Annotated in this window: 39 protein-coding genes and 1 tRNA gene; 16 read left to right on the top strand and 24 right to left on the bottom strand. The window is 73.8% G+C overall.

Features of this window, described 5'->3' with window-relative positions; genetic code table 11:
* Nucleotides 1-156 precede the first annotated feature (156 nt).
* The 5 genes from thrC to ACZ3J7_RS36875 all read right to left on the bottom strand — a co-directional run bounded on the left by thrC (nt 157) and on the right by ACZ3J7_RS36875 (nt 6,458).
* Nucleotides 157-1,254, bottom strand: coding sequence for a threonine synthase (thrC, locus tag ACZ3J7_RS36895; RefSeq protein ID WP_465627632.1), 1,098 nt, complete (start codon nt 1,252-1,254; stop codon nt 157-159).
* A gap of 10 nt (nt 1,255-1,264) precedes the next feature.
* On the bottom strand, nt 1,265-2,557 hold the full coding sequence (locus tag ACZ3J7_RS36890; protein ID WP_465627631.1) for a homoserine dehydrogenase: 1,293 nt from the start codon (nt 2,555-2,557) through the stop codon (nt 1,265-1,267).
* Between the two features lie 132 nt (nt 2,558-2,689).
* Nucleotides 2,690-4,081 (bottom strand): diaminopimelate decarboxylase, encoded by a 1,392-nt coding sequence (gene lysA, locus ACZ3J7_RS36885; RefSeq protein ID WP_465627630.1) that lies wholly within the window; start codon nt 4,079-4,081, stop codon nt 2,690-2,692.
* Nucleotides 4,082-4,175: 94 nt separating this feature from the next.
* A complete protein-coding gene (gene argS / locus ACZ3J7_RS36880; RefSeq protein WP_465627629.1) occupies nt 4,176-5,831 on the bottom strand; it encodes an arginine--tRNA ligase in 1,656 nt (551 codons plus the stop codon).
* 117 nt (nt 5,832-5,948) lie between these two features.
* Nucleotides 5,949-6,458: a response regulator gene (locus ACZ3J7_RS36875; protein WP_465627628.1), complete on the bottom strand. Its 510-nt coding sequence runs from the start codon at nt 6,456-6,458 to the stop codon at nt 5,949-5,951.
* Between the two features lie 189 nt (nt 6,459-6,647).
* On the opposite strand from ACZ3J7_RS36875, the gene ACZ3J7_RS36870 reads away from it, so the two are divergent.
* Nucleotides 6,648-6,719 (top strand) — tRNA-Arg (locus ACZ3J7_RS36870).
* A 77-nt stretch (nt 6,720-6,796) separates the two neighbouring features.
* On the opposite strand, the gene ACZ3J7_RS36865 is transcribed toward ACZ3J7_RS36870, so the two are convergent.
* The 4 genes from ACZ3J7_RS36865 to ACZ3J7_RS36850 all read right to left on the bottom strand — a co-directional run bounded on the left by ACZ3J7_RS36865 (nt 6,797) and on the right by ACZ3J7_RS36850 (nt 12,019).
* Entirely contained in the window at nt 6,797-7,744 is a 948-nt protein-coding gene (locus tag ACZ3J7_RS36865) for a trypsin-like serine peptidase (protein WP_465627627.1), read from the bottom strand.
* A gap of 192 nt (nt 7,745-7,936) precedes the next feature.
* Nucleotides 7,937-9,433, bottom strand: coding sequence for an MFS transporter (locus tag ACZ3J7_RS36860; RefSeq protein ID WP_465627626.1), 1,497 nt, complete (start codon nt 9,431-9,433; stop codon nt 7,937-7,939).
* Between the two features lie 166 nt (nt 9,434-9,599).
* The gene (locus ACZ3J7_RS36855) at nt 9,600-11,312 is read right to left on the bottom strand and encodes a DUF885 domain-containing protein (protein WP_465627625.1); all 1,713 of its coding nucleotides are present in this window, start codon (nt 11,310-11,312) and stop codon (nt 9,600-9,602) included.
* Between the two features lie 56 nt (nt 11,313-11,368).
* Nucleotides 11,369-12,019, bottom strand: coding sequence for a rhomboid-like protein (locus ACZ3J7_RS36850; RefSeq protein WP_465627624.1), 651 nt, complete (start codon nt 12,017-12,019; stop codon nt 11,369-11,371).
* A gap of 136 nt (nt 12,020-12,155) precedes the next feature.
* Between ACZ3J7_RS36850 and ACZ3J7_RS36845 the strand changes: the two genes are divergently transcribed.
* The gene (locus ACZ3J7_RS36845) at nt 12,156-12,914 is read left to right on the top strand and encodes a TetR/AcrR family transcriptional regulator (RefSeq protein WP_465627623.1); all 759 of its coding nucleotides are present in this window, start codon (nt 12,156-12,158) and stop codon (nt 12,912-12,914) included.
* 63 nt (nt 12,915-12,977) lie between these two features.
* Here the strand turns inward: ACZ3J7_RS36845 and ACZ3J7_RS36840 are convergent, their stop codons facing one another.
* The 3 genes from ACZ3J7_RS36840 to ACZ3J7_RS36830 form a co-directional block, all read right to left on the bottom strand.
* A complete protein-coding gene (locus ACZ3J7_RS36840; RefSeq protein WP_465627622.1) occupies nt 12,978-13,817 on the bottom strand; it encodes a fumarylacetoacetate hydrolase family protein in 840 nt (279 codons plus the stop codon).
* Nucleotides 13,818-14,014: 197 nt separating this feature from the next.
* Nucleotides 14,015-15,124, bottom strand: a complete 1,110-nt coding sequence (locus ACZ3J7_RS36835; protein ID WP_465627621.1) for a DUF6745 domain-containing protein — start codon at nt 15,122-15,124, stop codon at nt 14,015-14,017.
* Nucleotides 15,125-15,173: 49 nt separating this feature from the next.
* Nucleotides 15,174-15,500, bottom strand: coding sequence for a hypothetical protein (locus tag ACZ3J7_RS36830; protein WP_465627620.1), 327 nt, complete (start codon nt 15,498-15,500; stop codon nt 15,174-15,176).
* A gap of 199 nt (nt 15,501-15,699) precedes the next feature.
* On the opposite strand from ACZ3J7_RS36830, the gene ACZ3J7_RS36825 reads away from it, so the two are divergent.
* Genes ACZ3J7_RS36825 through ACZ3J7_RS36805 form a run of 5 tightly spaced genes read left to right on the top strand, consistent with a single transcriptional unit; the run spans nt 15,700 to nt 20,847 of the window.
* Nucleotides 15,700-16,650, top strand: a complete 951-nt coding sequence (locus ACZ3J7_RS36825; protein WP_465627619.1) for an STM4015 family protein — start codon at nt 15,700-15,702, stop codon at nt 16,648-16,650.
* A 15-nt stretch (nt 16,651-16,665) separates the two neighbouring features.
* Nucleotides 16,666-17,841 carry an STM4014 family protein gene (locus ACZ3J7_RS36820; RefSeq protein WP_465627618.1) on the top strand — a complete coding sequence of 392 codons (1,176 nt, stop codon included), beginning with the start codon at nt 16,666-16,668 and terminating at the stop codon, nt 17,839-17,841.
* 8 nt (nt 17,842-17,849) lie between these two features.
* Complete coding sequence (locus ACZ3J7_RS36815) at nt 17,850-18,671, top strand: STM4013/SEN3800 family hydrolase (RefSeq protein WP_465627634.1); 822 nt, start codon at nt 17,850-17,852, stop codon at nt 18,669-18,671.
* Nucleotides 18,668-19,999 (top strand): STM4012 family radical SAM protein, encoded by a 1,332-nt coding sequence (locus tag ACZ3J7_RS36810; protein WP_465627617.1) that lies wholly within the window; start codon nt 18,668-18,670, stop codon nt 19,997-19,999. Before ACZ3J7_RS36815 ends, ACZ3J7_RS36810 begins: the two co-directional genes overlap by 4 nt.
* Nucleotides 19,996-20,847, top strand: coding sequence for an STM4011 family radical SAM protein (locus tag ACZ3J7_RS36805; RefSeq protein WP_465627616.1), 852 nt, complete (start codon nt 19,996-19,998; stop codon nt 20,845-20,847). Before ACZ3J7_RS36810 ends, ACZ3J7_RS36805 begins: the two co-directional genes overlap by 4 nt.
* Before the next feature lie 31 nt (nt 20,848-20,878).
* Here ACZ3J7_RS36805 and ACZ3J7_RS36800 read toward each other — a convergent pair whose 3' ends face one another.
* The 6 genes from ACZ3J7_RS36800 to ACZ3J7_RS36775 are packed head-to-tail and all read right to left on the bottom strand — an operon-like array spanning nt 20,879 to nt 26,243.
* The gene (locus tag ACZ3J7_RS36800; RefSeq protein WP_465627615.1) at nt 20,879-21,868 is read right to left on the bottom strand and encodes an ABC transporter substrate-binding protein; all 990 of its coding nucleotides are present in this window, start codon (nt 21,866-21,868) and stop codon (nt 20,879-20,881) included.
* A gap of 38 nt (nt 21,869-21,906) precedes the next feature.
* Entirely contained in the window at nt 21,907-22,659 is a 753-nt protein-coding gene (locus tag ACZ3J7_RS36795; RefSeq protein WP_465627633.1) for an amino acid ABC transporter ATP-binding protein, read from the bottom strand.
* Nucleotides 22,660-22,691: 32 nt separating this feature from the next.
* Nucleotides 22,692-23,639, bottom strand: coding sequence for an amino acid ABC transporter permease (locus ACZ3J7_RS36790; RefSeq protein WP_465627614.1), 948 nt, complete (start codon nt 23,637-23,639; stop codon nt 22,692-22,694).
* Between the two features lie 14 nt (nt 23,640-23,653).
* Nucleotides 23,654-24,580 (bottom strand): ABC transporter substrate-binding protein, encoded by a 927-nt coding sequence (locus ACZ3J7_RS36785; protein ID WP_465627613.1) that lies wholly within the window; start codon nt 24,578-24,580, stop codon nt 23,654-23,656.
* The gene (locus ACZ3J7_RS36780; RefSeq protein ID WP_465627612.1) at nt 24,577-25,110 is read right to left on the bottom strand and encodes a GNAT family N-acetyltransferase; all 534 of its coding nucleotides are present in this window, start codon (nt 25,108-25,110) and stop codon (nt 24,577-24,579) included. Before ACZ3J7_RS36780 ends, ACZ3J7_RS36785 begins: the two co-directional genes overlap by 4 nt.
* Nucleotides 25,107-26,243 (bottom strand): LLM class flavin-dependent oxidoreductase, encoded by a 1,137-nt coding sequence (locus ACZ3J7_RS36775; RefSeq protein ID WP_465627611.1) that lies wholly within the window; start codon nt 26,241-26,243, stop codon nt 25,107-25,109. The genes ACZ3J7_RS36780 and ACZ3J7_RS36775 overlap by 4 nt, the downstream gene beginning before the upstream one ends.
* Before the next feature lie 610 nt (nt 26,244-26,853).
* Here ACZ3J7_RS36775 and ACZ3J7_RS36770 point away from each other — a divergent pair.
* The 3 genes from ACZ3J7_RS36770 to ACZ3J7_RS36760 all read left to right on the top strand — a co-directional run bounded on the left by ACZ3J7_RS36770 (nt 26,854) and on the right by ACZ3J7_RS36760 (nt 32,097).
* Nucleotides 26,854-27,864, top strand: a complete 1,011-nt coding sequence (locus tag ACZ3J7_RS36770) for an amino acid ABC transporter permease (protein WP_465627610.1) — start codon at nt 26,854-26,856, stop codon at nt 27,862-27,864.
* The gene (locus ACZ3J7_RS36765; RefSeq protein WP_465627609.1) at nt 27,861-29,756 is read left to right on the top strand and encodes an FAD/NAD(P)-binding protein; all 1,896 of its coding nucleotides are present in this window, start codon (nt 27,861-27,863) and stop codon (nt 29,754-29,756) included. Before ACZ3J7_RS36770 ends, ACZ3J7_RS36765 begins: the two co-directional genes overlap by 4 nt.
* A gap of 67 nt (nt 29,757-29,823) precedes the next feature.
* Nucleotides 29,824-32,097 carry an FdhF/YdeP family oxidoreductase gene (locus ACZ3J7_RS36760; RefSeq protein WP_465627608.1) on the top strand — a complete coding sequence of 758 codons (2,274 nt, stop codon included), beginning with the start codon at nt 29,824-29,826 and terminating at the stop codon, nt 32,095-32,097.
* An 11-nt stretch (nt 32,098-32,108) separates the two neighbouring features.
* Here the strand turns inward: ACZ3J7_RS36760 and ACZ3J7_RS36755 are convergent, their stop codons facing one another.
* Nucleotides 32,109-33,644: a C40 family peptidase gene (locus ACZ3J7_RS36755; protein WP_465627607.1), complete on the bottom strand. Its 1,536-nt coding sequence runs from the start codon at nt 33,642-33,644 to the stop codon at nt 32,109-32,111.
* A 289-nt stretch (nt 33,645-33,933) separates the two neighbouring features.
* Between ACZ3J7_RS36755 and ACZ3J7_RS36750 the strand changes: the two genes are divergently transcribed.
* Nucleotides 33,934-35,103, top strand: coding sequence for an inorganic phosphate transporter (locus tag ACZ3J7_RS36750; protein WP_465627606.1), 1,170 nt, complete (start codon nt 33,934-33,936; stop codon nt 35,101-35,103).
* 14 nt (nt 35,104-35,117) lie between these two features.
* Nucleotides 35,118-35,348 carry a hypothetical protein gene (locus ACZ3J7_RS36745; protein WP_465627605.1) on the top strand — a complete coding sequence of 77 codons (231 nt, stop codon included), beginning with the start codon at nt 35,118-35,120 and terminating at the stop codon, nt 35,346-35,348.
* Between the two features lie 92 nt (nt 35,349-35,440).
* On the opposite strand, the gene ACZ3J7_RS36740 is transcribed toward ACZ3J7_RS36745, so the two are convergent.
* Together ACZ3J7_RS36740 and ACZ3J7_RS36735 are read right to left on the bottom strand one after the other, a co-directional pair.
* Entirely contained in the window at nt 35,441-37,021 is a 1,581-nt protein-coding gene (locus tag ACZ3J7_RS36740) for an MDR family MFS transporter (protein ID WP_465627604.1), read from the bottom strand.
* Nucleotides 37,022-37,128: 107 nt separating this feature from the next.
* Nucleotides 37,129-37,593, bottom strand: coding sequence for a MarR family winged helix-turn-helix transcriptional regulator (locus ACZ3J7_RS36735; protein WP_465627603.1), 465 nt, complete (start codon nt 37,591-37,593; stop codon nt 37,129-37,131).
* A gap of 116 nt (nt 37,594-37,709) precedes the next feature.
* On the opposite strand from ACZ3J7_RS36735, the gene ACZ3J7_RS36730 reads away from it, so the two are divergent.
* Entirely contained in the window at nt 37,710-38,753 is a 1,044-nt protein-coding gene (locus ACZ3J7_RS36730) for an ABC-2 transporter permease (RefSeq protein WP_465627602.1), read from the top strand.
* Nucleotides 38,754-38,782: 29 nt separating this feature from the next.
* Here the strand turns inward: ACZ3J7_RS36730 and ACZ3J7_RS36725 are convergent, their stop codons facing one another.
* From ACZ3J7_RS36725 to ACZ3J7_RS36715, 3 genes are all read right to left on the bottom strand, one after another.
* Entirely contained in the window at nt 38,783-39,328 is a 546-nt protein-coding gene (locus ACZ3J7_RS36725) for a GtrA family protein (RefSeq protein ID WP_465627601.1), read from the bottom strand.
* An 85-nt stretch (nt 39,329-39,413) separates the two neighbouring features.
* Nucleotides 39,414-41,807: an endopeptidase La gene (gene lon, locus ACZ3J7_RS36720; RefSeq protein ID WP_465627600.1), complete on the bottom strand. Its 2,394-nt coding sequence runs from the start codon at nt 41,805-41,807 to the stop codon at nt 39,414-39,416.
* Nucleotides 41,808-42,445: 638 nt separating this feature from the next.
* Nucleotides 42,446-43,147, bottom strand: a complete 702-nt coding sequence (locus tag ACZ3J7_RS36715) for a rhomboid-like protein (protein ID WP_465627599.1) — start codon at nt 43,145-43,147, stop codon at nt 42,446-42,448.
* A 301-nt stretch (nt 43,148-43,448) separates the two neighbouring features.
* Here ACZ3J7_RS36715 and ACZ3J7_RS36710 point away from each other — a divergent pair, with 301 nt between their 5' ends.
* The 3 genes from ACZ3J7_RS36710 to ACZ3J7_RS36700 form a co-directional block, all read left to right on the top strand.
* Nucleotides 43,449-44,183 (top strand): response regulator transcription factor, encoded by a 735-nt coding sequence (locus ACZ3J7_RS36710; RefSeq protein WP_014138042.1) that lies wholly within the window; start codon nt 43,449-43,451, stop codon nt 44,181-44,183.
* A 117-nt stretch (nt 44,184-44,300) separates the two neighbouring features.
* Entirely contained in the window at nt 44,301-45,452 is a 1,152-nt protein-coding gene (locus ACZ3J7_RS36705) for a HAMP domain-containing sensor histidine kinase (protein ID WP_465627598.1), read from the top strand.
* 301 nt (nt 45,453-45,753) lie between these two features.
* On the top strand, nt 45,754-46,240 hold a 487-nt coding region (locus ACZ3J7_RS36700; protein ID WP_465627597.1), incomplete at its 3' end, for a 2-oxoglutarate dehydrogenase E1 subunit family protein.

Raw genomic sequence — 46,240 nt, 5'->3', positions numbered from 1 at the left:
TGTGGGGGGCGGGGGGGGCCCCCCCCCCGCGGGGTGGTTGTTGGGGGGGCCCCCCGCCCGGCCGGGGGGGGGCGCGCGCCGCCCGCCCCCCCGGGGGGGGGGGGCGGGCGGGGGGGGGGCGGGCCCCTCGCCGGGTTGACGCGTGCTCAGCCGCGGTCAGTCGAGCAGCCCGAGGCGGCGGGCGGCCGCCTCCGGGTCGATCGGGACGATCTGCGGCTGCGGCGCGCCGGCCACCGCCCAGTCCGGGTCTTTGAGGCCGTTGCCGGTGACGGTGCAGACGATCCGCTGGCCGGGGTCGACCAGGCCGGCCTCGGCCTTGGCCAGCAGGCCGGCCACCGAGGCGGCGGAGGCGGGCTCCACGAAGACGCCCTCCTGCGCGGCCAACAGCCGGTAGGCGGCCAGGATCTGACGGTCGGTCACCTTGTCGATCAGGCCGCCGGAGTCGTCCCGGGCGGCCAGCGCGTAGTCCCAGGAGGCCGGGTTGCCGATCCGGATCGCGGTGGCGATGGTCTGCGGCTTGAGCACCGGCGCGCCGTCCACGATCGGGGCCGAGCCGGAGGCCTGGAAGCCCCACATCCGGGGGGTGCGGGTGGCCAGGCCGTCCGCCGCGTACTCGCGGTAGCCCTTCCAGTAGGCGGTGATGTTGCCCGCGTTGCCGACCGGCAGGACGTGGACGTCGGGGGCGTCGCCGAGCATGTCGACGATCTCGAAGGCGGCGGTCTTCTGACCCTCGATGCGCACCGGGTTGACCGAGTTGACCAGGGCCACCGGGTACTTCTCGGAGAGCTCGCGGGCCAGCGTCAGGCAGTCGTCGAAGTTGCCGTCGACCTGCAGGATCCTGGCGCCGTGCACCAGCGCCTGGCCCATCTTGCCGAGGGCGATCTTGCCCTGCGGGACGAGCACGGCGGAGACCATGCCGGCCCGCACCGCGTAGGCGGCGGCGGAGGCCGAGGTGTTGCCGGTGGACGCGCAGATGACGGCCTGGGCGCCGTCCTCCTTGGCCTTGGAGATGGCCATGGTCATCCCGCGGTCCTTGAAGGAGCCGGTCGGGTTGGCGCCCTCGACCTTGAGGTAGACGTCGCAGCCGGTGCGCTCGGAGAGCACCTGGGCGGGGACGAGCGGCGTGCCGCCCTCCAGCAGGGTCACCACGGGGGTGGAGTCGGAGACCGGGAGGCGGTCGCGGTACTCCTCGATGAGGCCGCGCCACTGGTGGGTGTGGCTGCCTCGGACGGTGCTTTCGGCAATGGCGTTCATGGCGGCTTTCCTATTCCCCTTCGACCCGCATGATGCTGGCCACGTCGCGCACGCTGTCCAGTGCGCGGAGCTTGTCGACCGTCGCCGACAGGGCGGCGTCGGTGGCGCGGTGGGTGACCACGACGAGCGCGGCGTCGCCGTCGCGGCCCTGCTGGCGCACGGTGTCGATGGAGACGCCGTGCTCGGCGAAGACCGAGGCGACCTGGGCGAGCACGCCCGCGCGGTCGTCCACGTCGAGGCTGACGTGGTAGCGGGTGACCACGTCGTCCATCGCCTTGGCGGGCAGCTGGGCGTAGACCGAGTCGCCAGGGCCGGTGGCGCCGTTCAGCTTGTTGCGGCAGACCGCGACCAGGTCACCGAGGACCGCGGAGGCGGTCGGGGCGCCGCCCGCGCCGGGGCCGTAGAACATCAGCCGGCCGGCCGCCTCGGCCTCCACGAAGACCGCGTTGTAGGCCTCCCGGACCGAGGCCAGCGGGTGGCTGAGCGGGATCATCGCCGGGTGCACCCGGGCGGTGACCGAGGCGCCGTCGGCGGCCCGCTCGCAGATCGCCAGCAGCTTGACCACGCAGCCCATCTGCTTGGCGGAGGCGATGTCGGCGGCGGTGACCTCGGTGATGCCCTCGCGGTAGACGTCCGCGGCGGTGACCTTGGTGTGGAAGGCGATCCCGGCCAGGATGGCGGCCTTGGCGGCGGCGTCGAAGCCCTCCACGTCGGCGGTCGGGTCGGCCTCGGCGTAGCCCAGCGCGGTGGCCTCCTCCAGCGCCTCGGAGTACCCGGCGCCGGTGGAGTCCATCTTGTCGAGGATGAAGTTGGTGGTGCCGTTGACGATGCCGAGCACCCGGTTCACCTTGTCGCCGGCCAGCGACTCGCGCAGCGGGCGCAGCAGCGGGATCGCCCCGGCGACGGCGGCCTCGTAGTAGAGGTCGACGCCGGCCTCGGCGGCCGCGGCGTGCAGCTCGGCACCGTCCTTGGCGAGCAGCGCCTTGTTGGCCGAGACGACCGAGGCGCCGCCCGCGAAGGCTTTCAGGATCAGCGACTTGGACGGCTCGATGCCGCCCACCACCTCGATCACCACGTCGATGTCGTCGCGGCCGACCAGGGCCTCGGCGTCGGTGGTGAGCAGGTGCTCGGGCACCCCGGGGCGGGGGCGCCCGGGCCGGCGGACCGCGATGCCGGCGAGCTCGACCGGGGCGCCGATGCGCGCGGCGAGGTCGTCGGCCGTCGTCGTCATGATGCGCGCCACCTCGGAGCCCACCACACCACAGCCCAGCAACGCCACCTTCAGCGGGCGCGTACGCATCATCCGACTCCGCTCTGCATTCTTCGGTCCCCGCCGGGGTGCTCCGTCGCCCCCGGGGGCTTGTCTGTCCCCACCAGTCTCCGGGACTTTCCGCACGGATCTACGGCTGGTCCACGTTCTGAGACGAAAATTTCGTCAGCCGATATCGAGCCGCAGGAGATCCTCCTCCGTCTCCCGGCGGACGATCACCCGGGCGGCGCCGTCGGCGACGGCCAGCACGGGGGGCTTGAGGGCGTGGTTGTAGTTGCTCGCCATCGAGCGGCAGTAGGCGCCGGTCGCGGGCACCGCGATCAGGTCGCCGGGGGCCAGGTCGGCGGGCAGGAAGGCGTCCTTCACCACGATGTCGCCGGACTCGCAGTGCTTGCCGACCACCCGGGCCAGCATCGGCCCGGCCGTGCTGGTGCGGGAGACCAGCGCCACCGAGTACTCGGCGTCGTACAGCGCGGTGCGGATGTTGTCGGACATCCCGCCGTCCACGCTGACGTAGGTGCGCAGGCCCTCCAGCGCCTTGACGGTGCCGACCTCGTACAGCGTGAACGCGGTCGGGCCGACGATCGCCCGGCCGGGCTCGACCGAGATCCGCGGCGGCGTCAACTCGGCGGCGGCGCACTCGCGTCGGACGATGTCGGTGAGCGAGGCGGCGATCTCGGCGGGCTCGCGCGGGTCGTCCTCGGCGGTGTAGGCGATGCCCAGGCCGCCGCCCAGGTCGATCTCCGGCAGCTCGACGCCGTGCTCGTCGCGGACCTCGGCGAGCAGGCCGACCACCCGGCGGGCGGCCACCTCGAAGCCGGCGAAGTCGAAGATCTGCGAGCCGATGTGCGAGTGGATGCCGCGCAGCTCCAGCGCCGGCCGGGCCAGCACCCGGCGGACCGCCTCGGCGGCCAGGCCGCCGGAGAGCGAGAGGCCGAACTTCTGGTCCTCGTGCGCGGTGGCGATGAACTCGTGGGTGTGCGCCTCGACGCCGACGGTGATCCGGATCAGCACCGGCTGCCGGACGCCCTGCGCCCCGGCGATCTCGGCCAGCCGGTCGATCTCCTGGAAGGAGTCCACCACGATGTGGCCGACGCCGGCCTTCACGGCCTGCTCCAGCTCCTGCACCGACTTGTTGTTGCCGTGCAGCGCGATCCGCTCCCCCGGCATGCCGGCCGCCAGCGCCACGTGCAGCTCGCCGGAGGAGCAGACGTCGACGTTCAGGCCCTCCTCGTGCAGCCAGCGCACCACGGCCTTGGACAGGAACGCCTTGCCCGCGTAGTAGACGTCGGCGTCGGCGCCGAAGGCCTCCCGCCAGGCCCGGGCCCGGGCCCGGAAGTCGGCCTCGTCCATGACGTACGCGGGGGTGCCGAACTCGGCCGCCAGGGTGCGCACGTCGACGCCGCCGACGGTGACGACGCCGTCGGCGCCCCGGTCGACGGTGCGCGACCAGACCTTGGGGTCGAGGGCGTTCAGGTCGGCCGGCGGGGCCTGGTAGTGGCCCTCGGGCAGCACGTCGCCGTGACGGGGACCAGCGGGGTGGGCGGAGCGACTCATTGTCTGGAACTTTCACCTATGGCAAGGGGCGGCCACCGGTCGCCGTCGACCGGTCGCCGCCCCCTGCTGTGCCGCGCTTCGGGGGTGGTGCTGCTTACATCCGCTCGGGCGCCGAGACGCCCAGCAGGCGGAGGCCATTGGCCAGCGTCGTTCGCGTGGCGTCGGCCAGCCAGAGGCGGGCGTGCGTGAGGTCGGTGACCTCCTCGTCGCCCTTCGGCAGGATCTGGCAGTTGTCGTAGAACCGGTGGTAGGCGCGGGCCAGCTCCTCCAGGTACGTGGCCACGTGGTGCGGCTCGCGCAGTTCGCCGGCCTTGGCCAGCACCCGCGGGAACTCGCCGAGCTGGCCGAGCAGGTCGTTCTCCCACTCGGAGCTCAGCAGCTCCGGTTTGAAGTCCGCGCTGCGGACGATGCCCTTCTCCACGGCGTTGCGCTGGACCGCGCTCATCCGGGCGTGCGCGTACTGCACGTAGTAGACCGGGTTCTCCCGGGACGTGCTGGTCACCAGGTCGATGTCGATGGTGATGGTGGAGTCGGTGGACTGCCGCACCAGCATGTAGCGGGCGGCGTCCACGCCGATCCAGTCGATCACGTCGTCGATCGTGATGATGTTGCCCGCGCGCTTGGAGAGCCGGACCTCCTTGCCGTCGCGCAGCATCTTCACGAACTGGCCGATCATCACCTCGATGTTGCGGTCCATGTCGTCGCCGGCGCAGGCCGCGATGGCCTTCAGGCGGTTGACGTAGCCGTGGTGGTCGGCGCCGAGCATGTAGACCGAGACCTCCGCGCCCCGGTCCCGCTTGCTCAGGTAGTAGGCGGCGTCGGCGGCGAAGTAGGTGGTCTCGCCGTCGGCCTTGATCAGGACGCGGTCCTTGTCGTCGCCGAAGTCGGTGGTGCGCAGCCAGATCGCGCCGTCCCGGTCGAAGACGTGGCCCTGCTCGCGCAGCCGCTCGATGGCCTTCTCGACGGCGCCGGAGTCGTGCAGGGTCCGCTCGGAGAACCAGGTGTCGAAGTGCACCCCGAACTCGGCCATCGAGCGCTGGATCTCGGCGACCATCAGCTTGAGGCCCTCGGTGCGGAACGCCTGGAGCTGCTCGTCCTCGGGCAGGTCGAGCACGCCGGGCAGGCCGTCGGTGACGGCCTTGGCGATGTCGGTGATGTACTCGCCGACGTAGCCGTCCTCGGGGACGGGCTGCCCGTTGGCGGCGGCCTTGAGCGACTTGGCGAACTTGGTGATCTGCACGCCGGCGTCGTTCAGGTAGTACTCGGTCGCCACCTCGGCGCCGGTCGCCTTCAGCACCCGGGCCAGCGAGTCGCCGACGGCGGCCCAGCGGACGCCGCCGATGTGGATCGGGCCGGTCGGGTTCGCCGAGACGAACTCCAGGTTGATCCTCAGGCCCTTGAGCGCCTCGTTGCGGCCGTACGCCTCGCCCGCCTCGACGATGGTGCGCGCCAGTTCGCCCTGGGTGGCGGCGTCCAGCGTGATGTTCAGGAAGCCGGGGCCGGCGATGTCGACCCTCGCGACGCCGGTGATCCCGCGCAGGCGCCCGGCCAGGACCTCCGCGACGGCTCGCGGCGGCTTGCCGGCCGGCTTCGCGAGCTGGAGGGCCACGTTGGTGGCGTAGTCGCCGTGGTCCCTGTTCTTGGGCCGCTCGACCGTGACGTGCTCGGGCACGTCGACGGTCAGCTCGCCGGCCTGGGCGGCGGCGAGGACGGCGGCCTGGACTGCCTGGGAGAGTTCTGCGGGTGTCACGGTGCCCAGCCTAGGCGAGAGGGGGGACCGGGCCGCCACTCGGTTTGTCCGCCGTGCCCCGCGTGGCGCCGCCGGGCGTGCTTCGTCTCGTCGGACGTCGCCGCTGGCGGGCACTTCTCACGGCCGCGGCTCGTCCGGCCGGACGAGTTCCTGCGGCTGTTCGCCCAGGGCTGAATCGCGGGGCGTCCGCGCGACCGGCTGCGCCTGGCCCCCGAAGTCGTACGCGAAGGGCCGCCCGGTCGGCCCCGCCGCCGCCCCCGCCCGCAGCCGGCGCACCAGCGCGACCAGCTCCGCCGGGTCGAAGGGCTTGGCCAGGTAGCCGTCCACCCCCACCGACTGCCCGCGTTCCAGGTCGGCGGGCGTGCAGGCGCTCACGATCGCGATCGGCAGGTGCGCGGTGTCCCGCGAGGCGCGCAGCCGGGCCGCCGTCCGCAGGCCGTCCAGCCGGGGCATCACCACGTCCAGGGTGACCACGTCCGGCGCGACCCGGCGGACCACCTCCAGGCACTCGGCACCGTCGGCGGCGGTCACCACCTCGAAGCCCTCCAGCTCCAGGTTGACCCTGATCAGTTGGCGGATCACCTCGCTGTCGTCCACCACGAGGACCCGCCCCGACGCCGCCGCCACACTTGCCGAGGGTAGCCGCGCCGCGCCTCCCGCGTCCGGCCTTTCGGCGAGTTGTCGGACCGCCCGCCGGCCCGCGGCCGGCCGACGACGGGCCGGCGACCGGCCCGGTGGAAACCCGTGCACGGAGCACGCAGTTTCCCTGGTAGTGTTTTCCCCGTCAGGCCGGGCAGCGCCGCTAGGTCAGCCCAGGCCCCCGTAGCTCAGGGGATAGAGCACCGCCCTCCGGAGGCGGGTGCGTAGGTTCGAATCCTACCGGGGGCACTTCGCGCGAAGTGCGTGTGACAGAGGCTCAGATCCAGACGGATCTGGGCCTTTTCGCTTCTCCGCCCCGGGCCCGCTCAGCCCGCCCGGGCGAGCAGTTCGGCGATGGTGTGGTCGAAGGCGGCGCTGTAGGAGGTGTCGTCGGTGTCGCCGCCCTGCTGGTAGCCGCCGATGACGCCGACGACCTGGCCGGTGGCGGTGTCGACGAAGGGGCCGCCGCTGGTGCCGCCGGGGAAGGCGGGGCAGTCGATGCGGCGCTGGTAGGTGTCCTGGCGGCTGGTGGTGTTGGTGCAGCGGACCGGGAGTTCGGCCTTGGCGGGGTAGCCGTGGAGGCGCACGGTGGCGGTCCACGAGGCGTCGGTGCCCAGCGGGTTGCCGCCGACGACGTCCTCGACCTGGCGGCCGCCGGCGGGGGCGACGGCGAGGATCGCGAAGTCCTCGTCGGGGTCGCCGTTCGCCCGCCAGCCGTCCGCCGTGTAGACCTCGGTGACCTGCCAACTGCCGTACGGGGCCCGGCCGTCGCGGTAGCCGGGGGCGAAGCTGACGCCGTTCGCGCTGGAGAGGCAGTGCGCGGCGGTGAGGATCAGGTTGCGGCCGGGGCTGTCGATGACGCTGGCGGTGCAGAAGTGGTGGCCGGCCGCGGTGGGGCCGGAGAAGAGGACGCCGACCCGGCGGGACTCGGCGTCGTCGGGGGCGGTGGTGGTGACGCCGAGCGGGGTGTCGGGGGGCGCGGTGGGCGGCGCCAGCAGGGTGGGGCCCGGTTCGGGGGCGCTCAGCAGGGCGGCCTCGGGGGCGCCGGGGGTCGGCGAGGGAGTGGACGCGGGGGTGGGAGTGGGCGCGGGGGTGGGCGGGACGGCGGGGACGGCGAGCGCGACGCTGTCCGAGCTGGGCCGCCTCGCGTCCTCCAGGTGGACGGTGAACAGGCCGGCGGCCGCGGTGACGCCGACGACGCCGACGGCGAGGACGGAGGTGAGCGCGGTCGGCCGCAGGGTGCGTCGTCCGTCCGGCCTGCTGTGTGGTCCCATCCGCTGCCCCGCTCCCACCGGTCCTGTCATGGCGGTGCCCGTCTTCCCCGCCCGGCTCCCAATATCCGCCGCCGGGCTGGGAAAGCCGTCATCACCGGCTGGGAGACGGGTGAGATTTCCGGCGGCGTGCAGCAGCGTCCCACGGTCGGGGACGGACGGCGGGGTCCGACACCCGGGTGCGGACCGGTGGGGTCAGACCGAGGCGCGGGTCTCCGCGGAGGCGTCCTCGCCGCGGGCCTCGCCGGGGGCGGGGCGGTGGTCGATCATCAGGAAGGCGATCACGGCGGCGGCCAGCAGGATGGCCATCGCGACGGCGGTGGCGACGGCGTAGCCGTGCACCGCGCCCTCGGCCCGGACCAGCGGGTCGGTGGGGTTGCGGGCGGCCAGGTAGGTGGCGGTGACGCTGGCGGCGACGGTGTTGAGCAGCGCGGTGCCGATCGAACCGCCGACCTGCTGGGCGCTGTTGATGATGGCGGAGGCGGCGCCGGTCTCCTGCGGGGCGACGCCGAGGGTGGCCAGGCTCATGGTGGGCATGAAGACCAGGCCCATGCCGAGGCCGAGCAGCAGTTCGGCGGGCAGCACCATGGTGGCGTAGGGGCTGTCGACCCGGAGCTGGGTCAGCCAGGCCATGCCGCCGGCGCCGAGCAGCAGGCCGGGGACGACCAGGTTGCGGGTGGGGACGCGGGTCATCAGCCGGGAGGCGAGGCCGGCCGCGCTGGCCACGATGGCGGCGGTCATCGGCAGGAAGGAGACGCCGGCCTTGATCGGCGAGTAGCCCTTGATCACCTGCAGGTAGTAGGTGAGGAAGAGGAACAGGCCGAACATGCCGATCACGGCGAGACCGACGGCGAGCGCGCCGCCGGCCCGGTTGCGGTCGCCGATCAGGTGCATCGGCAGCAGGGCGTGCTCGGTGCGCCGTTCGACCAGGGCGAAGACGGCGAGCAGGGCGACGCCGCCGCACAGCGCGGTCAGCACCAGCCAGTCGCCCCAGCCGCGGGAGACCGCCTCGGAGGTGCCGTACACGAGGGCGAGCAGCCCGCCGCAGCCGAGCACCGCGCCGGGCAGGTCGAGCCGGATCCGGCGGGAGCGGTCGACGTGGTCGCGCACCAGCAGGGAGGACGCGGCGACGGCGGTGCCGACCGCGATCGGCACGTTGACGTACAGGCACCAGCGCCAGGACAGGTACTCGGTGAGCAGGCCGCCGGTGATCAGGCCGATCGCGGCGCCGCCGCCGGCCAGCGCGCCGAAGACGCCGAAGGCGGTGGCGCGTTCGCGCGGGTCGCGGAAGGTGACGGAGAGCAGCGCGAGCGCGGACGGGGCGAGCAGCGCGCCGAAGGCGCCCTGCAGGGCGCGGGCGGCGAACAGCATGCCGCCGGTGGTGGCGAAGCCGCCGAGGCCGGAGGCGAGGGCGAAGCCGAGCAGGCCGGTCAGGAAGGTCCGCTTGCGGCCGAACAGGTCGCCGATCCGGCCGCCGAGCAGCAGCAGGCCGCCGAAGGCCAGCGTGTAGGCGGTGATCACCCACTGCCGGTTCGCGTCGGAGATGCCGAGCGCCTGCTGCGCGGACGGGAGGGCGATGTTCACGATCGTCGCGTCGAGGACGATCATCAGCTGGGCGATGGCGATGACCGCCAGGGCCCACCAGCGGCGCGGGTCCGCCGCGGGGGTGTCGGGGGCGTGCCGGGAGGTCACCGTGGGGCCGCCTTCCGCCGATCGGGAGTGGGCTGGACGCGTACGGCGCTCTCTCCAGGGAAGCCCTCGAACGGGGTCGCGGCAAGGCGTTCTGTCCGGTTGTGTCAGCATTCGGGACGGCGGGTCCCCGGGTGCCCGGCCGCATCGGCCACCCGGGGGAGGTCCGTCAGAGCGCGCCGAGCTCGGTGACCAGGTCGTCCAGGCCGAGCGAACCCTGGGAGAGCGCCGCCATGTGCCAGGCCTTGGCGTCGAACGCGGCGCCGCGCGCCTCGGCCGCCGCCCGGGCCGCGTCCCGGCCGCGCAGCCAGGCCCGCTCGCCGAGCTTGTAGCCGATCGCCTGGCCGGGCAGGCCGAGGTAGCGCACCAGCTCGCTGTCCAGGAAGTCGCTGGACAGGCCGCAGTACGAGCCGAAGAAGGCGCGGGCCGGTTCGGGCGTCATCGGCTCGCCGGGGGCGAACGGCGAGTCGGCCGGGAAGTCCAGTTCGGCGTGCATGCCGATGTCGACGATCACCCGCAGCGCCCGCATCATCTGGGCGTTCAGGTAGCCGAGGCGGTGGCCCGGGTCGGTGAGGTAGCCGAGCTCGTCCATCAGGCGCTCGGCGTACAGCGCCCAGCCCTCCATGTTGGCGCTGACCCCGCCCAGGGTGACCTGGTAGGTGGAGAGCCGGTCGGCGACGTACGTCCACTGCGCGAGCTGCAGGTGGTGGCCGGGGACGCCCTCGTGGTACCAGGTGGAGACCAGGTCCCACTCGGGGAACGACTCGCGGCCCAGGGTGGGCAGCCAGGTCCGGCCGGGGCGGGAGAAGTCCAGCGAGGGCTGGGTGTAGTAGGGGGCGGCGGCGCTGCCGGGCGGGGCGATCCGCGACTCGACCCTGAGCAGCGGCTCGGCCAGGTCGAAGTGGGTGCCCTGGAGGTCGTCGATCGCCCGGTCCATCAGGCCCTGCAGGTACTCCTGCACGGCCTGCTCGCCGCGGACCGCCGGGCCGTCGGTCTCCAGCCACTTCATCGCCTGCATCGGGGTGTGGCCCGGACGGACCCTCTCCGCCTCGGCGCGCATCTGCGCGTCCAGCTCGTGGAACTGCTCCCAGGCCCAGCGGTAGGCCTCGTCCAGGTCGAGCTCGGCGCCCGTCCAGTAGCGCACCCAGCGGGTGTAGCGCTCGCGGCCGACCGCGTCGGGGGTGCCCTTGGCGGCCGGGCCGTAGACGTCGCGCAGCCAGTCGCGCAGCTCGGCGAGGGAGGCGGTGGCCTCGACCGCGGTGGCGGTCAGCGGCTCGCGCAGGTGCGCGGGGGCGGCGGCGACCAGTTCGCCGAACCAGCCGCCGGGGGTGTCGCCGTCGATCCACTCGCCGAACTGGCCGACCACGGTCTCCACCTGGCGCGGCGCCGAGAACAGCTCGCGCCGGACGCCCTCCTCCAGGCTCTGCCGGTACTGGGCCATCGCCTGCGGGAAGCGGGCCAGCCGGCGGCCCAGGCGCTGCCAGTCCTCGTCGGTGTCGGTGGGCAGCAGGGTGAACATCTCGCGGGTGTTGTGCACCGGGGAGCCGAGGTTCCGGACGCTGCGGAGGTTCTCGCCCGCGTCGTGCACGGCGAGTTCGGCGGTCAGCCGCTCGCGCAGCAGCCGGGCGCAGCGGCGCTCGGCCTCGTCCTCGACCGGGCCGGCCGCCTCCAGCGCGTCGAGCGCCGCCAGGGTGCGGCGGGCGAGTTCGGCGGTGGCTTCGATGCCGGCCGCGGACAGGTCGGGGAGCCGGTCGTCCTCGGGGTTGAGGCCGAGGTAGACCGCGGTCAGCGGGTCGGCGTCGGCGAGCGCCTGGACGTAGGAGTCGGCGAGGCGGCGCGGGGTGGGGCCGCTCGGGTGAGGGACGTTCAGTTCATGAGCCATCCGGCCATCCTGTCGTAGCCGCAGGCGAATTCAACCCCTGTCGGGTATCGGCGTCGTCACCCCCGGACAGGGGTCAGCCGGCGGAGGCTGCGCCACGGGTCCCAGGCCGGCCGGCCGCGGGTGATCGGGCGGAACGCCAGGCCGATCAGCACCGAGCAGAAGTGCCCCAGATCGGTGAAGGTGTGCGAGAGCAGCAGCGGTACCAGGTAGAACGCGACCAGTCCGCACCCGTACACCCAGCGCCACGCCCCGGCCAGCGCGTACGTCAGGACGCCCTCCACCCCGGCCAGCGCGTACGACACGCCGACGTCCACCGTGGTCGACATGTTCGGCGGCAGCACCTGGTGGTGGACGCCCCAGGCGACCACGCCCTCGCTGACGAAGGTCGCCAGCACGTGCGCGGTCAGCGCGACGGTCAGCCAGCGGCGGGTGCCGAGCCAGCGCTCGGCCGGCACGTGGAAGAGGTGGAAGACGACGAAGTAGAAGAGGAAGTTCGACTGCTCGGTCCAGATCAGGCTGGCCAGCAGGGCGTGCACCGGGCGCGAGGAGAGCTGGTCGAGGTTGGTGGAGCGCTTCTGCAGGAAGTAGTCCAGCGCCGCCGGGTCCATCCGCGCCACCACGAAGCTGGTGAGCGCCAGCAGCAGCAGCCACACGTACGTCCCCGGGGACTTCCCGACCCACCGCCGCACCGCCCGCACCCACCGCACCGGCCGCTCCTCGCCGCGACGTGACCCGAGACCTGCCCACAGTCTGCCGCCGCCCCGGACCCGCCCGGCGGGGACCCGCCGGTGACGGCCGTGCGGAAGAAGTGCGGCGGCCCGCCCGAGGTCTACCCTGGCACGCATGGCAGCGACCCCCTCCCCCGTCGAGGAGCCCGTCGACGACCCCACCGCCGCGCAGCGCCCCCGCCGCGCCGCCTACCGGCGCCTGCCCGTCCAGCAGCGGCGCGAGCAGCTGATCGCCGTCGCCCTGGAGCTCTTCGCCTCCCGGCCGCCCGAGGAGGTCTCGCTCGACGACGTCGCCGAGGCCGCGGGGGCCTCCCGGCCGCTCGTCTACCGCTACTTCGCCGGCGGCAAGCAGCAGCTGTACGAGGCGGCGCTGCGCAGCGCCGCCTCCGCGCTCACCACCCGCTTCACCGTCGAACCCACCGACGGCACCCCCACCCAGCAGCTCGGCGCCGTGCTGCACCGCTACTTCGACTTCGTCGGCGAGCACGCCGCCGGGTACGGCGCGCTGCTGCGCGGCGGCTCGGTCGTCGAGACCGCCCGCACCTCGGCGATCGTCGACGACGTGCGGCGCGCGGCGCTCCGGCGCACCCTGCGCTACCTGGGCGTGCGGGAGGCCGGGCCGCGGCTGACCCTGCTGGTGCGCTCCTGGATCTCGGTGGTCGAGGCCTCCGCGATCAGCTGGCTGGACGAGGGGCGGCAGATCCCGGCCGACTCGCTCTGCGCCTGGCTGGTCGACCAGTTCGTGGTGATGGCGGCGGCCACCGCCGTCCGCGACGCCCAGACCGCGGAGGTGCTGCACGGCTGGCTCCGGCTGGAGACCCCCGAGAGCCCGGCGGGCGTGCTGATCGCGCGGCTGCGGGACATGGGGCTCTGAGGGCGGGGCGGAGGACCGGGGGCCCGTGGAACGGCGGGTCCCCGGCGGGGCCTTCGGCCGTTCCTACGCCTGGCCGAGGGTGGTCTCCTGGCGGCCGAGGCGGGTGACTTCGAGGGCGACCTCGTCGCCGGCCCGCAGGAACGGGGTGCCGGGGCGGCCGAGGGTGACGCCGGCGGGGGTGCCGGTGATGACGACGTCGCCGGGGTCGAGGCGCATGAAGTGGGTGAGGTAGCGGACGGTCTCGTGCACCGGGAAGATCATCTCGGCGGTGCTGCCGTCCTGCCGGAGTTCGCCGTTGACCCACAGGCGCAGGTCGAGGGCCTGCGGGTCGCCGACCTCGTCGGGGGTGACCAGCCAGGGGCCGAGCGGGGTGAAGGTCTCGGCGGACTTGCCCTTGTCCCACTGGCCGCCCCGGTCGAACTGGAAGGCGCGCTCGGTGACGTCGTTGGCGGCCGCGTAGCCGGCGATGATCGCGGCGGCGTCGGCCGGGGTGTCCAGGTAGCGGCCGGTGCGGCCGATGACGACGGCGAGTTCGACCTCGTAGTCGGTCTTCTCGCCGCCGCGCGGGACGAGCACCTGGTCGTGCGGGCCGACCAGGGTGTTGGTGGGCTTGAGGAAGACCACCGGCTCGGCCGGGATCGCGGCGCCGGCCTCGGCCGCGTGGTCGCGGTAGTTGAGGCCGATGCCGACGATCTTGCCGGGGCGGGCGACCGGCGGGCCGACGCGTTCGCCGGTGAGGTCGGTGACGGGGAGCGCGGCGAGGTCGAGCGCCGCCGGGTCGAGGGTGGCGAGGAAGGCGCCGTCCAGGTCGGGGGTGAGCGGGCGCAGGTCGCGGGCGGTGCCGTCGGGTGCGAGTACGACCGGTCGTTCTGCGCCCGCAGGGCCCACGCGGAGGAGCTTCACTGCACGTCACCACCTGTTCGTCGGGGGCGGGTCGTCCCCGCCCCGGTGCATCGAGGTATATCAGGGGCGCTCACCTGCGGAACAGCGGTGCCGCTTCGGCCAATTCCTCCCAATCGGAGGCGGGACGGCGGGAGCCGAATCATCGACCCGCACCCTTGACACCGCGCTCCCCCGGCACACCGCGCTCCCCCGGCCGGTCAGGTCTCGCGCTGCGGGCGGTACGCGGACTCCTCGACGCCGAACGTCCAGGCGACGCCGGCCCGGGCGGTGCGGGTGCCGGGCGGGACGCGCAGGTAGTAGGTGCGGTGGGTGCCGTCCGGCTCGGGGGTGGAGTTGACCACCTCGACCATCACCACCGGCTCGTCGTCCGGGAGTTGGATCCGCCACAGGACGCCGGTCTCGTCCCGGTGCAGCGGTTCGGCGCCGGACTCGGCGAGGTAGCGGTCGTAGCCGAAGTGCTCCAGCATGACCCGGCGCAGCTCGGCGTTCTCCTCGGCCCGGATCCGCTCGGGGGTGAGGCCGGTCAGCTGCTCCGGGAAGTCCGCGGGGACGGGCATGCCGCGCCAGGCGTGCAGCGCGAAGCCGTCGGCGTAGGCGAGGGCGGGGCCGTCGGCGCGGTCGAGCCGGCCGGCCTCGTCGCGGTGCAGGGCGGTGGGGCGTTCGCTGAGCAGCACGGTGCGCTCGTACGGCCACCACCAGCCGGTCTGGCGGGCGACGCCGGCCAGCGCGGCGAGGGCGGCGTCGCCGGTGCCGGCGGTGTCGAAGGCGGCGAGCCAGGCGGCGTCGTGCTGGCCGGCCACCGCGTCCAGCAGGAGCAGCCGGACCCGGCCGCGCTGTTCGGCGGCGACCGCCCGGACCGCCCGGTTCTCGGGCTTGCGGGCCTCGTGCCAGTCGGTGATCTGCTCGGGCTCGGGGGCGAAGTGGTCGAGCAGCGCGGTGCGGACCCGCTCGGCAGGCAGCGTGGTGGTGGCGGCGAGTTCGGCGCCGGTGGTGGCCCAGAGCGCGGCCCAGCCGGCCGGGCCGTGCGCGGCGAGGGCGCCGGTGCGGGCCCGCTCCCAGGCGGCGGTGCGTACCTGCTCGCGCACGCTCGCCCCGAACTCGGCGCGCCGCTCCAGGAGTTCGGCGACGGCGGCGCGCGGCGAGGGGTGCCAGCGGAACTCGACCGGCTCGGCGAGCCCGGCGGCCCGGTAGGCGTCCTTGACGGCCTGCTCGGCGGTGGCCCGGTCGGCGGGCCCGGTGGCGGCGGCGACCGCCCGCCAGTGGGCCACCGCGAGGTCGGCGGGACGGCCGGTCAGCTGGCTGCTCATCAGTTCTCCGGGTGCTGGGTCTGGTACGGGCGGCGGGGGACGGCGGGGCTCAGTCGGCGACCATGCGGACGGCGCCGGGTGTGTACTCGCGCTGCCGGACCACCCGGAACCAGCCGGCCGGCAGCGCGATCGCCGCGTGCTCCTCGTGCACGACCCGGCCGCCCTCCGGCAGGTGCAGCCAGGAGAACGAGAACGGGCCGCCCTCGCGGACGAGTTCGCCCGGGCCGAGCACCGCGTGGGCGTGCCCGGTCACCTCGCCGAGGGCCAGCACCAGCCGGCCCCGGCCGTCCCGCGGCTGGCGCGCCATCGACGCGACGGCGGCCGGGACGGCCCCCGGCTCGACCGGAACGATCAGTACGTCACCCTGGCGGTACACGGGGCCTCCCGCGGTCCGGTCCGGCCCGCTGCCGAACGCCGTGCCCCGCAAACTAGGCCGTGCCACCGACAACCGGACGCCCGTCGCCTCCTTCGTGCGGGTGAACGTCACGGGCGCCTGGTAGACAGGTCTCCGGCCCGTCCCGGGCGTCACCGAAGCACCGCAGCGGCACCACGACCCCTCCAGCGAGGAGCAGCGCATGGCCATCAACGAGCACGCCAAGGAGTTCCACGGCCTCCCGGTCACCGACTTCCGCACCGCCCGGGAGAAGGGTGACCTCCCGCCCGCGGGCGGCACCGCCTGGCGGGTCGGCCTGGACTGGGACGACGAGGAGGACTTCGCCACGCTCTGGGGGAAGTTCCTGGACGCCGTCGACCCGGCCGGGGTCAGTGCGCTGGTGCTGGGCCGCTGGTTCGCGGAGGAGCCGGAGTCGCTCTCCGAGGCGCTGCCGCTGGTCGTGGCGGCGGCCGACCGGCTGCCCGCGCTGCGCGCGCTGTTCCTCGCCGACGTGACGTACGAGGAGTGCGAGATCTCCTGGATCCAGATGTGCGACATCACGCCGGTGTTCGAGGCCTTCCCGCTGCTGGAGGAGCTGGTGGTGCGCGGCTCCAGCGAGGACTACGAGGACACCGAGCGGCTCGCCCTGACGCCGCTGCGGCACGAGCACCTGAAGGCGCTGCGGTTCGAGTCCGGCGGCCTGCCCGCCTCGGTCGTCCGGGCGGTCGGCGCCTGCGACTTCCCCGCGCTGGAGAAGCTGGAGCTGTGGCTGGGCGTCGACAACTACGGCGGCGACTGGACGATGGAGGACCTCGCGCCGTTCCTGTCCGGCGCCCGGCTGCCCGCGCTGACGCACCTGGGCCTGCAGGACTCGGTGTTCCAGGACCGGATCGCCGAACTGGTCGCCCAGGCACCGGTGGTGCCCCGGCTGACCGGCCTGTCGCTGTCCATGGGCGCGTTCACCGACGAGGGCGCGGCGGCGCTGCTGGAGGGCCAGCCGCTCACCCACCTGAAGACCCTGGACCTGCACCACCACTACCTCACCCCCGGCATGCAGCAGCGCCTGCGCGACGCGCTGCCCGGCGTCGAGCTCGACCTGTCCGGCGCCGAGGACCCGGGCGACAACTGGCGCTACGTCGCCATCTCCGAGTAGCCGGGAGGCACCGTCGTGACCGCGCACCAGCTGGTCGTCCTGGGCTGCCCGGGGCACCGCCGGGTCACCCTGTTCGCCGCCGCGGCCCGCGCCGCCGGGCTGCCGGAACCCGCCGTGCTGCCCTGGTCGGCCGTGCTGCGCGGGCGGTACGAGCTGCCGCCCGGCGCGGTGGTCCGGATCGACTCGCCCGGCGAGGACCCGGAGGCCGACCTGCTGCTGCGCGGCCCCGCGCTCGGCCCGGGCTACGCCCCGACCCGGGTCGAGGGCGGCCCCGCCTGGTACGCGGGCGTCACCTCGGCGCTGCGCGCGCTGGCCGCCCGGCCCGGGGTGCGGCTGCTCGGCGACCCGGACGAGATCGCCACCATGTTCGACAAGCGGCGCACGCACGCCCTGCTGGCCGCCGCCGGGGTGCCGGTGCCGCCCGCGCTGCCCGGCGGCCCGCCGGCCGACTACGCCGAGCTGCGGGAGCGGCTGGCGGCCGCCGGGATGCGCCGGGTGTTCCTGAAGCCGGTGCACGGCTCCTCCGCGTCCGGCGTGGTGGCGCTGGAGTACGGGCCGGGCGGCCGGGTCCAGGCCACCACCTCGGTCGAGGTCGCCCCGGACGGGCTGCACAACTCGCTCGCCGTCCGCCGCTACCGCACCGAGGCGGAGGTCGCCGGGCTCGTCGACCGCCTCGCCCCCGAGGGCCTGCACGTCGAACGCTGGGTCCCGAAGTCCGACCAGGGCGGCCGCCCCGCCGACCTGCGGGTCCTGGTCGTCGGCGGCCGCGCCACCCACGCGGTGGTCCGCACCAGCCGCCACCCCATGACCAACCTCCACCTCGGCGGCCGCCGGGGCGAGACCGCCCTCGCCCGCGCCGCGGCCGGCGACCACTGGCCCGCGCTGCTCGCCACCGCCGAAGCCGCCGCCCGCCGCTTCCCCCGCTCCCCCATGGTCGGCGTCGACCTCCTCCCGCACTCCCACTGGCGCCGCACCCTGGTCGCCGAGGTCAACGCCTTCGGCGACCTCCTCCCCCGCCTCCCCGGCCTCCCCGACGGCCCCGCCCCGGGACTCGACACCTACGCCGCCCAGCTCGCCTCCCCGGCCTACGCGGGGGGACGGACCGGCGGCCCGGAACCGCGACGGCCGTCCCGTGCCGCTCCCGGCCGGGACGGCACCCTGAACACCCGCTCCACGGAGGCACCCGCGTGATCCCCGACATGAACCGGATCGTCGGTTCGCACGACCTCCTGCTGGTCACCCTCGACACCCTCCGCTTCGACGTCGCCGCCGAGCTCCTCGCCGCCGGCCGCCTCCCGAACCTGGCGGGGGTCCTGCCGCCCACCGGCTGGGAGCGGCGGCACGCGCCGGGCAGTTTCACGTACGCCGCGCACCAGGCGATCCTGGCCGGGTTCCTGCCCACGCCCGCGTCGCCGGACGGTCCGCACCCGCGGCTGTTCGCGGCGCGCTTCGCCGGCTCGGAGTCGACCGAGCCGCGCACCTGGGTGTTCGACGCGCCGGACCTGCCGACGGCCCTCGCCGGGGCGGGGTACCGGACGGTCTGCATCGGCGGGGTGGGGTTCTTCAACAAGCGGGGGCCGCTCGGCTCGGTGCTGCCGAACCTGTTCCAGGAGAGCCACTGGGCACCGGAGCTGGGCGTTCCGTCGCCGACCTCCTTCGAGTCGCAGGTGGCCGTCGCGGAGCGGGTCGCGGCCGAACAGCCCGGCGACCGGCCGCTGTTCCTGTTCGTGAACGTCTCGGCGCTGCACCAGCCGAACTGGTTCCACCTGCCGGGCGCGACCCGCGCGGACGGGGACAGCCGGGCGACCCACGCCGCCGCGCTGGAGTACGTGGACGCGCACGTGGGGAGGCTGTTCGCGGCGATGAGCGCCCGGCGCCCGTGCTTCGCGATCGTCTGCTCGGACCACGGCACCGCGTACGGCGAGGACGGGTACACCGGCCACCGGATCGGTCACGAGGTGGTCTGGACCGTCCCGTACGCGCACTTCACCCTCCCCGCCACGCCGCAGGAGCCCCGATGAGCACCGCCACCACCGTCGAGTCCCCGTACCAGAGCTACGTCTACGCGTACCCGCACAAGACGGCGTACCGCCCGCTGCCGGAGCGGCCGCAGCTCGCGGAGCTGTGGCGGGGCGAGAAGCAGGACGCGCTCTCGCTCTACCTGCACGTGCCGTTCTGCGAGGTGCGGTGCGGGTTCTGCAACCTGTTCACCCGGATCGGCAGCCCGGAGGGGCTGACCACGGCGTACCTGGACGCGCTGGAGCGGCAGGCGGCGCAGGTGCGCGAGGCGCTGGCGCCGGACGCCCGGTTCGCGCTGGCGGCGTTCGGCGGCGGGACGCCGACCTACCTGTCCGCGGCCGAGCTGGAGCGGCTGTGCGACATCGCCGAGGCGCGGATGGGCGCGGACCTGCGGGCGGTCCCGCTCTCGGTGGAGGCCTCGCCGGACACCGCGACGGCGGACCGGCTGCGGGTGCTGGCCGAGCGCGGGACGACCCGGCTGAGCCTGGGCGTGCAGTCGTTCCTGGACGGGGAGGCCCGGGCGGCGGTGCGCCCGCAGAAGCGGGCGGCGGTGGAGGCGGCGCTGGAGCGGGTGCGGGCGGCCGGCTTCCCGGTGCTGAACATCGACCTGATCTACGGCATCGACGGCCAGACCCCCGCCAGCTGGGTCGCGTCCCTCGACGCGGCGCTGCGCTGGCAGCCGGAGGAGCTGTACCTGTACCCGCTGTACGTCCGCCCGCTGACCGGCCTGGGCCGGCACGCCGGGGCCGGGGCGGACCCCGCGTGGGACGCCCGGCGGCTGGCGCTGTACCGGGCGGGCCGGGACCACCTGCTGGCCGAGGGGTACGAGCAGGTGTCGATGCGGATGTTCCGCCGGGCGGGCGCGGCGCGCGCGAGCGCGGGCGAGTACGCCTGCCAGACCGACGGCATGGTGGGCCTGGGCTGCGGGGCGCGCTCGTACACCTCGCGGCTGCACTACTCCTTCGACTACGCGGTGGACGCCCGCGAGGTGCGCCGGATCATCGACGACTACGTGGCCGCGCCGGACTTCTCCCGGGCCGAGCTGGGCTGGGTGATGACGGACGAGGAGACCCGCCGCCGCCACCTGGTGCAGTCGCTGCTGCAGGGCGAGGGCGTCGACCTGGCGGCCTACCGGGAGCGCTTCGGCGGCGCCCCGGAGCTGGACTTCCCGGCCGAGCTGGCCGAGTTCGCCGCCCGCGGCTGGCTGTCCGGGGCCGAGGAGGGCCGGCTGCGGCTCGGCCCGGAGGGCCTGGCCTGGTCGGACGCGGTGGGCCCGAGGCTGTTCTCGGCGGCGGTGCGCGCCGCCATGGCGGAGTACGAGGCCAAGTGAGCGAGCACCTGACCCTCCTCTACCGGGGCCCGCTGTCCTCCTGCGACTACGACTGCCCGTACTGCCCGTTCGCCAAGCGGCGCGACACCCCGGAGCTGCTGCGCGCCGACCGGGCGGCGCTGGAGCGGTTCACGGCCTGGGCGGCGGCCTACCGGCACGGCCGGCTGTCGGTGCTGTTCACGCCGTGGGGCGAGGGGCTGGTGCGCAGCTGGTACCGGCGGGCGATGGTGGAGCTGAGCCGGCTGCCGCACCTGGATCGGGTGGCGATCCAGACCAACGCGAGCGGCCGCACCGGCTGGCTGGCGGAGGCCGACCCGGCGAAGCTGGCGCTCTGGGTGACGTACCACCCGGGGCAGGTGAGCGAGGAGCGCTTCCTCGCCAGGTGCGCCGAACTGACCGCGCTGGGCGTGCGGTTCAGCGTCGGCGTGGTCGGCCTGCCGGAGCAGCTGGCGGCGGCCCGCCGGCTGCGCGCGGCGCTGCCGCCGACGGTCTACCTGTGGGTGAACGCGGCCGACGGGCACGTGTACGGGGACGCCGAGGCGGCCGAGTGGACGGAGCTGGACCCGCTGTTCGGCTACAGCCGCCACCCGCACCGCAGCGCGGGGCTGCCGTGCCGGACCGGCGAGAGCGTGGTCTCGGTGGACGGGGAGGGCACGGTGCGCCGCTGCCACTTCGTCCGGCCGCCGCTGGGCAACCTGTACGACGACTCGTACCGGGAGCAACTTCGGCCGCGCGCCTGCCCGTTGGGGTCGTGCGACTGCCACATCGGGTACGTCCACCTGGAGTCGCTGCCGCTGTACGACGTGTTCGCGGGCGGCGTGCTGGAGCGCATCCCGCACGGGTGGTGAGGGATGCGCTCCGACGGGTCGCCCCGGTGGGTCAGTTGGCGGTCTTGGGCAGGCCGGGCGGGTTGATCTCGGAGGTCTGCACGGCCTCGTTGTCCAGGCCCCAGCGCTTCAGCACCTCGGCGTAGGAGCCGTTCTTGATGATCTCGTTGACCGCCGCGTTGTACGCCTTGACCAGGCCGTTGTCCTTCTTGGTGGTGACGGCGATCTTGCCGAGGACGGTGTCGCCGGCGCCGGAGTAGGTGCCGATCACCTCGGTCTCGCCGGTCTGCGCGGCGTGGAAGGCGGCGGCCGGGTTGGGGCCGAGCCAGGCTTCGATCCGGCCGGAGCCGAGGGCGAGGTAGTAGTCGGAGGAGTTCTGGTAGTACTTCACGTCGACCGGCTTGAGGCCGTTCTTGACGTCCTGCGCGCTCCAGTCGAGCAGCAGCTTCTCCTGGTTGGTGCCGGAGGAGACGCCGATGGTGTGGCCGGCGACGTCGGCCGGGCCCTTGACCTTCCAGCTGCCGCCCTTCTTGGCCTCGAAGCCGAGGATGTCGAGCCGGTAGGTGGCGAAGTCGTACTTCTCCTTGCGGGCCTCGGTGACGGTGACGTTGGTGATGCCGGCGTCGTACTTGCCGCTGTCCAGGCCGACGAAGACGTTCTCCCAGGAGACCGGGTCGATCTCGACCTTGAGGCCGAGCACCTCGCCGATCAGGTAGGCGATGTCGGGCTCGGTGCCGATCACCGTCTTGTCGTCGGTGGCGTAGAAGCCGAGCGGCGGGACGGTGCCGACGCTGGCCGCCACCCGGAGGGTGCCTCTTCGGCGGACCTCGTCCGGGACGAGTGCCGCGATCGCGTCGACTTTCGGGGTGTGGGACCGGTTCTGGTCGGGCGACAGGTTGATCTTGGCACCGTTGGGCGCGGTGCCCTCCTTCTTGGCGCCGAGGTCGGCGGAGGCGCCGCCGGAGGAGCCGCAGGAGGAGAGGAGCAGGGCGGCGGCGAGCGCGGCGGCGGCCGGTACGAAGGTGCGGCGGATCACGGACATGCGGATCGTCTCCTTGTCGGTGGGTGGGGAAGGGGGGGTCAGAGGACCTTGGCGAGGAAGGCGCGGGTCCGTTCGTGCTGCGGGTCGTCCAGCAGCCGCTCCGGCGGGCCCTGCTCGACGATCACGCCGCCGTCCATGAAGACCACGGTGTCGGCGACCTCGCGGGCGAAGCCGATCTCGTGGGTGACCACGATCATGGTGGTGCCGGTGCGGGCCAGGTCCTTGATCACGTCGAGCACCTCGCCGACCAGTTCGGGGTCGAGCGCCGAGGTGGGCTCGTCGAACAGCAGCACCTTGGGCTCCAGGGCGAGCGCCCGGGCGATGGCGACGCGCTGCTGCTGGCCGCCGGAGAGCCGGCGCGGGTACTCGGCGGCCTTGTCGGCCAGGCCGACTCGCTCCAGCAGTTCCAGGGCGCGGGCCCGGGCCCGCTCCTTGGGGACGCCGAGCGCGCCGACCGGGGCCTCCACCAGGTTCTCCAGCACGGTCAGGTGCGGGAAGAGGTTGAAGTTCTGGAAGACGAAGCCGAGCCGGGTGCGCTGCTTGAGCACCTCGCGCTCGGGCAGTTCGCGCAGCTTGTCGCCGACCCGCCGGTAGCCGATCAGCTCGCCGTCCACCCGGACGTAGCCCTGGTCGAGCTTCTCCAGGTGGTTGACCGCCCGCAGCAGGGTGGACTTGCCGGAGCCGGACGGGCCGAGCACCACCGTGACGGTGCCGGGGCGGACGTCGAGGTCGATGCCGCGCAGCACCTCCAGCCGTCCGAACCTCTTGTGCACGCCGCGCACCTCGACCATGGCGGTGGCGGTGGCCGTGGCGGTGTCGCCGCTCATGCCCGCTTCTCCTTGAACTCGGTGACGGCGGCCCGCAGCCGCTGCCAGGGGGTGGGCGGCGCGCTGCGCTCGCTGCCGCGGGCGAAGTAGCGCTCGACGTAGTACTGGACCAGCGAGAGCGCGGTGGTCAGCAGCACGTACCAGACGGTGGCGACCATCAGCAGCGGCACCACCCGGCCGGTCCGGCCGTAGATCACCTGGACCTGGTAGAACAGCTCGCCGATCGCCATCACGTAGACGATCGAGGTGCCCTTGAACAGCGAGATGACCTCGTTGGCGGCGTTCGGCAGGATGCCGCGCATCGCCTGCGGCAGCACGATCCGCCAGGCCTGCCGGAACTTCGGGATGCCGAGCGCGGCGGCCGCTTCGAGCTGCCCGGCGTCCACCGCGAGCACCCCGCCGCGGATGATCTCGGCGGCGTACGCGGCCTGGTGCAGGGCCAGGCCGAGGACGGCCGCGCCGAGCGCGCCGAGCAGGTCCATCGTCCCGAAGGAGACGAAGCTCGGGCCGAACGGGATGCCGATCCCGAGCCGCTTGTACAGGTAGGCCAGGTTGAACCAGAACACCAGCTGCACGATCAGCGGGATCGAGCGGAACGCCCACACGTACGTCCAGGCGATGCTGCGCAGGATCGGGCTGCCGGACAGCCGCAGCGCGGCGATCACCGCGCCCAGCGCGAAGCCCAGGACCGTTCCGTAGAGGGTGAGCTGGAGGGTGACGCCGACCGCGCGCAGGATGCTGTCGGAGAACACGAAGGCGCGGAAGGTCGGCCAGTCCCAGCCGGGGTTGACCGCCAGCCCGTGGGCGAACTGGGCGGCCAGCACCAGGGCGGCCAGGCCGGCCACCAGCCGCCAGGGGCGGCGGTGCGGGACGATCGTCAGCCGTTCGACGGAGTCGTCCGGCTGTCTGAGGGCGAGGGTCTTCTCGGGGGTGACGGCGGTCATCGGGGGCTCCGTGGTCAGGGGTGCTCGGGCGGGTTGATCTGCGACTCGGTGATCGCCGAGTCGGTGGTGCCCCACTTGGCCAGGATCTTCTGGTACGTGCCGTCCTTGATCAGCTGGTTGACGGCGGCCTGGAAGGCGGGGGTGAGCGGCGAGCCCTTCTTGAACGCGAAACCGACGTCGAGGCGGTGGTACTCGCCGAGGAACCGGGTCTTCGCGCCGGGCTGGCTGGCCTGGTAGCGCAGGCCGTTGATCGAGGACATCACCACGTCCAGCCGGCCCTGCTGGAGGCCGGTGACCACGGCGGCGCCCTCGGTGAACACCTTGACCTCGTACGGCTTCTTGCCGGCCTTGGCGCAGTCGTCCTTCTTGGCGTTCAGGGTGTTCTCGAAGGTGGTGCCCGCGCCGGTGCCGATGGTCAGGCCGCACAGCTGGGTCAGGTCGGTGACGCTGGTCAGCGCGGTGTTGTCGGAGCGCACCGCGAAGCCCTGGCCGTCGTCGATGTAGGTGACGAAGTCGATGGTCTTCAACCGGGCAGCGGTGACGCCGAAGTTGCCGGTGCCGACGTCGTACTTGCCGCTGCCGAGCGCGGGCAGGATGGTCTCGAACGCGGCGTCCTCGCGCTGCACCTTCACCCCGAGCACCGCGGCGACGCCGTTGACCAGGTCGACGTCGAGGCCGGCCAGCTCCTTCTTGCCCTCCGGGTAGTACGCGCCGGGCGGGGCGCCGACCGCGCCGCCGAGCTTGATCGTGCCGGAGGCCTTGACGTCGTCGGGCAGCAGCGCGGCGGCGGCGTCGTTCTTGTGCACGCCCGCCAGGGCGTCCTGGCTCGGCTGGATGCCGACCGGCGCGGCCTTCCCGGCGGGCGCCGGGTCGGAGCCGCAGCCCGCCAGCGCCAGGGCGGCGACCGAGGCCAGGGCGAGGGCGGGGAGGTGGCGCTTCATCGGGTCGGTGCCTTTCCGGCCGCCTCGGCGGCCCGGTCTTGCGGATGCGTGGGACGGGGGTCGTGCAGGTCCTTCTCGAACGCCAGCGGCCGGTCCTGCGGCGGCGCGTCGACGTCGAACAGCGGGGTGTAGCCGGCCGCCAGGTAGAGGCCCTTGGCCTCCGGCTGGCGCGGCCCGGTGGTGAGGTGGATCCGCAGGTAGCCGGCCTGCCGGGCGGCGTCCTCCAGCTCGGCCAGCACCCGGCGGCCCAGGCCCTGGCGGCGGTGCCCGGCGGCGGTCCACATCCGCTTCACCTCGGCGGTGCGCTCGTCGTGGTGGCGGCGGTAGGCGCCGCCGGCCACCGGTTCGCCGTCGCGCAGCAGCAGGAGCAGCAGCCCGTCCGGCGGGGCGAACTCCTCGGCGCCGTAACGGGCCATCTCCTCGTGTCCGCCGGGCCCGTAGCGGGTGACGTACTCGTGGGTGAGCTCGCGGATCAGCGGCTGGGTGAGCGGGTCGCCGAGGAGCGCCCGCTCGACGGTCAACGCGCTCATGCCGCGACGGCCCCGGCGGCGGCCCCGGCGGCGGCCGCCTTGGCGGCATCGCGCTTGGCGACCTCCTCGCGGACGATCGGGATGACGTACCGGCCGAAGTCGATCGCGTCGCCGACGTGGTCGTAGCCGCGGGCGGAGAGGATCTCCACGCCGAGGTCGTAGTAGTCGAGCAGCGCCTGGGCGACCGTCTCGGGCGTGCCGACCAGGGCGTTGGAGTTGCCGGCGCCGCCGGTCGCGGCGGCGGTCGGGGTCCACAGCGCGCGGTCGTAGCGCTCGCCGGCCCCGGCGATCTCCAGCAGCCGCTGCGAGCCGGCGTTCTCCGGTCCGGCGCCGCCGACCGGGCGGTGGCGCACCAGGTCGCCGGACTCCTTGCGGGCCCTGATCGCGGCGACCGTGCGGTGCGCCTTCTCCCAGGCGAGTTCCTCGGTGGGCGCGATGATCGGCCGGAAGGCGACCTGGATCCGCGGGGTGTCGGTGCGCCCGGCGGCCCGGGCGGCGGCCTTGACCAGGTCGATCTGCTCGGCGGTGCGGGCCAGCGGCTCGCCCCACAGCGCGTAGATGTCGGCCTCGGCGCCGCCGGCCGCGAACGCGGCGGGCGAGGAGCCGCCGAAGGAGACGTTCGGACGGGGCTGCTGGACCGGGAAGACGTCCGAGACGAAGTCCTCGAAGCGGTAGAACTCGCCCTCGTGGTCGAAGGGTTCGCGGCTGGTCCAGGCCTTCTTGACGATCCCGATGTACTCGCGGGTGCGGTCGTAGCGGCGGTCCTTGGGCAGGAAGTCGCCCTCGCGCCGCTGCTCGTGGTCGTTGCCGCCGGTGATGAAGTGCACGGTGAGCCGGCCGTCGCTGATCCGGTCCAGGGTGGCGAAGGTCTTGGCGGCGAAGGTCGGGTACGAGACGTTCGGGCGGTGCGCGAGCAGGATCTGCAGCCGGTCGAGCCTGGCCGCGAGGAACGCGGCGGCGGCGGCCGGCTCGGGCGCGCCGGCGCCGTAGGCGAACAGCACCCGGTCCCAGCCGTGGTCCTCGTGGGCGCGGGCCAGCCGCAGCGTGTAGTCGCGGTCGAAGGCGTGGGTGGTGCGGGCGGTGGTCTCCGAACCGTCGCCGGTGGCGGCGATTCCGAGGAACTCGACGGGCATGGCGGAGCCTCTTCCGGTGGGGCACGGCCGCGGGGCCCGGGTACGCCGGAGGGACGCTCCGGCGGAGGGGTACGGGCGGGCGGCTGGGTGGGGTGACAGGCGTCGGGGTGCGGGCGCGTGACGGGGCGCCGGCTCGGGAGCGAGCGGTGGTGGTGCTCAGGAGGCGGCAGCGTGCGCCTGTCGATCCGTCCGGACGGACGGCTTCCCGGCCCGCGACTGGGGCGACCGAGGGAGGACTCCCGGAGGAGGAGAAGGGCCGGTCAGGCGGCCCGCTGCCGGGTCAGCCGCGACACGCCGCGGACCACACCCGACCGAAGTCGATGTGGCCTCGCGTCACGAGGGCGGGCTGGTCGGCGGTCATGTCGAACAGTTGAACAGCGCCGCCGAGGGTCCGTCAACCTTTCTCCCCGGAACGAAACACCGGCGTCACACCAGGCTTCACACCCGCGTCCTTGACAGCCTCCGCTCGCTCACGCGTACGATCGCGGTGGAGCGAGTAGTACCCGGGCCCGGCGGCGAACTGCCGTCCGGTCCAGCCGCGTTGAGGGACGCGGCGCGCGTGAGTGACGGCATGCGGACACCGCCTGCCCCGCCGCCCCATGGAGCCCTCATGGCCTCGCCCGCCGTCCCGTCCACCGGCGTCCCGCCCACGTCGAAACCCGGCGCCGCCCCCGCCCCCGACCCGTCCGCCGGGGTCTTGGCCGATTCGCTCGCCGACCTGGCCGCGCTGCCGGTGGTGCCCCGCCGCCGCCCCGGGCGGTACGTCAGCGGCGGCCTGGCGCTGCTCGCCGCCGGGCTGGTGCTGCGCTCGGTGGCCGGCAACCCGGCCTTCGAGTGGTCGGTGGTCGGCAGCTACCTGACCGCGCCGTCGGTGCTCCGCGGCCTGCTGCTGACGCTCTGGCTGACCGCCGCGGTGATCGGCCTCGGCTTCGCCCTGGGCGCGGTGCTCGCGGTGGCCAGGCTCTCCGGCAACCCCGTGCTGCAGAGCCTGAGTTGGAGCTTCGTCTGGCTCTTCCGGGCCGCCCCGCTGCTGGTCCAGCTGCTGTTCTGGTACAACATCGGGGCGCTGTACCCGACGCTGTCGCTGAGCCTGCCGTTCGGCGGCGAGCTGTTCTCGGTGAAGACCGTCAACCTGCTCGGCCCGGTGCTCACCACCCTGATCGGCCTGACCCTGCACGAGGCCGCGTTCGCCGCCGAGGTGGTGCGCTCCGGCGTGCTGTCGGTCGACCAGGGCCAGCTGGAGGCGGCCTCCTCGCTCGGCCTGGGCCGCGGCCGGGTGCTGCGCCGGATCGTGCTGCCGCAGGCCATGCGGTCGATCCTGCCGCCGGCCGGGAACATGCTGATCGGCACGCTCAAGGGCACCGCGGTGGTCAGCGTGCTGGCCGTCCACGACCTGCTGTTCTCCGTCCAGTCGGTCTACAACCAGACGTACCAGGTGATCCCGCTGCTGCTGGTGGCCACCCTCTGGTACGTCGCGGTGACCAGCGTGCTGTCGGTCGGCCAGTACTACCTGGAGCGGCACTTCGCGCGCGGTGCCACCCGCGAGCTGCCGGCGACCCCGTGGCAGCGGGCCCGGGTGGCGCTGGGCCGCCTGCGGGCGCGCGGCGCGGCGGGGCGGTGAGCGCCGTGCCCGTCCTGGTCGTGATCGGAGCCGGGCCCCGGGGCACCGGCCTGCTGGAGCGGATCGCCGCGAACGCCCCCGAACTGCTGGGCCCCGGCGTCCGGTTGGATGTCCACCTGGTCGACCCGCACCCGCCCGGCGGGGGCCGGATCTGGCGGCACGCGCAGTCGCCGCTGCTGCGGATGAACTCGATGGCGGAGGACGTCACGATGTTCACCGACGAGCGCACCACCATGGACGGCCCGGTCCGCCCCGGGCCCTCGCTCGCCGAGTGGGCCGCCGACCCGGCCGCCCACCCCCCGCACCTGCCGGTCGAGGACCCGGAGGTGGCCGAGGAGCTGCGCACCCTGGCGCCCACCGACTTCCCGACCCGGCGCGCCCAGAGCGGGTACCTGGACTGGGTGCTGCGCCGGTCCGCCGCCGAACTCCCGGACAACGTCCGGCTGTTCGTTCACCAGGACACCGCCCTGCGGATCACCGGCGATCCGGACGGGCCGCAGCTCGTCCACCTCTCGGACACCGTGTTGGCGGCCGACCGGGTGGTGCTCGCGCTCGGCCACCTGGACTCCGCGCCCGGTCCCGACACCGCCGACCCGCGCGACTTCGCCGAACGGCACGGCCGCACCTACCAGCCGCCCGCGTTCACCGCCGACGCCGACCTGTCCGGCCTGGCCCCCGGCGAGCGGGTGGTGGTCCGCGGCCTCGGCCTGGCCTTCGTCGACCTGGTCGCGCTGCTCACCGAGGGCCGCGGCGGCCGCTTCACCCCGAAGCCCGGCGGCGGCCTGCGCTACCACCCCTCCGGCCGTGAACCCGTGCTGTACGCGGGCTCCCGGCGCGGCGTCCCGTACCACGCGAAGACCGGCTACCGGCTCCAGGGCCCGCCCCCGCCGCTGCCCCGCTACTTCGGCCCCGACCTCGAACTCCCGGACGGGCGGATCGAGTTCAAGCGCGACCTGTGGCCCGCCATGGCCAAGGAGATCGGCTTCGCCTACTACCACGAGCTGTTCCACGGCCACCCCGAACGCACCACCCTGCCCTGGGCCGAGTTCCTGGCCGGCTACGACCGCCACCCCTGGCACAGCCCCGAGCGCGCCGACCTGGTCGCCGCCGCCGTTCCCGACCCCGAGGACCGGCTCGACCTGGAGCGCCTCGACCGCCCGCTCGCCGACCTGCGGGTCGACGGCCCCGCCGAACTCCAGCAGCACCTGCGCGCCCACCTGCGCGCCGACCTGGCCCGCCGCTCCGACCTGCGGCACAGCGCCGACCTCGGCGCCTTCTACGCCCTGCTCTCGCTCTACGGCACCCTCATCCAGCTGCTGCCCGCGCACCCGCTCACCGCCCGCTCCACCGCCACCGAACTCGACGGCTGGTGGACCGGCTTCTTCTCCTTCTACGCCTCCGGCCCGCCCGGCTTCCGGCTCGAACAGCTGCTGGCCCTCTCCGAGGCCGGACTGCTGCACTTCCTCGGCCCCGACCTGCGGGTCGACCTCGACGAGGAGCACGGCACCTTCCGCGCCTCCTCCCCCGCCCTGCCCGGCCACCACGTCCACGGCACCGCCCTGGTCGACGCCTTCCTCCCCCGGCACGACCTCAGCCGCACCAACGACCCGCTGCTGCGCCGGCTGCGCCTCGACGGACGGATCGACGAGGAACTGCTGACCGACCCGGACGGCCACACCTACCGCTCCGGCCTGATCCGCACCGACCCGGACGCCCGCGTCCTCGACCCCGCCCTGGGCGGCCGCCCGCACCCGCGCCGCACCGCCCTCGGCGCGCCCACCACCACCCGCGCCCCGGCCGCCTTCGCCCGCCCGCGCACCGACGCCCCGTCCTTCCGCCAGAACGACGCCGTCGCCCGCCGGCTGCTCACCGAACTGCAGAAGGAGGACTGAGGGCCCGGACCGCGCGGCCGGCGCACCGGATACGCTCCAAGCACCCCGACCCTCCGGAGAGTGCGCCATGGCCAAGCCGCCCCCGCCCCGCGACCCCGCCCAGGACGCGCCGCACGTCGCGCCCCCGGCCCACGCCGCCGCGGGCCTGCCCGCGATCGGGCACACCCTGCGGATGGCCGCCGAGCAGATGTCGCCGGGGCGGGTGCTGTCCACCCTGCGCCGGGTCAACCAGCCGGGGGGCTTCGACTGCCCCGGCTGCGCCTGGCCCGAGCCGGACAAGCCGCACCTCGCCGAGTTCTGCGAGAACGGCGCCAAGGCCGTCGCCGAGGAGGCCACCGAACGCCGGATCACCCCGGCGTTCTTCGCCGAGCACCCGGTCGCCGACCTCGCCGACCGGTCCGGCTACTGGCTCGGCCAGCAGGGCCGGCTGACCACCCCGATGCTGCTGGACGAGGGCGCGACCCACTACGTCCCGATCGGCTGGGACGAGGCCTTCGCCCTGGTCGCCGAGGAGCTGACCGCGCTCGCCTCCCCAGACGAGGCCGCGTTCTACACCTCCGGCCGCACCTCCAACGAGGCCGCCTTCGCGTACCAGCTGTTCGCCCGCAAGCTCGGTACCAACAACCTGCCGGACTGCTCCAACATGTGCCACGAGTCCTCGGGTTCGGCGCTCACCGAGACGCTCGGCGTCGGCAAGGGCAGCGTCTCGCTCAAGGACCTGTACCAGGCCGACCTGATCATCGTCGCGGGCCAGAACCCGGGCACCAACCACCCCCGGATGCTCTCCGCCCTGGAGCGCGCCAAGCGGGCCGGCGCCCGGATCGTCAGCGTCAACCCGCTGCCCGAGGCCGGTCTGGAGCGCTTCAAGAACCCGCAGACCCCGCGCGGCCTGGTCGGCGGCGGCACCAAGCTGACCGACCTGTTCCTGCAGATCCGGCTCGGCGGCGACCTCGCCCTGTTCCGCGCCCTCAACCACCTGCTGCTCACCACCCCGGGCGCCGTCGACGAGGCCTTCGTCGCCGAGCACTGCGCCGGCTACGACGAGTTCGCCGCCGAGGCCGCCGAGCTCGACCGGGACGCCGTGCTGCGCGCCACCGGCCTGCCCTGGGAGCGGATCGAGGAGCTGCACCGCCTGGTGCTCGCCTCCGGGAAGGTCATCGTCTGCTGGGCGATGGGCCTCACCCAGCACAAGCACTCCGTCCCCACCATCCGCGAAGTGGTCAACTTCCTGCTGCTGCGCGGCAACGTGGGCCGCCCGGGCGCCGGCGTCTGCCCCGTCCGCGGGCACAGCAACGTCCAGGGCGACCGCACCATGGGCATCTTCGAACGCCCCTCCGCGGCCTTCCTGGACGCCCTCGGCAAGGAGTTCGGCTTCGAGCCGCCGCGCGCGCACGGCCACGACACCGTCGACACCATCCGGGCCATGCGGGACGGCCGGGTCAAGGTGTTCTTCGCGCTGGGCGGCAACTTCGTCTCCGCCAGCCCCGACACCGGCGCCACCGAGGCCGCGATGCGGCGCTGCCGGCTCACCGTGCACGTCTCCACCAAGCTCAACCGCTCGCACCTGGTCACCGGCGCCCGCGCCCTGATCCTGCCCACCCTCGGCCGCACCGACCGCGACCTCACCCCCGCCGGGCCGCAGTTCGTCAGCGTCGAGGACTCCATGGGCATGGTGCACTCCTCCCGCGGCGGCCTGCGCCCGCCCGCGCCCGGCCTGCTCTCCGAGGTCGCCATCGTCACCCGGCTGGCCCGCGCCGTCCTCGGCCCCCAGGACCCCACCCCCTGGGAGGAGTTCGCCCTCGACTACGACCGGATCCGCGAACGCGTCGCCCGGGTCGTCCCCGGCTTCGACGACTACAACGCCAGGGTCCGCCGCCCCGGCGGCTTCGCCCTCCCGCACGCCCCGCGCGACAGCCGCACCTTCCCCACCGCCACCGGCAGGGCCAACTTCACCGTCAACCCGCTGACCGCCCCCGAGGTCCCGGCCGGCCGCCTGCTGCTGCAGACCCTGCGCTCGCACGACCAGTACAACACCACCGTCTACGGCCTCGACGACCGCTACCGCGGCATCACCGGCGGCCGCCGCGTCGTCCTGGTCAACCCCGCCGACGCCGCCGAGCTCGGCCTCGCCGACGGCCAGTACGTCGACCTGGTCAGCGAGTGGACCGACGGCACCGAGCGCCGCGCCCCGCGCTTCCGCGTCGTCCACTACCCCGTCGCCCGCGGCGGCGCCGCCGCGTACTACCCGGAGACCAACGTCCTGGTCCCGCTGGACTCCACGGCCGACATCAGCAACACCCCGACCTCGAAGTCCGTCCTCATCCGCTTCGAGGTCCCGTAGGAGCGGAGCCCTCAGCTCCCCGACGGCGTCGCCGGGTCGCCGCCGCTCGGCGACCCGGACCCGACCGGCGAACCGGACCCGGCCGGCGACCCGCTGCCGCTCGGCGACCCCGACCCGCTGAGGCTCGGCGACCCCGACCCGCTCGGCGATCCCGACCCGCTCGTCGACCCGCTGCCGCTCCCGCTCGGGCTCGCGGAGCCCGAACCGCTCGCCGAGGACGAGGCGGACGCGGAGGCCGAGGCCGACCCCGAAGCGGACCCGGAGGCCGGGTCACCGGGCGAGGCCGAACCCGAAGGGGTGCCGGTCGGGGTGGGCGTGGCGGTGGGGGCCGGCGGCGTGGGGAGGGTCGAGGGCTTGGCCGGCTGGATCCTCACCGCGCCGAGCTGGACGTCCGGCACCTTCCACGCGCCGCCCGCGTCGTCCGCCGCGTCGTCGCCGTCCGGTCGCACCGCGCCCAGGATGGGCATGGCGCCCATCTGCGAGACCTTGACCACGTCGCCGGTGCGCGGGGCCTGGACGACCAGGCCGCCGCCGATGTACATGCCGATGTGCGTCGCGCCGCCGTAGTAGACGATCAGGTCGCCGGGCCGGATCTGGTTCAGCGGGACGTGCTTGAGCTGGGCCCACTGCTCCTGGCTGGTGCGCGGGATCGCCTGGCCGGCGTGCAGCCAGGCCTGCGAGGTGAGGCCGGAGCAGTCGAAGACGTCGGGGCCGGCGCCGCCCCACACGTAGTCCTTGCCGAGCTGCTGGAGCGCCCAGGCGACGGCCTTGCGGCCCATCGCGGAGGGCGTCCGCTCGCCCTTGCCGAGGGCGCCGGAGGCGAGGAAGGCCAGCTGGGCCTGGTTGGCCTGCTGCTTCTCCAGGTCGGCGAGTTCGTCGCGCTGGGCGCCGGTGAGCGAGCCGACCAGCTTCTCGACCTCGGCGAGCTTGGTGGCGACGTCGTTCCTGGCCTTCTCCTGCTCCGCGGCCAGCGCGGTGGATTCGGCGAGCGCCTGCCGGGCGGCGGTGCGCAGGGCGGTGAGGGTCTCCCGGTCGGCCTTGAGCCGGTCCAGGAACTCCTTCTGCGAGCGCCCGGCGGAGTCGAGCAGTTCGGCGATCACCACCGCCTCGTACGGGTTCTCGGCCATCAGCAGCTCGGCGTACCCGGATATCTGGTTGTTGCGGTACTGCGCGGCGGCGAGCTGGGCGGCCAGGTCGCCGCCGGCGTCGACGGCCTTCTGCTGCAGCTCGACCCGGTTGTCGAGGTCCTGGACGGTGTTCCGGTGCTCGGTGAGCGCGGCGACCGTGGCGTTGTACTGCTCGGTGGCGGCCTCGGCCTGCTGGTAGAGGGCGTGCAGCTGCTCCAGCAGCGGCCCGAGGGTGCGCTTGGCGTCGGCCAGCGGGTCGGCGCCGGCCGCGACCGTCGGGGACGGGTCGGGCACGGCGTACGCGGCCGAGGCCAGGACCGGCAGGGTGAGCGCGGCGGCGGCGAGCACCGCCCCGCAGCGCAGCGCAGCGCGCACCCACGGCCGCACGCCGGTCGTCTCGGTCCGCTGCCCTGCCCCCATCGGCCGGCCCTCCCCTGATTGTCCGTCGGCGATCGGACTGATCCTGCCACGGAGAGGGCGGTCAGGGGCAGATGGTTTCGGGGCCGCCGGGTGAATTCTCATCCGGTCCGGAGTGTGAGAACGGTCTCACCGCACGGTCCTGACCACCATGGGAACTCAACGCGGTGGCAACTCCCGCGTCACGAACGGAACCAGGACTCCGGGTCCAGTTAACCTCCCGTTCACCATCACTTCCTACCGTCGCCGAGGACAGCAACGTCAGTCCGACCACTACGACGATTGTTTGGGTATGGAACACATCACGTTCCTGGTGGCCGTTGTGATCATCACGGCGCTCGCCTTCGACTTCACGAACGGCTTCCACGACACCGCCAACGCGATGGCCACGTCCATCGCGACCGGCGCGCTCAAGCCCAAGGTCGCCGTCGCCATCGCGGCGGTGCTCAACTTCGCCGGTGCCTTCCTCTCCGTGAAGGTCGCCACCACCATCTCGGGCGGCCTGGTCAACGAGAAGGCCGGACTGCAGCCCTCGATCATCTTCGCCGCCCTGGTCGGCGCGATCCTGTGGAACCTGCTGACCTGGCTCAAGGGCCTGCCCTCGTCCTCCTCGCACGCGCTGTACGGCGGCCTGATCGGCGCCACCGTCGTGGGCGTCGGCCTGCACGGCGTGAACTTCACCACCGTGGTCTCGAAGATCCTGATCCCGGCGGTGGCCTCCCCGCTCATCGCGGGCGTGGCCTCCTGGGGCGCCACCAAGCTGGCGTACCTGATCACCCGGGGCACCCCGAAGGAGGGCACCGAGAAGGGCTTCCGCCGGGGCCAGGTCTTCTCCTCCTCGCTGATCTCGCTCGCCCACGGCACCAACGACGCGCAGAAGACCATGGGCATCATCACGCTGACCCTGATCTCGGCCGGCGCGCTGGAGAAGGGCGACGGCCCGCCGACCTGGGTGATCATCAGCGCCGGTCTGGCCATCGCGCTCGGCACCTACATGGGCGGCTGGCGGATCATCCGCTCGATGGGCTCCGGCCTGGCGGACATCCGGCCGCCGCAGGGCTTCGCCTCGGAGACCGCCGCCGCGACGGTGATCCTGACCTCCTCGCACATGGGCTACGGCCTGTCCACCACCCAGGTCTGCTCCGGCGGCATCATGGGCGCGGGCCTGGGCGGCCCGTCCGGCAAGCTGCGCTGGGGCATGGTCCGCCGCATGGCCTCCACCTGGGGCCTGACCCTGCCGGCCGCCGCCGTGGTCTCCGGCGTGGCCGCGCTGGTCGCCGACCGCGGCGACTGGGGCGTGGCCCTGGTCGGCCTGGCCTTGGTGGCGGGCGCCGGCTCGATGTGGCTGATCTCGCGCCGCCAGCCGGTGCACGCGGGCAACGTCAACGAGAACGGCGCGGAGGCGGCCCCGGCCGCCGGGGCGCCCGCCGCCCCCGTCGCCCCGACCACCCTCGCGGCCTGAGAGGAACCCCGCACATGAACATCAAGTGGGCCGCACTGGCCGAGACCGCGGGCGTCAGCCTGCTGGTGACCCTCGGCGTGGTCGTCGTCTTCGCGCTCGGCAACCTCGCCCTGGCCCGCCGGGAGGCCGCCGTCGCGGCCGGCACCGGCAGCAGGGGCGTCCCCGCCCTGGTCGCCGCGGGCGTCTGCTTCGCGGCCTGCGCGGCCGTGGTGCTGTACGGCATCTCGCTGATCGCTTCCAAGTAAGCGGCGCGCACGACGAAGGGCCCCCGCCGCGCCGGCGGGGGCCCTTCTCGCATGTCGTCCTCCGGCCGGCTCCCCGCGCCGGCCGGTGCGCCTCAGTCGGCGACCAGCTCCGCGGCCGCGGCCTCGGCCGGGGCGGCCGGGCGCTCCTCGTTGCTGGTGCGCAGCGGCACCTCGCGGATGAACAGCACCAGCAGGAAGCCGACCGCCGCGAACGGCGCGGCGACCAGGAACACCGTGCCCACGCCGTGCCCGAACGCGTCGGTGACCAGCGGGACGATCTGCGCGGGCAGCTTCTTGAGGTCCGGGATGCCGTCGCCGCCCGCGCCGGAGGCGGGGATGCCGGCCTTGGCGAAGTTCTCCGCCGTGTAGCTGGCGACCTTGTGGCCGAGCAGCGCGCCGAGCGCGGAGACGCCCATCGCGCCGCCCATGGTGCGGAAGAAGGTGACGGTCGAGCTGGCCGCGCCGAGCTCGTGCCGCGGCACCGTGTTCTGCACCGCGAGCACCAGGTTCTGGCTGGTCAGGCCGAGGCCGACGCCGGCCACCAGCATGTAGAGGGCGAGCAGCGCGTACGAGGTGTCGTCCCGGGCGGTGCCCATCAGGCCGAGGCCGACGGCGAGCAGCACGGTGCCGGCCACCAGGAAGCCCTTCCACTTGCCGTACTTGGTGATCAGCTTGCCGGCCACCGTGGAGGAGACCGCCAGGCCGATGATCATCGGCAGGGTGAGCAGGCCGGCCTGGGTGGGGCTCTTCTCCTTGGCGAGCTGGAAGTACTGGCCGAGGAAGGTGGTGGTGCCGTACATGCCGACGCCGACGAAGGCGCTGGCCAGCGCGGCGAGGGTGACCGTGCGGTGGCGGAACAGGTCGAGCGGGATCAGCGGTTCGGCGGCGCGCTTCTCGACGGCGACGAACAGCCCGGCCAGGGCCAGGCCGCCGAGCACCATGACGGCGGTCTGCCAGGAGGCCCAGTCGTAGTTCTTGCCGGCCAGCGAGATCCAGATCATCAGCAGGCTGACCGAGGCGGTGATCAGCAGCGCGCCCAGGTAGTCGATCTTCGGCTTGCGGGCGGTGGCCTCGGGCAGCTTGAGGGTGCGCTGCAGCACCACGATCGCGAGCAGCGCGAACGGGACGCCGACGTAGAAGCACCAGCGCCAGCCGAGCCAGGAGGTGTCCACGATGACGCCGCCGATCAGCGGGCCGCCGATGGTGGCGAGCGCGAAGACGGCGCCGAAGTAGCCGCTGTACCGGCCGCGTTCGCGCGGCGGGACCATCGCGGCCAGGCAGATCTGGCCGAGCGCGATCACACCGCCGGCGCCGATGCCCTGCAGCACCCGGCAGAAGATCAGCATGCCGATGCTCTGCGACAGGCCGGCCAGCGCCGAGGCGAGCACGTAGATCACCATGGCGGCCTGGACCAGCAGCTTCTTGCTGACCAGGTCGGAGAGCTTGCCCCAGAGCGGGGTGGCGGCGGTGATCGACAGCAGCGCGGCGGTGACCACCCAGGTGTACGCGGACTCGCCGCCGTGCAGGTCGTTCAGGATCCGTGGCAGCGCGTTGGAGACCACCGTGGAGGAGAGCACGGCCACGAACAGGCCGAGCAGCAGGCCCGAGAGCGCTTCGAGTACTTGGCGGTGGGACATCCGGTCCTGTTCGGGTGCCGGGAGGGTCGACGACATGCGGTTCCTTCGACTAAAAATTCGTTGCCTTAGTCAACTATACGTGGATAGTTGACTAAGGCAACTTTCTTCAAGCCCAGGTAAAGGAACCCCCTCGGCCGGGGCGCTCAGGCGTTCTCGGTCAACTCGTTGAACCGCTCCAGCAGCCGGGCGAACTGCTCCAGCTCGGCCGACTCCCACCCGGCCAGCGAGGCCCGGAACCGCGCCATCCGCTCCGCCCGGGCCGCCGCGAACCGCCGCTCGCCCTCCTCGGTCAGCGACACCAGCGAGGCCCGCCGGTCCAGCGGATCGGTCTCCCGGCGCAGCAGCCCCAGCTCCTCGATCGCCCGGATCTGCCGGCTGACGGTGGCCTTGCCCACCCCGAAGTGCAGCCCGACGTCGGTCACCCGGGCCCGCCCGGACTCCCGGATGAACCCGAGCAGCACGTACGCCCCGGCCTCCAGCCCGGGGTGCACCAGCCGGGAGATCTCGGCCGCTCGCGCCCGGCTGCGCCGGAACAGCGTGGCCACCTCCCGCTCGACCGCGAGGAAGGCCGACTCGGCGGGGCCCGGCCCGCCCAGGGGGTCAGTCATGGCGCTCAGTATCGCGCAGCTCGCGCCTCCCCCGACGCGCAACTGTTTCATGCTATGAAGTATCTGTTTTTGACACTTTTGCCGTCTTGACACCTATCCGCGAGGGAGATGCTCCCATGGCCCACCCGGCAGAACCGGGCAAGGGGTTCCTCGGCGACTTCAGGGACGCGGTCAGCCCCCGCGCGTTCTTCCTGGTCGTCGGCGTCCTGCTGCTCCAACTCGGCTTCATCACCTCGTACGTGGGCGCCCTGCACCACCCGAAGCCGCACGAACTGTCGATCGCGGTGGTCGCTCCGCCCGAGGTCGCGCCGAAGCTGGTCAGCGCGCTGGAGTCCGTCCCGGACAGCGCGGTGCGCGCCTCCAGCCTCCCGGACGGGGACGTCGCCCGGGAGCGGATCAAGGACCAGAAGATCTACGCGGCCTGGGTGTTCGACCCGACCGGCACCGAGGACACCCTGCTGGTCGCCGACGCCCGCGGCCCGGCCGCCGCCACCGCCGCGGAGGGCATCGTCAGCAAGCTGGCCGCCTCCCAGCAGCGGACCGTCACGGTCGACGACACCATCCCGCTGGCCAGGGGCGACGCCGAGGGCCTGTCCGCCTTCTACCTGGTGATCGGCTGGTGCGTGGGCGGCTACCTGGTCGCCTCGATCCTCGGCATCAGCGCCGGCTCCCGACCCGCCAACACCGCCCGGGCGGTGCTCCGGCTCGGCACGCTGGCGCTGTACTCGGTCGCGGCCGGCCTGCTCGGCGCGGTGATCACCGGCCCGATCCTGGACGCGCTCCCCGGCTCGATCGCCGCGCTGACCGGCCTCGGCACGATGGTGGTCTTCTCGGTCGGCGCCTTCACCATGGCGCTGGAGTGCCTGTTCGACGTGGTCGGCATCGGCCTGGCCGTGCTGGTCTTCGTGGTGCTGGGCAACCCCAGCGCGGGCGGCGTCTTCCCGCCGCCGCTGCTGCCCGCGTTCTGGCGGGCGATCGGCGAGTGGATCCCGAACGGGGCCGGCACCTCGGCGGCCCGCTCGATCGCCTACCTGGGCTCCACCCACCTGACCGCGCCCTTCCTGGTGCTGGCGGTCTGGGCGGTGGTCGGCGTCGGGGTGACCTTCCTTGCGGTGGCCCGCGCCCCGCGCTACGGCCGGCCGCTGCCCGCCGGGGCGTGACCCCGGCGGGACCCGGAGCGGGGCGGACCTCAGACCCGCTCCGGGTCCCGCCCCTGCTCCCGGCCGCCCGGCTCCTGGTGGTCCTCCCGGACCCGCTCGGCCAACTCGGTGAACACGAAGCGGTTCATCGCCCAGAACCGGAACGCCATCGCCAGCAGCGTCCCGACGATCATCCCGCTGACGAAGTCGGCGACCTCCTGCGAGAAGTGGCTGACGTCCGGGGTGCGGAGGTCGAACACGTACCGGGAGGCCACCAGCGGGAGGTCGTTGACGCCCACCGCCAGGGCGCTGACCACGAAGAACCCGGCGGCCTCGCGCTTGCGGCCGGCCGCCCGGAAGGACCACTGCCGGTTCAGCACGTAGGAGATCACCGTGGTGACCACGGTCGCGATGGTCAGCGCCACCACGGGTTTGCTCTCCAGGACCGTCGTCTTCAGGGCGAAGTTGATCAGCATGGTGAGGACGAAGCAGGTCCCTCCGACCACGAGGAACTTCACCAGCGTGCGGTGCTTGACCAGGAACGGGCGGTAGCGCTCCGGGACGAGGGCCAGCACGCGCTGTGTGGGGGACGGCATGCCGGAAGTCTCCCATCGGCTCGGACCGACGACCACCAGGCGCCTCGGGAGCCCACCGCTCCCGAGGCGCCCGGCCGCCCCGCCGTCAGGCCGCCGCCACCAGCACCCCGGCCGGCTCCAGCGCGAGGCGCAGCACCTCGCGGACGTCCGACACCGGGTGCACCGTCAGGCGCTCCAGCACCTCGGCGGGGACGTCGTCCAGGTCCGCCTCGTTGCGCTTGGGGATGATCACCGTGGTGATCCCGGAGCGGTCCGCGGCCAGCAGCTTCTGCTTCACCCCGCCGATCGGCAGCACCCGGCCGGTCAGCGACACCTCGCCGGTCATCGCCACGTCGGTGCGCACCTTGCGGCCGGAGAGCAGCGAGGCCAGCGCCGTGGTCATGGTGATGCCCGCGCTCGGGCCGTCCTTCGGCACCGCGCCGGCCGGCACGTGCAGGTGGATGCCCCGCTCGCGTAGCCCGGTCACCGGCAGCTCCAGCTCGGCGCCGCGCGAGCGCAGGAAGGAGAGCGCGATGTGCGCCGACTCCTTCATCACGTCGCCCAGCTGGCCGGTCAGGGTCAGCCCGGTCGAGCCGGTCTCGGCGTCCGCCAGCGAGGCCTCGATGTAGAGGACGTCGCCGCCGGCCCCGGTGACCGCCAGGCCGGTCGCCACGCCGGGCACCGCGGTGCGCCGTTCGGCCGGTTCCTGGGCCGACTCCGGCACGTGGTGCGGCCGGCCGAGCAGCGCCCGCAGGTCGTCCGGGCCGATCGCGGCGGGCAGCTCGCGCTCGCCCAGCTCGGTCTGCGCGGCGACCTTGCGCAGGATCCGGGCGATCGACCGCTCCAGGTTCCGGACACCCGCCTCCCGGGTGTACTCGGCGGCCAGTCGGCGCAGCGCCGCCTCGTCCACCGTCAGCTCCTCGCCGCCCAGGCCCGCCTTGGCGAGCTGGCGCGGCAGCAGGTGGTCGCGGGCGATGGCGACCTTCTCGTCCTCGGTGTAGCCGTCGAGGCGGACCAGGTCCATCCGGTCCAGCAGCGGCTCGGGGATCGCCTCCAGCACGTTGGCGGTGGCCAGGAACACCACGTCCGAGAGGTCGAGCTCGACCTCCAGGTAGTGGTCCCGGAAGGTGTGGTTCTGCGCCGGGTCCAGCACCTCCAGCAGGGCCGCCGCCGGGTCGCCCCGGTAGTCCGAGCCGACCTTGTCGATCTCGTCCAGCAGCACCACCGGGTTCATCGTCCCGGCCTCCTTGATCGCCCGGACGATCCGGCCGGGGATCGAGCCCACGTACGTCCTGCGGTGGCCGCGGATCTCCGCCTCGTCCCGCACGCCGCCGAGCGCGACCCGGACGAACGACCGGCCCATCGCCTTCGCGACGCTCTCGCCCAGCGAGGTCTTGCCCACCCCGGGCGGGCCCACCAGCGCCAGCACGGCGCCGCCCCGGCGCCCGCCGATCTGCCCCAGGCCCTGGTCGGCCCGGCGCTTGCGGACCGCCAGGTACTCGACGATCCGGTCCTTCACGTCCGCCAGGCCGGTGTGGTCCGCGTCCAGCACGGCGCGGGCGGCGGCGATGTCGTACGCGTCCTCGGAGCGCTCGTTCCACGGCAGGTCGAGGACGGTGTCCAGCCAGGTGCGGATCCACGAGCCCTCGGGCGACTGGTCGCTGGCGCGCTCCAGCTTGTCGACCTCCTTGAGCGCCGCCTCGCGCACCTTCCCGGGCAGCGCGGCCGCCTCGACCCGGGCCCGGTAGTCCTCCTCCTCGGAGTCGGCCTCGCCGTTCAGCTCGGCCAGCTCCTTGCGGACCGCCTCCAGCTGGCGGCGCAGCAGGAACTCCTTCTGCTGCTTGGCCACGCCCTCCTCGACGTCCTTGCGGATCGAGTCGTTGACCTCCTCCTCCGCGAGGTGCTCGCGCAGCAGGCTCAGCGCGTACTCCAGCCGGGCCGGGCGGTCCGCCTCCAGCAGCACCTTCAGCTTCTGCTCGGCGGTCGCGAACGGCGCGTAGCCGATGTTGTCGGCGAGCTCGCCGACGTCCTCGATCGCGGCCACCCGGTCGACGATCTGCCAGGCCCCGCGACGGCGCAGCCACTGCGTGGACAGCGCCTTGTACTCCTTGACCAGCTCGGCCGCCCGCCCCGCCACCGGCAGCCCCTGGTCCGACTCCTTGAACGGCGTGGTCTCCACCCACAGCGCGGCCCCCGGCCCGGTCGTCCCGGCCCCGATCCGCACCCGCCGGACGGCCCGCACCAGCGCCGCCGGATCCCCGTCCGCCAACCGCCCCACCTGCTCGACCGTCGCCAGCGCCCCCACCGCCGCGTACGACCCGTCCAGCCGCGGCACCAGCAGCACCTGCGGCTTCCCCCCGGCACTCCCGGCCCGCGCCGCCTCCACGGCGGCCCGCACCTCGGGATTCGAAAGCTCCAGCGGAACCACCATGCCAGGGAGCACCACCTCGTCATCGAGCGGCAGCACAGGCAGAGTGAGCGGAACGGACGTCGATGCCATGATCTCTCCCCAGTCAGTGAAGTTGAGCTGACCTGACTAAGGTTTGACCACCCCCGATTGTTCCCACCCCCCTGTTCACCCTGAGTGAACGCCCCACCGCCCCCACCCCCGCACCGCGAAGCAGGCGCGGCCCTCACCCGGCGCCGCGCAGCAGGCGCACGACAGGAACCCCGCGCCCCGACAGGGGCGCGGGGAACTGCGCGCAGCGGAGGAACAGGCCGGAAAGATCGCGGCACGGACCCCAGCGCCCGCCCGCGCCGCGAAGCAGGCCCAGCCCCCAAGACCCCCACCGCGAAAGCCCCCCGCAGCGGAGAAGAGGAACAGGCCGGAAAGGCCGCAGCACAGACCCCGGCCCCTCGCCTGCGCCGCGCAGCAGGCGCAGCCCTCACCCCGCGCCGCGAAGCAGGCGCACGACAGGAACCCCGCGCCCCGACAGGGGCGCGGGGAACTGCGCGCAGCGGAGGAACAGACCGGAAAGATCGCGGCACGGATCCCAGCCCCCGCCCGCGGCGCGCAGCAGGCGCAGCCCCCCGAGACACCCGCACCGCGAGAAAGCCCCGCGCAGCGGAGGAGCGGGCCGGGAAGGTCGCGGCACGGACCCTGGCGCCCGCCCGCGGCGCGCGACCGGGGAGCCCCCGTCAGGAGGATCGCGGTACGGGCCGCATCCCCGCCCACCCCGCGAGGCGTCCGCCCCGGGAGCCCCGCGGCCCGCGGCCGCGGAGGAGCGGCCAGAGCGCGACGCCCACCGCCAGCGCCGCCGGGTGGCCGACGCCGGTGACCAGGTCCGGGTCGCTGGTGACCTGGTGGCCGAGGAGGGCCAGTCCGGCGCCGAGGGCGATCTTCCGGCCGGTGGGGGCGAGCAGTCCGGCGAGGGCGCCGAGCGAGGCGAGCACCCCGTAGGAGACGCCGATGTCCATCTCGTCGAGCAGTGCGGGTTCGGCGCCGCCGGCCGCCACCGTGGCGACCACGACCGCCTGCGAGAGCAGGGTCGCGGCGACGTGTCCGGCGCCGAAGACGGCGAGGGCACGAAGGCCGCCGATCCGTCGTTCCAAGGGTGCGACGGTGAGGGCGAAGGCCCAGAAGTAGGGCATCCAGACCGGCCCGGCGACCCAGAGGCCGCTGCCGACGAGGGAGAGCGCGGGGTGGACGAGCAGGTTGTGCGCGTCGGTGGAGGAGAGCGACTGGAGCCGGTGGACGGTCTCCGGGTCGCCGAAGCGGGCGTACAGCGTGGTGCCGAGCAGCAGCGCGAGGTAACCGAGTGCGAACGGGTTGGCCCGTGGGGTGGGCACGGCCCGGAGTCCGGGCCGGATGAGTCGTCGTCGCAGTTCCGCGCTGGTCATGCCGCCTCCCTGACGCCTTGTCGTGCCCACGATACGGGGGGCGGGTGAGAGGTGTCTGAGGAACTTCTGTGAAGACCTCTGCCCGCGCGCGTGCCGCTCGCACACGTACCGTTACAGCTCGCAAGTGCTGCGGGTAAGGTATCGGCCCGTGCCCGTCCGATCGGGGACCTGCCAAACCTGATCCGACCACGGGCGGGGCACACCCACGACGGAACAACAGACGGAAACAAGACGACTACGAGCGGAGCCCGCCGTCCCCCCGGACGGCCGGCCCGCGAGCCCTGGGGGCGGTGGCGTGACCGTGACAGAGATCCAGCAAGAGACGATCAGCAGTGGACCGGTGGGCACCCAGCGACGGGTGCTCGTCGTGGAGGACGAGCCGACCATCGCGGAGTCGATCGCGGCGCGACTGGGCGCCGAGGGCTTCAAGGTGGCGGTGGCCCACGACGGGCCGGGCGCGGTGGACGGGTTCCACACCTGGCAGCCCGACCTGGTGGTGCTCGACATCATGCTGCCGGGCTTCGACGGCCTGGAGGTGTGCCGCCGGATCCAGGCCCAGCGCCCGGTGCCGGTGCTGATGCTGACCGCGCGGGACGACGAGACCGACCTGCTGGTGGGTCTGGGCGTCGGCGCGGACGACTACATGACCAAGCCGTTCTCGATGCGCGAGCTGGCGGCCCGGGTGAACGTGCTGCTGCGCCGGGTCGAGCGGGCCCAGCAGGCGGCCCGCACGCCCGCGCTCGGCTCGCTGCGGTTCGGCGAGCTGGAGATCGACCACGTGCAGCGCCGGGTCCGGCTGGGCTCGGGCGACGTGCACCTGACGCCGACCGAGTTCGACCTGCTGGCCTGCCTGGCGGCGCAGCCGCGCGCGGTGCTGACCCGCGAGCAGCTGCTGGCCGAGGTGTGGGACTGGACCGACGCGTCCGGGACCCGCACGGTGGACAGCCACGTGAAGGCGCTGCGCCGGAAGATCGGCGCCAGCTGGATCCGCACGGTGCACGGCGTGGGGTACGCGCTGGAGGCACCGCTGTCCTGACCGGACGCCCCCCGTTCCGGGCCCTCTCCGGGGCCCGGCCCCTCGGCGTGGCCGCGCACAGCGCCGCCGCCGGGGCCCACCGAGGACGAGTCACCGTCGACGAGTCGCAGGGACACCATGACCTTTCCGCAGCAACGCAACGGGGAAGCCCAGCCGGCCTCCTCCCCCCGGCCCCGGCCGCCGCTCGCGGTGCGCGCCGCGCACCGGGTGTGGGCGGACATCCGCCCGTTCGACCCGGTGCGCTCGATCAAGGGCAAGCTGGCCCTGCTGGTGGTCGTCTCGGTGGTGCTGGCCACCGGCATGGTGGTGGTGGCGATCCGGTCGGAGACGCAGATCCGGATCATCATGATCTTCTCGCTGATCGCCTCGCTGCTGTTCATGCAGTTCCTGGCGCACGGCCTGACGGCACCGCTGCGCGACATGACGGCGGCGGCCCGGTCGATGGCGGAGGGCGACTACAGCGCCCGGGTGCACGTGTCCTCGCGGGACGAGATCGGCGAGCTGGCCGACACCTTCAACCGGATGGCGGGCGACCTGGAGGCCGCCGACCGGCACCGCCGCGAGCTGATCGCCAACGTCTCGCACGAGCTGCGGACGCCGATCGCGGCGCTCCGCGGCCTGCTGGAGAACGTGGTGGACGGCGTGGTGAAGCCGGACCCGAAGAACCTGGGCACCGCGCTGGAGCAGACCGAGCGGCTGGGCCGGCTGGTCACCCACCTGCTGGACCTGTCGAAGCTGGACGACGGCGTCGTTCCGCTGGACTCCCGCCCGTTCCTGGTCCGCCCGTTCCTGGACGGGGTGCTGCGCGGGGTGACGGTGGACGGCGCGACGGCCGGCGGCGCGTACGCCCGGCGCGGGGACGTCCGCCTGGAGGTGGAGGTGGAGCCGGCCGGGCTGTCCGCGGTGGCGGACGAGGAGCGGCTGCACCAGGTGGTCGCCAACCTGGTCGACAACGCCTGCAAGCACTCGCCGGCCGGCGGCACCGTGACGGTGCGGGCCCGGGCGGCGGAGGGCGGCGGGCTGCTGCTGGAGGTCGAGGACCAGGGTCCGGGCATCCCGGCGGCGGACCGCGAGCGGGTCTTCGAGCGGTTCGGCCGGAGCGGTTCGCCGACCGCGCTCGGACCGGGCAGCGACGGCGGCACCGGCCTGGGGCTGGCGATCGCGCGCTGGGCGGTGGATCTGCACGGCGGCCGGATCCGGGTGGCGGAGGAGGCGGCGGGCTGCCGGATCGAGGTCATCCTTCCGGGTGAGGCCCCGGTGCCCGCCTGAGACTGTGGCGCAATCGGTACGAATCGGGGCCGGGCTGCTCAGGGCCGGTCCCGGCCCGGAACCGCCAAGTGGTCTATACCACTACTTCGTCCGACTTTCTTCCGGTATGACCACGACCGACCGGGCCCGCCTTTCCCCGATTTCCGGCGTCCCTAACGCATGGATCCGGCCAAAAACCGGCCCGGCGATGTGATCTGGGCGACGCCTGACCATCGGGGACTGCGCGATCACTCGTCGGAGGCGTAGCCTTAATCCCCGCTGTCCACCATCCCAAAAGGAAGCGGAAGAGGGCGGTTGCCCCGTGTCGCCACACCAAGAAACCCCCAGCTCGGCAAGCTCCACTGGCTTCGGCCCCAATGAGTGGCTCGTCGACGAGATCTACCAGCAGTACCTCCAGGACCCGGCTTCGGTCGACCGCGCCTGGTGGGACTTTTTCGCCGACTACAAGCCCGGTACCGAGGTGACTCCAGTGACCCAGGCCGCGACTCAGGTCGGCGCCCAGCCGACCCCCGTTGCCGCTCCCGCTGCCGCTGCTCCGGCCGCGCCCGCCGCCCCCGCGCCCGTCGCGCCGGCGCCCGCGCAGCCAGTGGCCGCCCCCGCGCCGCTCCCGGCCGCCCCCGCCGCGCCGCCCGCGCCGAAGGCCGCCGCGCCCGCCGCGCCGGCGAAGGCCGCCGAGGGCCCCGAGGTGGTCCAGCTGCGTGGTCCGGCGAAGGCGGTGGCGTCGAACATGGACGCGTCGTTGGAGGTGCCGACGGCGACGTCGGTGCGTGCGGTGCCGGCGAAGTTGC

Source organism: Kitasatospora sp. NPDC015121, from assembly GCF_055562955.1.
Note: the sequence above shows the minus strand (reverse complement) of the source record. Positions and strands in the feature narration are given on the sequence as shown.

Coding starts and splice junctions, on each gene's coding strand:
- thrC (WP_465627632.1), bottom strand. CDS start 1,254: ATGAACGCCATTGCCGAAAGCACCGTCCGAGGCAGCCACACCCACCAG.
- ACZ3J7_RS36890 (WP_465627631.1), bottom strand. CDS start 2,557: ATGATGCGTACGCGCCCGCTGAAGGTGGCGTTGCTGGGCTGTGGTGTG.
- lysA (WP_465627630.1), bottom strand. CDS start 4,081: ATGAGTCGCTCCGCCCACCCCGCTGGTCCCCGTCACGGCGACGTGCTG.
- ACZ3J7_RS36865 (WP_465627627.1), bottom strand. CDS start 7,744: ATGGGACCACACAGCAGGCCGGACGGACGACGCACCCTGCGGCCGACC.
- ACZ3J7_RS36855 (WP_465627625.1), bottom strand. CDS start 11,312: ATGGCTCATGAACTGAACGTCCCTCACCCGAGCGGCCCCACCCCGCGC.
- ACZ3J7_RS36845 (WP_465627623.1), top strand. CDS start 12,156: ATGGCAGCGACCCCCTCCCCCGTCGAGGAGCCCGTCGACGACCCCACC.
- ACZ3J7_RS36835 (WP_465627621.1), bottom strand. CDS start 15,124: ATGAGCAGCCAGCTGACCGGCCGTCCCGCCGACCTCGCGGTGGCCCAC.
- ACZ3J7_RS36825 (WP_465627619.1), top strand. CDS start 15,700: ATGGCCATCAACGAGCACGCCAAGGAGTTCCACGGCCTCCCGGTCACC.
- ACZ3J7_RS36815 (WP_465627634.1), top strand. CDS start 17,850: ATGAACCGGATCGTCGGTTCGCACGACCTCCTGCTGGTCACCCTCGAC.
- ACZ3J7_RS36810 (WP_465627617.1), top strand. CDS start 18,668: ATGAGCACCGCCACCACCGTCGAGTCCCCGTACCAGAGCTACGTCTAC.
- ACZ3J7_RS36800 (WP_465627615.1), bottom strand. CDS start 21,868: ATGTCCGTGATCCGCCGCACCTTCGTACCGGCCGCCGCCGCGCTCGCC.
- ACZ3J7_RS36795 (WP_465627633.1), bottom strand. CDS start 22,659: ATGGTCGAGGTGCGCGGCGTGCACAAGAGGTTCGGACGGCTGGAGGTG.
- ACZ3J7_RS36790 (WP_465627614.1), bottom strand. CDS start 23,639: ATGACCGCCGTCACCCCCGAGAAGACCCTCGCCCTCAGACAGCCGGAC.
- ACZ3J7_RS36785 (WP_465627613.1), bottom strand. CDS start 24,580: ATGAAGCGCCACCTCCCCGCCCTCGCCCTGGCCTCGGTCGCCGCCCTG.
- ACZ3J7_RS36780 (WP_465627612.1), bottom strand. CDS start 25,110: ATGAGCGCGTTGACCGTCGAGCGGGCGCTCCTCGGCGACCCGCTCACC.
- ACZ3J7_RS36775 (WP_465627611.1), bottom strand. CDS start 26,243: ATGCCCGTCGAGTTCCTCGGAATCGCCGCCACCGGCGACGGTTCGGAG.
- ACZ3J7_RS36770 (WP_465627610.1), top strand. CDS start 26,854: ATGGCCTCGCCCGCCGTCCCGTCCACCGGCGTCCCGCCCACGTCGAAA.
- ACZ3J7_RS36760 (WP_465627608.1), top strand. CDS start 29,824: ATGGCCAAGCCGCCCCCGCCCCGCGACCCCGCCCAGGACGCGCCGCAC.
- ACZ3J7_RS36755 (WP_465627607.1), bottom strand. CDS start 33,644: ATGGGGGCAGGGCAGCGGACCGAGACGACCGGCGTGCGGCCGTGGGTG.
- ACZ3J7_RS36750 (WP_465627606.1), top strand. CDS start 33,934: ATGGAACACATCACGTTCCTGGTGGCCGTTGTGATCATCACGGCGCTC.
- ACZ3J7_RS36745 (WP_465627605.1), top strand. CDS start 35,118: ATGAACATCAAGTGGGCCGCACTGGCCGAGACCGCGGGCGTCAGCCTG.
- ACZ3J7_RS36740 (WP_465627604.1), bottom strand. CDS start 37,021: ATGTCGTCGACCCTCCCGGCACCCGAACAGGACCGGATGTCCCACCGC.
- ACZ3J7_RS36735 (WP_465627603.1), bottom strand. CDS start 37,593: ATGACTGACCCCCTGGGCGGGCCGGGCCCCGCCGAGTCGGCCTTCCTC.
- ACZ3J7_RS36730 (WP_465627602.1), top strand. CDS start 37,710: ATGGCCCACCCGGCAGAACCGGGCAAGGGGTTCCTCGGCGACTTCAGG.
- ACZ3J7_RS36725 (WP_465627601.1), bottom strand. CDS start 39,328: ATGCCGTCCCCCACACAGCGCGTGCTGGCCCTCGTCCCGGAGCGCTAC.
- lon (WP_465627600.1), bottom strand. CDS start 41,807: ATGGCATCGACGTCCGTTCCGCTCACTCTGCCTGTGCTGCCGCTCGAT.
- ACZ3J7_RS36715 (WP_465627599.1), bottom strand. CDS start 43,147: ATGACCAGCGCGGAACTGCGACGACGACTCATCCGGCCCGGACTCCGG.
- ACZ3J7_RS36705 (WP_465627598.1), top strand. CDS start 44,301: ATGACCTTTCCGCAGCAACGCAACGGGGAAGCCCAGCCGGCCTCCTCC.